Source organism: Olsenella profusa DSM 13989, assembly GCF_030811115.1.
GTDB classification, from domain to species: domain Bacteria; phylum Actinomycetota; class Coriobacteriia; order Coriobacteriales; family Atopobiaceae; genus Olsenella_F; species Olsenella_F profusa.
Map to the genome: position 1 here is coordinate 1 of NZ_JAUSQK010000001.1, position 57,671 is coordinate 57,671.

At 61.5% G+C, this 57,671-nt stretch carries 47 protein-coding genes and 5 pseudogenes (1 of these 52 running past the window's edge); 28 read left to right on the forward strand and 24 right to left on the reverse strand.

Annotated features, from left to right (window positions below; translation table 11 throughout):
- Positions 1–806: 806 nt before the first annotated feature.
- On the forward strand, positions 807–1,205 hold the full coding sequence (locus J2S71_RS12180) for an integrase core domain-containing protein (protein ID WP_370873187.1): 399 nt from the start codon (positions 807–809) through the stop codon (positions 1,203–1,205).
- Between the two features lie 146 nt (positions 1,206–1,351).
- A complete protein-coding gene (locus J2S71_RS00005; RefSeq protein ID WP_307387930.1) occupies positions 1,352–2,914 on the forward strand; it encodes a DNA cytosine methyltransferase in 1,563 nt (520 codons plus the stop codon).
- On the opposite strand, the gene drmB is transcribed toward J2S71_RS00005, so the two are convergent.
- From drmB to J2S71_RS00020, 3 genes are read right to left on the reverse strand one after another with little or no spacing between them, the layout of a single operon-like run.
- Complete coding sequence (gene drmB, locus J2S71_RS00010) at positions 2,911–4,704, reverse strand: DrmB family protein (protein ID WP_307387932.1); 1,794 nt, start codon at positions 4,702–4,704, stop codon at positions 2,911–2,913. The two genes, J2S71_RS00005 and drmB, sit on opposite strands and share 4 nt — an antisense overlap.
- 55 nt (positions 4,705–4,759) lie before the next feature.
- Positions 4,760–8,074, reverse strand: coding sequence for a helicase-related protein (locus J2S71_RS00015; protein ID WP_307387934.1), 3,315 nt, complete (start codon positions 8,072–8,074; stop codon positions 4,760–4,762).
- Positions 8,075–8,087: 13 nt separating this feature from the next.
- Positions 8,088–10,823 carry a DISARM anti-phage system protein DrmE domain-containing protein gene (locus J2S71_RS00020; protein ID WP_307387935.1) on the reverse strand — a complete coding sequence of 912 codons (2,736 nt, stop codon included), beginning with the start codon at positions 10,821–10,823 and terminating at the stop codon, positions 8,088–8,090.
- Between the two features lie 631 nt (positions 10,824–11,454).
- Here J2S71_RS00020 and J2S71_RS00025 point away from each other — a divergent pair.
- Complete coding sequence (locus tag J2S71_RS00025; protein WP_307387937.1) at positions 11,455–12,624, forward strand: ATP-binding protein; 1,170 nt, start codon at positions 11,455–11,457, stop codon at positions 12,622–12,624.
- Positions 12,625–12,842: 218 nt separating this feature from the next.
- Here J2S71_RS00025 and J2S71_RS00030 read toward each other — a convergent pair whose 3' ends face one another.
- The 5 genes and pseudogenes from J2S71_RS00030 to J2S71_RS00045 all read right to left on the reverse strand — a co-directional run bounded on the left by J2S71_RS00030 (position 12,843) and on the right by J2S71_RS00045 (position 14,768).
- Positions 12,843–13,145, reverse strand: coding sequence for an addiction module antidote protein (locus J2S71_RS00030; protein WP_307387939.1), 303 nt, complete (start codon positions 13,143–13,145; stop codon positions 12,843–12,845).
- Positions 13,142–13,438 (reverse strand): type II toxin-antitoxin system RelE/ParE family toxin, encoded by a 297-nt coding sequence (locus tag J2S71_RS00035; RefSeq protein ID WP_307387940.1) that lies wholly within the window; start codon positions 13,436–13,438, stop codon positions 13,142–13,144. Before J2S71_RS00035 ends, J2S71_RS00030 begins: the two co-directional genes overlap by 4 nt.
- A 462-nt stretch (positions 13,439–13,900) precedes the next feature.
- The gene (locus J2S71_RS00040) at positions 13,901–14,071 is read right to left on the reverse strand and encodes a hypothetical protein (RefSeq protein ID WP_307387942.1); all 171 of its coding nucleotides are present in this window, start codon (positions 14,069–14,071) and stop codon (positions 13,901–13,903) included.
- A 262-nt stretch (positions 14,072–14,333) separates the two neighbouring features.
- A pseudogene (locus tag J2S71_RS12185) lies at positions 14,334–14,504 on the reverse strand (PIN domain-containing protein); the annotation flags it as partial.
- Entirely contained in the window at positions 14,505–14,768 is a 264-nt protein-coding gene (locus tag J2S71_RS00045; protein ID WP_307387943.1) for an AbrB/MazE/SpoVT family DNA-binding domain-containing protein, read from the reverse strand. It lies immediately after the preceding pseudogene.
- A gap of 266 nt (positions 14,769–15,034) precedes the next feature.
- Here J2S71_RS00045 and J2S71_RS00050 point away from each other — a divergent pair, with 266 nt between their 5' ends.
- The 5 genes from J2S71_RS00050 to J2S71_RS00070 all read left to right on the forward strand — a co-directional run bounded on the left by J2S71_RS00050 (position 15,035) and on the right by J2S71_RS00070 (position 22,655).
- Positions 15,035–15,211, forward strand: a complete 177-nt coding sequence (locus J2S71_RS00050; protein WP_307387944.1) for a hypothetical protein — start codon at positions 15,035–15,037, stop codon at positions 15,209–15,211.
- 430 nt (positions 15,212–15,641) lie between these two features.
- On the forward strand, positions 15,642–18,164 hold the full coding sequence (locus J2S71_RS00055; RefSeq protein WP_307387945.1) for a dynamin family protein: 2,523 nt from the start codon (positions 15,642–15,644) through the stop codon (positions 18,162–18,164).
- Positions 18,165–18,167: 3 nt separating this feature from the next.
- Positions 18,168–21,629 (forward strand): ATP-binding protein, encoded by a 3,462-nt coding sequence (locus J2S71_RS00060; protein WP_307387947.1) that lies wholly within the window; start codon positions 18,168–18,170, stop codon positions 21,627–21,629.
- A gap of 20 nt (positions 21,630–21,649) precedes the next feature.
- Positions 21,650–22,303 (forward strand): HNH endonuclease, encoded by a 654-nt coding sequence (locus tag J2S71_RS00065; RefSeq protein WP_307387950.1) that lies wholly within the window; start codon positions 21,650–21,652, stop codon positions 22,301–22,303.
- Positions 22,296–22,655: a DUF6985 domain-containing protein gene (locus J2S71_RS00070; RefSeq protein ID WP_307387952.1), complete on the forward strand. Its 360-nt coding sequence runs from the start codon at positions 22,296–22,298 to the stop codon at positions 22,653–22,655. The genes J2S71_RS00065 and J2S71_RS00070 overlap by 8 nt, the downstream gene beginning before the upstream one ends.
- Before the next feature lie 256 nt (positions 22,656–22,911).
- Here J2S71_RS00070 and J2S71_RS12190 read toward each other — a convergent pair whose 3' ends face one another.
- Positions 22,912–23,478, reverse strand: coding sequence for a DDE-type integrase/transposase/recombinase (locus J2S71_RS12190; protein ID WP_370873227.1), 567 nt, complete (start codon positions 23,476–23,478; stop codon positions 22,912–22,914).
- A gap of 382 nt (positions 23,479–23,860) precedes the next feature.
- On the opposite strand from J2S71_RS12190, the gene J2S71_RS00080 reads away from it, so the two are divergent.
- Both J2S71_RS00080 and J2S71_RS00085 read left to right on the forward strand, forming a co-directional pair.
- Complete coding sequence (locus tag J2S71_RS00080; protein WP_307387955.1) at positions 23,861–24,217, forward strand: helix-turn-helix domain-containing protein; 357 nt, start codon at positions 23,861–23,863, stop codon at positions 24,215–24,217.
- Between the two features lie 40 nt (positions 24,218–24,257).
- Positions 24,258–25,109, forward strand: a complete 852-nt coding sequence (locus J2S71_RS00085; RefSeq protein ID WP_307387958.1) for an IS3 family transposase — start codon at positions 24,258–24,260, stop codon at positions 25,107–25,109.
- A 34-nt stretch (positions 25,110–25,143) separates the two neighbouring features.
- Here J2S71_RS00085 and J2S71_RS00090 read toward each other — a convergent pair whose 3' ends face one another.
- On the reverse strand, positions 25,144–25,722 hold the full coding sequence (locus J2S71_RS00090; protein WP_307387960.1) for a hypothetical protein: 579 nt from the start codon (positions 25,720–25,722) through the stop codon (positions 25,144–25,146).
- 304 nt (positions 25,723–26,026) lie between these two features.
- The gene (locus J2S71_RS00095; RefSeq protein ID WP_307387962.1) at positions 26,027–26,452 is read right to left on the reverse strand and encodes an ATP-binding protein; all 426 of its coding nucleotides are present in this window, start codon (positions 26,450–26,452) and stop codon (positions 26,027–26,029) included.
- On the opposite strand from J2S71_RS00095, the gene J2S71_RS00100 reads away from it, so the two are divergent.
- On the forward strand, positions 26,430–26,909 hold the full coding sequence (locus tag J2S71_RS00100; RefSeq protein WP_307387964.1) for an ATP-binding protein: 480 nt from the start codon (positions 26,430–26,432) through the stop codon (positions 26,907–26,909). The genes J2S71_RS00095 and J2S71_RS00100 overlap by 23 nt on opposite strands.
- A gap of 283 nt (positions 26,910–27,192) precedes the next feature.
- Here the strand turns inward: J2S71_RS00100 and J2S71_RS00105 are convergent, their stop codons facing one another.
- Positions 27,193–28,926, reverse strand: a complete 1,734-nt coding sequence (locus J2S71_RS00105) for an IS1634 family transposase (protein ID WP_307387966.1) — start codon at positions 28,924–28,926, stop codon at positions 27,193–27,195.
- Positions 28,927–29,026: 100 nt separating this feature from the next.
- Here J2S71_RS00105 and J2S71_RS00110 point away from each other — a divergent pair, with 100 nt between their 5' ends.
- Positions 29,027–29,302 carry an ATP-binding protein gene (locus J2S71_RS00110; RefSeq protein WP_307392351.1) on the forward strand — a complete coding sequence of 92 codons (276 nt, stop codon included), beginning with the start codon at positions 29,027–29,029 and terminating at the stop codon, positions 29,300–29,302.
- 434 nt (positions 29,303–29,736) lie between these two features.
- Here J2S71_RS00110 and J2S71_RS00115 read toward each other — a convergent pair whose 3' ends face one another.
- Positions 29,737–30,210, reverse strand: a complete 474-nt coding sequence (locus J2S71_RS00115; protein WP_307387968.1) for a transposase — start codon at positions 30,208–30,210, stop codon at positions 29,737–29,739.
- Positions 30,211–30,484: 274 nt separating this feature from the next.
- A pseudogene (locus J2S71_RS12195) lies at positions 30,485–30,910 on the reverse strand (IS110 family transposase); the annotation flags it as partial.
- Between the two features lie 274 nt (positions 30,911–31,184).
- Here J2S71_RS12195 and J2S71_RS00125 point away from each other — a divergent pair.
- From J2S71_RS00125 to J2S71_RS00150, 7 genes and pseudogenes are all read left to right on the forward strand, one after another.
- A complete protein-coding gene (locus J2S71_RS00125; RefSeq protein ID WP_307387971.1) occupies positions 31,185–31,394 on the forward strand; it encodes a hypothetical protein in 210 nt (69 codons plus the stop codon).
- 76 nt (positions 31,395–31,470) lie between these two features.
- Complete coding sequence (locus J2S71_RS00130) at positions 31,471–31,920, forward strand: JAB domain-containing protein (RefSeq protein ID WP_307387973.1); 450 nt, start codon at positions 31,471–31,473, stop codon at positions 31,918–31,920.
- Positions 31,917–33,032, forward strand: a complete 1,116-nt coding sequence (locus J2S71_RS00135) for a HesA/MoeB/ThiF family protein (RefSeq protein WP_307387975.1) — start codon at positions 31,917–31,919, stop codon at positions 33,030–33,032. The genes J2S71_RS00130 and J2S71_RS00135 overlap by 4 nt, the downstream gene beginning before the upstream one ends.
- A complete protein-coding gene (locus tag J2S71_RS00140; protein WP_307387977.1) occupies positions 33,029–34,120 on the forward strand; it encodes a ThiF family adenylyltransferase in 1,092 nt (363 codons plus the stop codon). Before J2S71_RS00135 ends, J2S71_RS00140 begins: the two co-directional genes overlap by 4 nt.
- Positions 34,092–36,419, forward strand: coding sequence for an ATP-binding cassette domain-containing protein (locus J2S71_RS00145; protein ID WP_307387979.1), 2,328 nt, complete (start codon positions 34,092–34,094; stop codon positions 36,417–36,419). The genes J2S71_RS00140 and J2S71_RS00145 overlap by 29 nt, the downstream gene beginning before the upstream one ends.
- Before the next feature lie 279 nt (positions 36,420–36,698).
- Positions 36,699–36,980: pseudogene (locus J2S71_RS12200) on the forward strand (transposase); the annotation flags it as partial.
- 89 nt (positions 36,981–37,069) lie between these two features.
- Positions 37,070–38,107, forward strand: a complete 1,038-nt coding sequence (locus tag J2S71_RS00150) for a hypothetical protein (RefSeq protein ID WP_307387980.1) — start codon at positions 37,070–37,072, stop codon at positions 38,105–38,107.
- 51 nt (positions 38,108–38,158) lie between these two features.
- Here the strand turns inward: J2S71_RS00150 and J2S71_RS00155 are convergent, their stop codons facing one another.
- On the reverse strand, positions 38,159–39,748 hold the full coding sequence (locus tag J2S71_RS00155; protein WP_307387982.1) for an IS3 family transposase: 1,590 nt from the start codon (positions 39,746–39,748) through the stop codon (positions 38,159–38,161).
- Positions 39,749–39,943: 195 nt separating this feature from the next.
- On the opposite strand from J2S71_RS00155, the pseudogene istA reads away from it, so the two are divergent.
- Positions 39,944–40,783: pseudogene (gene istA / locus J2S71_RS12205) on the forward strand (IS21 family transposase); the annotation flags it as partial.
- A gap of 155 nt (positions 40,784–40,938) precedes the next feature.
- Here the strand turns inward: istA and J2S71_RS00170 are convergent.
- Positions 40,939–41,253: a hypothetical protein gene (locus J2S71_RS00170; RefSeq protein WP_307387988.1), complete on the reverse strand. Its 315-nt coding sequence runs from the start codon at positions 41,251–41,253 to the stop codon at positions 40,939–40,941.
- A gap of 158 nt (positions 41,254–41,411) precedes the next feature.
- Here J2S71_RS00170 and J2S71_RS00175 point away from each other — a divergent pair, with 158 nt between their 5' ends.
- Entirely contained in the window at positions 41,412–42,176 is a 765-nt protein-coding gene (locus J2S71_RS00175) for an ATP-binding protein (protein WP_307387990.1), read from the forward strand.
- Positions 42,177–42,811: 635 nt separating this feature from the next.
- Here J2S71_RS00175 and J2S71_RS00180 read toward each other — a convergent pair.
- Positions 42,812–43,087: a helix-turn-helix domain-containing protein gene (locus J2S71_RS00180; RefSeq protein WP_307387992.1), complete on the reverse strand. Its 276-nt coding sequence runs from the start codon at positions 43,085–43,087 to the stop codon at positions 42,812–42,814.
- Positions 43,088–43,153: 66 nt separating this feature from the next.
- The gene (locus J2S71_RS00185) at positions 43,154–43,972 is read right to left on the reverse strand and encodes a MurR/RpiR family transcriptional regulator (protein WP_307387994.1); all 819 of its coding nucleotides are present in this window, start codon (positions 43,970–43,972) and stop codon (positions 43,154–43,156) included.
- Positions 43,973–44,278: 306 nt separating this feature from the next.
- On the opposite strand from J2S71_RS00185, the gene J2S71_RS00190 reads away from it, so the two are divergent.
- Genes J2S71_RS00190 through J2S71_RS00210 form a run of 5 tightly spaced genes read left to right on the forward strand, consistent with a single transcriptional unit; the run spans position 44,279 to position 48,005 of the window.
- On the forward strand, positions 44,279–45,109 hold the full coding sequence (locus J2S71_RS00190) for a glucose-6-phosphate isomerase family protein (RefSeq protein WP_307387996.1): 831 nt from the start codon (positions 44,279–44,281) through the stop codon (positions 45,107–45,109).
- Between the two features lie 36 nt (positions 45,110–45,145).
- Positions 45,146–45,790 (forward strand): orotidine 5'-phosphate decarboxylase / HUMPS family protein, encoded by a 645-nt coding sequence (locus tag J2S71_RS00195; RefSeq protein ID WP_307387998.1) that lies wholly within the window; start codon positions 45,146–45,148, stop codon positions 45,788–45,790.
- A 1-nt stretch (position 45,791) separates the two neighbouring features.
- Complete coding sequence (hxlB, locus tag J2S71_RS00200; RefSeq protein WP_307388000.1) at positions 45,792–46,352, forward strand: 6-phospho-3-hexuloisomerase; 561 nt, start codon at positions 45,792–45,794, stop codon at positions 46,350–46,352.
- A gap of 31 nt (positions 46,353–46,383) precedes the next feature.
- Positions 46,384–47,823: a PTS transporter subunit EIIC gene (locus J2S71_RS00205; RefSeq protein WP_307388001.1), complete on the forward strand. Its 1,440-nt coding sequence runs from the start codon at positions 46,384–46,386 to the stop codon at positions 47,821–47,823.
- 32 nt (positions 47,824–47,855) lie between these two features.
- Complete coding sequence (locus J2S71_RS00210) at positions 47,856–48,005, forward strand: hypothetical protein (protein WP_307388003.1); 150 nt, start codon at positions 47,856–47,858, stop codon at positions 48,003–48,005.
- A gap of 37 nt (positions 48,006–48,042) precedes the next feature.
- Here J2S71_RS00210 and J2S71_RS00215 read toward each other — a convergent pair.
- From J2S71_RS00215 to J2S71_RS00230, 4 genes and pseudogenes are all read right to left on the reverse strand, one after another.
- A pseudogene (locus J2S71_RS00215) lies at positions 48,043–48,736 on the reverse strand (IS30 family transposase); the annotation flags it as partial.
- Between the two features lie 885 nt (positions 48,737–49,621).
- Positions 49,622–50,872 (reverse strand): IS256 family transposase, encoded by a 1,251-nt coding sequence (locus J2S71_RS00220; protein WP_307388006.1) that lies wholly within the window; start codon positions 50,870–50,872, stop codon positions 49,622–49,624.
- A 105-nt stretch (positions 50,873–50,977) separates the two neighbouring features.
- Positions 50,978–51,289 (reverse strand): P-loop NTPase family protein, encoded by a 312-nt coding sequence (locus tag J2S71_RS00225; RefSeq protein WP_307388007.1) that lies wholly within the window; start codon positions 51,287–51,289, stop codon positions 50,978–50,980.
- Between the two features lie 2 nt (positions 51,290–51,291).
- Positions 51,292–51,945, reverse strand: a complete 654-nt coding sequence (locus J2S71_RS00230) for a YveK family protein (RefSeq protein WP_307388008.1) — start codon at positions 51,943–51,945, stop codon at positions 51,292–51,294.
- A 554-nt stretch (positions 51,946–52,499) separates the two neighbouring features.
- On the opposite strand from J2S71_RS00230, the gene J2S71_RS00235 reads away from it, so the two are divergent.
- Both J2S71_RS00235 and J2S71_RS00240 read left to right on the forward strand, forming a co-directional pair.
- Positions 52,500–53,609, forward strand: a complete 1,110-nt coding sequence (locus J2S71_RS00235) for a hypothetical protein (protein WP_307388009.1) — start codon at positions 52,500–52,502, stop codon at positions 53,607–53,609.
- A 288-nt stretch (positions 53,610–53,897) separates the two neighbouring features.
- Complete coding sequence (locus J2S71_RS00240) at positions 53,898–54,707, forward strand: protein-ADP-ribose hydrolase (protein WP_307388011.1); 810 nt, start codon at positions 53,898–53,900, stop codon at positions 54,705–54,707.
- A gap of 192 nt (positions 54,708–54,899) precedes the next feature.
- On the opposite strand, the gene uvrB is transcribed toward J2S71_RS00240, so the two are convergent.
- Both uvrB and J2S71_RS00250 read right to left on the reverse strand, forming a co-directional pair.
- A complete protein-coding gene (uvrB, locus tag J2S71_RS00245; protein ID WP_307388013.1) occupies positions 54,900–57,179 on the reverse strand; it encodes an excinuclease ABC subunit UvrB in 2,280 nt (759 codons plus the stop codon).
- 230 nt (positions 57,180–57,409) lie between these two features.
- Positions 57,410–57,671, reverse strand: partial view of an ATP-binding protein gene (locus J2S71_RS00250; protein ID WP_307388016.1) — the 3' portion only. It continues 1,148 nt past the right edge of the window; 262 of the gene's 1,410 nt are visible here — the last part of the coding sequence; its start codon lies off the right edge, out of view; it ends in the stop codon at positions 57,410–57,412.

Consider the following 57,671-nt stretch of genomic DNA (forward strand, 5'->3'; position numbering starts at 1 on the left):
GCATCTGGGCACCGTCCAAAGGCGATCCATCGCAAAGCTTCCCGGAGGTGGGGCCGCCGTGTCTGCAGTCGCCAGGGGATATGGGGTATCCGTAACGGCTGTTCATAGTATTCGCAACGAATCGCGTCCGAAGAGAGCACGGGCTTTCATGAACACGAGAGAACGGATCGAAGTTCCCGAGGTAGATCCCCCGGGCCTGCCCGATGACGTGGAAGGACCTAAGGAAAGATGTGCCGGGCCGGAACCCGGCGACGCAATCCCCTCTCAAACCATCGAGACACTAAAAAAGGACCCGAGCGTCGACCCGTCGGAGATGAGCAGTCGGGAGAAGACGGCGGTGATCGGCGCTTCAAGGAATAGATTTCCGGTCTCTGCGCCGTGCGGGAGGCTCGGCATCTCACGCAGCCCCCATTGCTATGCTAAGGCAGCCTCCCGCGCACCCGACCGACATGCGCGCGACCGCCGGCGAATCCGGTCGGTCTTCGGGGGAAGCAGGAGGGCTTTCGGCTCGGAGCGCATATGGATGACACTCAGGTGCGGCGACGACGGAGGCGGGCCAAGACGCATTTCCGAGAAGGTTGTGCGTCGCATCATGCGCGGAGGGTCTCGTTGCGATCTATGACAAGAGAAGGCGCAGATGCGGCTCCTGCAAAGGCGAGATCGGCGCGCATCCCGGCGGCAAGGTCGCGCGCAGCTCTCATGCGGATGCCCCGAACCGGCCGTGGCCTACCGACATAGCCCAGTTCGCCCTCCCGAGCTTCGAATGCTACCTGTCCGTTATTGCGGGCTGCTTCGATGGGAAGGCGGTGTCCCACGAACTGTCGAGAAGCCCGAACGCAGAGCCTGCCGATCCCACCCTCGTCGAGGCGGTCCGCAGGCTGAAGGGCGACAATCACCCCGTCCCTCACAGTGATTGCGGGTGTCGTTGCAGGTGGCCTGGGTGGATTGGAATATGCAGCGGGTACGGAATCGCTCGATCTGTGTCGAAGAGGGCATGCTCGCCGGACAATGCGGCGTGCGAGGGCTTCTTCGGACGCCTCAAAAACGAGCTCTTTTACCACAGGCCTTGGGATGGGATGGCATCCGAAGACTTCGGCCGAATGCCCAATGGCTATGTTGGCCACTACAATACCCAACGAAGAAAGAAATCTCTGGGATGGAAAAGCCCAGAAGAGTATCGACTGTTCCTAGGATATGCGGCCTGATGTGTCCAAAAAATCGTCCGGAGGCCCGGATGGCATCTACGTGGAAAGGCCGATAAGCCTACACTTTTGATTTCGGCCCCCTAGACGAACATTTCACGTCCTGGTAGCCTGGGTGTGCAAAACGATGTTACGAGGGAGGAACGTGGGTGATACCGGTAATCGACTTATTCGCGGGTCCAGGAGGGCTTGGCGAGGGTTTTTCATCGCTTACCGATGAGAACGGCAAGCCGATTTTCCAGATCATCATGTCGGTCGAACGAGATCCCTCTGCACATGAGACGCTTCGGCTGCGCTCTTATGTCCGCAAGATTCTTCGCGATGATGGCACGGTACCGAATGTGTACCTACGCTATATGAGAGACCACGACGATAAAGCGTGGAGCGACCTCATGGCATACAGATCCGAGGCATGGGAGGCTGCAAAAAAAGAAGCAGTTTGCGCGACGCTCGTAGAGGGCGATGACAAACTTATAAACGAGGGTAAGAAAAGGCTAGAAGAGTGGCGGGCAGCAAATGGGAACAAGCCTCTGATTCTCATAGGCGGACCACCCTGTCAGGCCTACTCACTGGTGGGTCGGTCTAGGCGCAAACACGATACAGAGTTTGACAAAGATGTGAAGCAAACCCTCTACAAGTGCTACCTATCGTTTATCAATGGCCTAAAGCCCGATATTTTTGTCATGGAGAACGTCAAGGGGCTGCTCTCGGCAAAGCACAAGGGCTCTGGGGTTTTCGATCATATTTATCAAGATATGCATGATGCAGGATACGAGATACACTCACTCGTGAAACAAAAACCGGGGAAGCCAAAAGACTACGTCGTAGAAGCGGAGAGGTTCGGCGTTCCCCAAATGCGCCACAGGGTGATACTTCTCGGAGTGAAGCAAGGGTCAGACCGAGCGACCTCAACGCTCATGCCACAGCATCCCGTAACTCTCGGAATGACTCTTTGCGGTATCCCGAAAGTTAGGAGTAACTTCTCAGAGCGCAACAAGGGCTGGCGTGAAATGAACTGGGCTAGATACCTGGACGAAGCTGCGAAAAGGATTGCGTCTTCTGAGGATTGCAAAGAGCTGGCACCTATCATGCAGAGGGTGATTTCAAGCCACCCAACCAAGGTTTCGAAGAAGACGAAGGTGACGAACGAGAAGGGCCCTTATGACGAGTGGTATAGGCTGCGCTTCAGGCACAGCAAGTTATTAGCCAATCACGAGGCTAGGTCCCACTTGGCAAAGGATCTTGATCGCTACCTGTTCTGTTCGGCCTATGCAGAAGTTCATAGAACCTCGGCTCGATTGGAGGATTTTCCCGACGAGTTACTCCCCAACCACAAGAACGTCACTGACAATATCCCGGAGGTCAAAGAGGGCGGCGAATACGAATTCAACGACAGATTCCGCGTTCAGGCGGAAGACAGCCCCTCGACGACAATAACCTCGCATATCGCCAAAGACGGACACTACTACATCCACCCCGACCCTACCCAATGCCGCAGCCTCACTGTGAGGGAGGCTGCTAGGTTGCAAACGTTCCCCGACGACTATCTGTTCGAGGGCAATCGCACCTCACAGTACACGCAGGTAGGGAATGCCGTACCGCCGCTCCTCGCTCAGCAAATTGCATCGGTGGTTGCCTCAGCGCTTGGTATTGAAGCGAAGGACTATTTAAAACACATCTCTGCTCAGTCTTCAGAAGGCGACGATCACTAGTCGACCTGCAGTTCCTCTCGGAAGAGTCCAGCTAGGGGCTCATCCAATGTCCCTACTACGAGGCTTCTGTCCAAGAACTTGTTACCATTCTCGCATGCTGTCTCCGGGAGAAGAGCGCAGTTATAACAGGCAGCCAAGTTGCATGAGTCAAGACCCTGTCCAGGGGACTCTATGCAAACCGGATCATCAGAGCACCAAGTGGCCTTTTGCAGGGCATTAAAAACGATGACCTCAAAGCGACCAGGCTCTCCTGAACGGACAAGACCACCTAGAGAACCGTCTCCTGAAGATGACGCGGTATAGATAAGAAGGCCGTGCATACCTTCGAAATCCTCGTCGCCGTCATCATCTAGGAAATCCTGACAGTAAATTCTCTCGCGCAGAGAGGCAGCAGTGTAACCGCACACCTCGCTGATACCAAGAAGGAGCAAGTGTGAGAGGGTATGGATAAGCACGTAATTCGGGTTTAGCCCTTTCGGAGCAAGGTTGCGCTTAGTTCTAGACTCGTTGAGATTCCCCTGCATAGTTCTTACTCGGGCAGCAACTTCAGGCCGCTTCGCCCACTCTTTCAGGCATGTCCCATCGAGGTCAATGAAGATCCCCTCACCAATCGTCTGATTGGCAAGTGTCCAATCGAGCATCTTCCGAGAAAGTGCCCTTCTCCTCTCGTCCATGGTCTTGGAGTCGTTGTACTCGGGGTTGAGCCTTGTGAACCCAACTAGCGCGCGCGTCACGGTAAGGGTCTCCACAAGAGTTACCTTCGAGATGAACTTGCGCATAAGCGGAAGGGAGTAATCTGAGACGTTGATCGTCCGGCCTATGAACTCACCCCTCTTGGATATATGCGGGTCCCGCAGCGTCAGAAACTCATCGTGAAGGTACTCTACCTCGGACTGCTCCGTATTCCCAGCACTCTTTCTCTGGTGATAGGCGAGACGAAGCGCATCTGGCCTGATGCCGTTTGCTGTAGCTAGCATGTTGATGGCCTTGTCAAGGAGCCCCATCCTGTCCATCTCAAGCATGTCTGAAAACTGTTCATCGACAACTGATTTGACATGCTCGTCTAACGCATCTGGGATTAGTACGGAGCTAACGACATCCGGGTAGCATACGTTCGTAGCACCCATGATGACAACCCTGAGATCCTTGTTGTCAGCGGGGCATGGCTGACTTGAGACTCGATCAAGCCAAGGTTGTCTCCCGGTACAGCGGTAGCCAATCTTGTTCAACCCCTCAGGGGTATTCGCTCCGCTGAGGGAACGATGGGCGCCGCAGGTGCAACGATATTCGATGTCGCCCATGGTCGTGCTTCCGCCCTTGGTGTGCCTGTAGACGGTATGGCCGGGGTCGTCTTTCGGATCTATATCGGTCCCGCCATGAACCCATTTCATGACCGGGAAGCTGTCTATGTGACCGTGTGGGCATACGATAACGAAACGCTCAGGAACCAACTTGACATCATGGTGATACTTTTTGCTGCAGGATTCGCAGCGAAGCGACGTGCTGCAATTGGTCGAGCCTACATATTTTATCTGCCCACAACGAGGGCAATAAAGCCAATTCGGAAACCTAAGAGTGGGAACGAAGCCGTTGTTGGGGCCATCACCCATGGGAGGGGAATAGAGCTTGTTGACCCCGATATACTGCTTGAGCCTGGAATCACGAACCTCTTCCAGTCTCCCCTTGGCAATCTGCTCGTCATAAGCATCGAGACCGGCAATCATCACAGTCGTGTTGGCGTCGCAGGGGTAAATCGCACCAACGCTGTAGGGTCCGAAGAGCTGTCCCATGCGAAGGGAATAACCCTTGCCCTTGGCTTCTCTTCGCGCGTTGCGAGCGTTTCCCCTAGGCATGTTTATTCCCCTCGTTCTCGCCATAGCCGACATACGTGCCAAGAATCCTTACCCTGCACTGGGCGTCAACACTCCGCATGGATGTCGGTACCTCGAAGGTACCACCACCCCATGCATCGGAGCTCTCTGCACCCGTTGGGTGCATGAGGGGTGTCGGTGGGCCAAAGTTCTCAGGTTTTAACTCAAACCAACGGTCGTAGTCGCTGGCATCCCAGCCCTCGTGTATCTCATCGAGGTCTTCTTTAGTACCTTGCAGCTCGTGCGGATCGACCTTTTCCACGCGATTGAGAATCGTTTCGGCAGCAAAATCGAAAGGCTCCTTTTCGGGGTACCGAAAGGCTTCCGAGTCGTCGCCATCTACAGAACGATAAATCCCCACAAGCGTGCCAAACAGAGCCCGGTCGCGCACTTGCCTACAGAAAGAGGTGACGCTTGATGGCTCCACGTTCTGATAGAAGCTCTGGTGATACATGGCAAAGTTCTCGTAATGCGAACGATCCCTCGGTTTTGTGGTGCTGTATACGACGAATACGATGCCCTTGGCCCTGCTGCCACGTCCAACGCGGCTAGTGGCCTGGATGTACTCAGCGGTTGTCTTCGGCTGTCCCTCGACGACCATCAACCCCAGCCGTCCAACATCTAGGCCCACAGAAATCATGTTCGTGGCAAAGCAGAGGTCGACCGCGTTTCGGGAAGGATAGGAGATTGAGAGGCTGTCAAGTCCCTTCCGGACCTCATCGGCGTCTTTACGGCTAGTAAGCTCCTCTGCAACGTTGATGTAGCGAACGGTGTCGTCACCAGCGCGTTCGGCGCGCTTCCTATGCTCCCAAAGACGTTCCGGAATGTCCCCGCCCATCCAGGTAACGGCTTGACCAAGCTCTCTTGTGGTGCCGTAGTATCCAATGGTCGTCCAATAGGGGTCCTTCCAGTCATCCGGCACGTCTTTCCATGTGGCTGGTTCCCAAAGGAGGGCGGCATAGAGGCGTATGTTGGTCGAAGCGGCGTTAAGTGTCGGTACAAACACTCCTACATAGCGCCGGCCCCTCGACTCTTTGTCCTCAACTGAGAAGAACGAGTCATCGTAGTCAATACCGGAAGGAGGGAACTGAAAGACGTTTTCTTCTCCACATGCGTATAGCTGATTGCACTGCCCTTTGGCCCGACTGACGGTCGCCGTTGATGCGACAATCTTTGGGAGAACCTTCCTCCCGCCCTCATCTCTTTCACAGAGAGACGATATGAGCGTCTCGTAATGACCAGCCATTGAACCGAGGGGGCCAGATATCAAATGCAGCTCGTCTTGGATGATAAGTTTGGGTGGACGCCGCCTTCCTTCCTTGGTGATGCCAAACAGTGGAAGGGCTTCTTGCCTGTAAGGAAGCATGGCGAATTTGTCAATGGTCCCCACGAGAAGTGATGGCGGGTTGGCATATACCTCGTCGTCGACTACGTCTAGGGGCAGCCCATCGCCCTTGGAAAACTCGCAGTTCTCGTTCGGACACACGAAGAACAGCTTCTTTGTGCTTCGATCGCGCCTATATGACACCCTTTTGTTCTCTTCTAGGCTGCTTCCGCACCATGGGCATTTTCGGACGGGGAAGGGGTTTCTGCCCTCGTTCCGATTAACGTACGCGCGCCTCAGCCGCTCAGCTTGGTCTCGGGTATTTGGGCTTGCTTCCCCTCCCACCCAAAGGCCGATACGGAACTCGCGGTGCCCAAGCAAATCGGGCATGCGACGCCGCATGGATTCGAGAGCGCAGATGAGAGACGAGGCACGATCGAACTGCTGCGAGGTCAGCAACCGCAGCGTGTACCTCATGAAAACGGTGACCCCTTCGCTCTCCACGTGGGAAAGGCGCTCCCAAATGAGGACGAATGCGGTGAGTCCTAGATAGGCCTCCGTCTTGCCGCCTCCCGTTGGGAACCAGATGAGGTCGACGACACCTCTGTCATCACTGGTCTCGTCGATAACAGACCTGATGTTCATGAGGATAAACGCAAGCTGAAAGGGTCTCCAACTTCTTGTGTACCCGATAGGTTCGTCTAAGTACTTCCTCTCCCCGGAGACTACGCCGTAGTGCAGAAACTGGTCGTACATGGCTTCGTTAGCCATCACGAATGCCTGCCGGGCAACGATATTGCTGTCCAAAAGGCTGATGCCGTCCTTTATGCGGGCAAGACAAAGGTCACACTCGTCTAGGTTTCGTCGTGCGGCGCTTTCATATTGTCTGGGGAGCTTCAAGGCCCTTTTGCGGGTCTGGGAAATCCAAAGCGAGTACTTATCGCATAGGGTGTTCATGGCATTTAAGGTCTCGCCCCAACAGTCCGCCCTGCCAAAGCTCTCGATTGATAGGACAATCCCATCCATCAGTGGATGTAGCGGCTTCATGGAATGCGTATCAGATACAGGCATGACCTGGGTCTGTGCCCACTTAACCGGCAAGCCCTGATCCCAGCTGGTAGCACACCCATGACCTATGGCATAGTTGCGAACATTGCGGTAGATAAGGCTTTTGCTGGCTTCCTCATCGGAGGTCGATTCATCAAGCTGACTCCATGCAGGCGGGATGAGCCCCAGCTTCGAACTCACCTTGAATCCAGCTTGGTAATAGCAAGCTGAAGAATCTTCGTGTTGGCCAGACGGGGCTGCATTCATATTGCACAGGGCGACGGTGAGGACAAGCCCTTCGGGAATCCGCTGCCTGAACACGACCCAGAGCTCAAGGGCCCCGCCATCCAGCTTGTATCCGCGCCTGATATCATCCCCCTCGCCTGTGGGGAGCTCTAGATCCTCGGCAAGAAGGTCAAACCGGAGAGGGATGCGTTTGTAGCAGCTTTTCTCTTCTACCTTCTGCCGAACATACCTCGCGCATCTGATGCTAACGGAAATCTCATCCTCATTGCGGATGCCCAAGGTCATGCTCATTGCAGACTGGGCGCGGGCATTAGAGAGCGATACCGGCTCTTCGTAATCTTCGTCTGACGCCTCTTCGGAAACGTCGGAACCGTCTGGCACGTCCGAACCGATGGGTAGTGGAGAATCAGGGTTACCTGCACTTGTCCCTGCAGCAAGTTCACCAGGGTTCTCCCCATCAGAAGACACAGCGTCCTTGCCTTGAGCCATATCAATCTGGGTCCCTCTTGGATAGAGGACGCCAGCATGATACCGCAGCGACGGCGAGGAGAACTCATCCAGGGTCTCCCCGGAGTCGGGGTCGATAGGCCCGACAAATTCTTCGTAGACCGACTTGTACAGGCGTCGTCTCAGCTCTTCGTCAAGGCAATTGCCATCAGTGTTGTCATCCAAATTGGACACCTCATCACAGAACGTCGACACGGTCGATCGCCACATTCCTTCGCTCACCAACCACAGCCACCCTCAAAAGCTCGACATCGCCGGCCTCGTGTCTTTCATCGAAACCATCGACGGCATTGTCGAGGCCGTACCGCTCGACATCTTTAAGGAAATCGGCAACCATGCCCTTCTTGGCCATTCGTCCAATGGAACGATGTTTGTTCCGAATCTTGCGCACGGCGCCCGCGATTTTATCCAGCTCGCCATCTGCCAGCGGATAGCCAAGGGACGAGTATATCGCCTCGATATCGGCTTTGGTCTGAGGGGCAATGCGGTTACCCTTTACCCACCCGCGAACGCCGGCCTTAGTGCGAGTCTTGACTACACGGGAGTAGATCCTGTCAACGATCTCGGCATCGGAATACCCGTGTAGCCTCGCGTGGCGAATCGGCTCCTTCCAACTTTGCGCCAAAGCCATGGCGTCATCGTATCCCTCGGTGGTGCTTTCCGAGGCCCTGCGTATAAATCCCTTGTCGGAGTGAGTACGCAGGACGACATCACCTGGTAAAAGGGCGGAAGCAGGTTTTTGGTCGGGCTCGTCGTCTTGGCCTGTAAGGCAATCGGTAATTACGAGGAGACGCCCGCTCCGAGCTTGGTTGGGGTCGGACTTGAGCCACACATGCGTGCCGTCGTGAAACATGACAGGCACAGCAGGCACGAATCTCTCTCCCTCGCGGGCAAGTTCGCTTTGTATCCTGCGCCTCTCTATTGTAGTTACAATCGAGGCGGGGGGCTCATCATCAGCATTATCAGGGGCATCGCTGCATCGTCTTGTCGCAATGGCCCTAGATTTCTTGGGTCTTTTTAGAGGCTCTATTCCCAACTTTATGAGCGTCTTATCGGTCGCGAGCGCGCACTTGTCCGACTCCCTGTGCCACTGTTCGTTTGCCTTGAGCCACCATCCAAGCTCCAAGTCGCCACCATCATGCCCATAGAGCACGAAAATCATGTTCGTGGCTATTCCGGAATGGAGACAGCGGTCCATCGTCCCCTTGTCATACCAGCCGCTGAAGATGACGTTCTCGTTGTCGGTGAGCGAGTTGCTTCCGAGGAAATCGCGTGTCGTCATAACAGCGAATAGCCCAATGCCGTATCCGTTGTAGGCCAGCTCTCCACACCAGTACTTATAGGCAGCCTCAGTTCTGTTCCTGTCGACAACCAAGACCACGGGTGACTTACTATCTATGTAGCCGGTGATGAGATCGTAGATTTTATGTTCTTTAGGAGCAGGCTGATCAGGCTCGAAGAACTTCCAAAGGATGTCGCATGCAGTGCGTACCTCATCAAAATCCTGCAGGCTCAGTATCCTTGATGACCTGATAGTGTCTAGAAAGCTATCAACAATGTCTCTTTGCCGGCTGCTGTATTCCTTGTCAGGGGCCTCGGTCATCCTGATAGCGGAGCCAAGCACGCTAAAGAGGTCTTGAACGGCGAGGAGAACCCCGTCGTCGTCAATCTCAGAAAGCCTGAAATCATCGTAAAGAATCCGCTTTGCGCGTGAGAGGCCGCTATCCCCATCGGAAACCGGGAGCACCTTCTCATGCTGCCTGGTAATCATCCTAGTTTGAATGGAGGACAGGGTGAGTCCCTGCATCTTGGCCAGAAAGCCACAGTCATCCCAGTCGAAGGGCAGAAAACCACTATCTATAAGTGGTTGTAATCGAGCTAATGTCCACCGATCACAAAAAGCGATGACGCCAATCCCCCGGTCCTTCAAATCGAAGATGTCTGACAGAAGGGATGTGTCCATCAGGTCGGGACTCGAGATGTTCAAAGAAACGAAGTCGATGGGAAGACCATCATCTGCCAAATTGACGATTTCAGAAGCGCTGCCGACGCCGTCAATGCGAGGGCCCACAAGGACAGACGGGGGGCATTCAAAAGGCCAATTGAAACCATCCCTCCTAACGCCCTTGGGAGAAAGGTAGGTAATGGGCAAAACCTCGGAAAGGCCATAGGATGCGTCATCAAAAAGGATGCGCCCATTGAGCAGGCGCGTAGGAGCCTCATTTGCATACTGTGAGGGAGAAGTGACATACCCAACAGAAGGCACCTGCTTCCCACAGCAGTCTAAGATACGCCGTACCGGAGCAGGAAGGGCCTTGTACCGTGAGGCCTCGCTCAACAAAGAGGGGCGCTTGAGCTTCTTGGTGCTCTTTGTCTGGGATAGCTCAGCATCAGGAGAAGCAAGATGCACAAGAGGGAATGTCCCATATTTCTTATCAATTCCTGCCGCCTGATCAAGAGAGGAGTACATCACCCTCTCATCACTGACCTCAGTGATTCTGACCACGCAACCACCGACGGCGACCTTCTCGCCAACTTCAGCTTCATGTAAGCCAGGTACGCCAGCATCAAACTCGATATGCAGCATAGCGGCAAGAAAAGCTGTTGCGATGGCCTCTCGCTCGAAATCTGGACAGCTAACTATGAGACCTGGGTATCCTGAGCTTCGAGCTCTACGTAGCAGGGTCAAATTAGCCTTTGTGAGAGTTGTGAATTGAACATCACCCAAATCAGGGAAAGCAAGCGAGGGACTATCTAGAGGGTTTGAGGTCCGATTAACAGAATCAAGAAACGCGTCGAATGACATTTCCCGACCCATGTACACGGCACCTCCATTCGGTGGAACACGACAGCCAACAGCTGACCATTTAGGAGATGAGAGGAGATTCACCTGCCAGCCATATGCAATCTTCATTCGAAGATTCTACCAAAGAAGCAGAAACGAACGTCTGGGATACGGGAAGGTTACAGGGAGTCATCGGATGAGAAAGAAGACCTTTTACCCATCCCCCCGCCAACGCCTCCGTTCTAGGCGTTCCGCCTTGGCGGGCGTGTCACGGGGCTACGCGCGCCCTAGGAGGTCATTGAGACAGGCTAGGATCCTCCGTTCCATCGCTGGCGGGAGTGATGGAGGTCTTTCTTGTTCGTGGCAGTTTAGTGTGTTTGATAGCTTGAGTCTTTAGGAAAGGGAGTGGTGACGAAAAGTGAGCCGCCGGACCCTGTTCGACCGTCTGGTGGCAGAGCGCGGATGCACAGACTCGAGATCTCAACCATGGAGCGCATCGTTCGCGAATGGCGGAAATACAGGGAGTCCTCGCCCACGGGCGGCTTCCTCGAGTTCAGCTAGCCGATGGGTACCGCACACAGGACACCATGGCAACTGACTACATGAAAGCAGGCTATGCGACTATCGATGGGGAGTAGCAATATTTAGAAGTCTGGCTTCTATATTTGAATACATTGTCATCCCGTGGGAGAATAGCCTCCAGAGACGGGAGGCCATGCTCATGTACATCAAACGAGAAGTCGAAGCCACAATCGATAGGATGCTGAAACAAGGCAAGGTAGTCCTTGTGACAGGGGCGCGCCAGGTCGGCAAAACAACCGTCCTCAAGAAGCACCTGGGCAACTCCTTCGACTACGTCTCCATGGAGAACCCTCAGGACTACCTGCTTGCCAGGCAGGACGCAATGCTCTTCTTCGAGACCAGGCGCCTGCCGCTCATCATAGACGAGGTCCAACGCGTACCTGAGCTCTTCTCCCCGGTCAAGTGGGTGGTCGACCAGTCTGACGAGAAGGGGCGCATCATACTCACCGGCTCGCAGACCTACCAGCTCATGAAGGGCGTAAGCGAGTCGCTGGCAGGAAGGATCCGCATCCTCGAGATGCCGGCACTTAATCTGCGGGAGCTCGTAGGTCACGCAGACAAACCACATCCCTATATCCCCTCTCCTGCCAAGCCGCTCGACAAGCCTCTGGATAAGAGCATCTGGGAGATCATCCACAGGGGATCGATGCCGGAGTTGCAGGACAGCTCGGTCGACTGGGACTCGTTCTACTCCGGCTACGTGTCCGCCTACCTCGAACGGGACGTGCGCGACCTCATCAACGTCAAGGACGAGGCGAGGTTCTACAGCTTTATGGTCGCGTGCGCCGCGAGATCGGGACAGCTCCTCAACGCTACGGACATAGGCAACGCAGCGGGCGTCAGCTACAAGACGGCGCAGTTATGGCTCTCCGTCCTCCAAGCCTCGAACATCGTCCGCATAGTGGAGCCGTTCTGGTCGAACATCGGCAAGAGCCTGACGAAGACCCCCAAGCTCTACTTCATGGACACCGGACTTGTCTGCCACCTCACGAGGTGGACGACGCCGGAGCAGCTGCGTGTCGGTGCGATGGCGGGACACGTCTTCGAGGACTTCGTCGTCTCGGAGGTGCTCAAGAGCTACATGAACGCCGGCGGCAACATGCGCGACGTCTGGTTCTACCGCGATTCGAGGAAGCGGGAGATTGACCTTGTTATCCAAGAGGGACATGTGCTGCATCCCGTCGAGGTGAAGACGTCCGCCACGGTAGGGGGCGACGCCGTGAGAAACTTCCGCTGCCTCGAGGGGATGTCTGGCTACGAGGTCGGCTTCGGACACGTGATCTGCCAGACGCCCGAACCATACTACGTGACCAAGGACGTGCAGGCAGTTCCCGTCTGGGTGATTTAGACACCTGTGCCTCATGCGCGGCGAAATGTGCCGAGCCTTTTATCCCACACCACTAGACTTTGGCTTCGACGAGCCTGTAGAGTGACATTCGCGATATGCGCAGGTACTCGGCAGCTTGGCCGACGTCCTGAAGCTCATCCGCTAGTTCGTATGCGTCCGAGGCCAGAGGTATTACCCCAGCCCATGCCAGGTAAGGTTGGCGTCTCGCGAGTTGGGGCCTAGGCGGGCAGTGCCACGCCCAGCTTGTAGCCGAGGGCTTTCACGACCTTCTGAACCGTGCCGAAGGATGGGTTGCCCGTTGGCGAAAGGGCCTTGTAGAGGCCGTCTCGGGTAATGCCCGCATCCTTGGCAAGCTGGGTCATGCCGCGTGCCCGGGCTATATCGCCGAGCGCGGCGGACACGAGCGCGGGATCGCCGTCATCTAGCGCCGCGTTGAGGTAAGCGACGATGTCCTCGTCCGTTTCGAGGAACGCGACCGCATCGTATGTCGTCGCACTTTTCATCTTGCCGCCCTCTCTCATTCGTACTGCTCGCTGAGCTCCTGTGCTTTCCTTATATCCCGTTGCTGGGAGGGCTTGTCACCCCCAATGAGCAACAAGACGATTTCCCTCCCACGCCACGCGAAGTACGGCCTGTACCCTGGCCCGTAATCAATCCGGAACTCGCAGACGCCGTCTCCAACGGGTTTGTAATCGCCGAGATTCCCAGTGAGAGAAATCCTCCTGATGCGCAAGCTGATTCGAGCTCTGGCGTTAGAGTCCCTCAGACGCTTGAGCCACCTTGCAAACTCGCTTGTACGACGTACCTCAATCATGTGCGAAGTGTATATTACAATATACGTCTAGTCAAGAGCAGGTCACCTGCTGCCGTAGCGACCTTGACGAGACGGCTACCATTCACGACGGCGATCCTGCGTTCCCATGGTCGGCTACCCTACTTCTCGATTTCCGGTTCGGAGGTGACGCCGGACTCAAGCGCCTCTTCAAGGTGATTGCGTCAGAAATATCGGTGCGGGCGCAGAAGGCCCAGAGGCTTTGAATTGCCTTGGCGCCATCTAGACGGCACTTCAAGGCTAGGGGCTAAGTCTACTGGCTCTCATCCCACATCCTCTTAACTCTCACAGAGAGGGTAGCTCGAACCCCATTCGCCCCCGGCCCCTCTCGCCAATGGCGCCCTGCTCGAGCAGCAGCGTCTCATATGAAGCGGCATAGTCTAGATACTCTTTGCAAGCTTTGTAACTTTTGTCCTTTTTAGATTTGAGCATGCGGACGGTTTCTTAGACCAGCTGCCTGCGCCTCAGCGGGACGTAGTACCAGGCCTCACAGAACTCGTCGAAGTAGAGGAACGTCGTAAGGGGCACGTCGAGGGCCATGATACCCGAGCAGCAGATGGCCTTCGCGCCGGAGCACGGGATGGTGACGGCGGCGTTCGAGGGATGCGCGGGCACACGGCGTCGTGGTACGAGAGGTGGGGCCAGGCCAGCAGATCGAGGAAGTCGCACGGAGCGATGACCCGTGGGCTGTCGATGCCCGCCTCGAGCAGGTCCTTGTCCCCGGTGAGCAGGACCTCGGCCTTGGCGTGCCTGGCGGCCCGAAGGACGGGCCGGTCTGCGGGGTCGCGCACACCCTCCTCCGCATAGGCCTCCTCCGGCGTGAGGACGATCTCCGCCGCGCCGGCGAGCCTAGCCAGGAAGGCGTCCATCGCCGCTGCCTTCCCCTAGAGAACTTGCGGGCAAAGACACTCCTGAGCTCGTCCACCACGTAGCCGCTCACGACGGCGTCGTTGGGGGCCGAGACCGCCCTGTCATAGGCAGCTGCCGCCACCCCTTCCGGGAACAGAGCGGCCGAGAGCAGGATGTTGGTGTCGAGGAAGACCCGCACCTAGCTCTCCTCGCGCATGGAGCGCACGAGGGCCGCCACATCGTCCTCGGACGCGATTCCGGCTCTCTCGGCCTCCCCGCGCATCTCCTCCTGAAGCAGGCGCATGGCGTATTGGGCCGCGTTGACCACCCGGACGGTGGAACCCTCCACCAGGAACGTCACCTTGTCTCCTGACTGGACCCCCAAGACCTCGCACACCTGCTTGGGAATGGTGATCTGGCCCTTCGACATGACCTTTGCGTTGTCCGCGAAGACGGTCTGCATGGCCTCCTCCTTCCCTTGCCCTATGAGTAGGGTAAGTAGGGTATTTCAAGCCGATTATACCCTAGCCTGTGACCCGGGCATACGCTCATCCCAGCGATTGGAGGGACGATGTACCGGCGCTTGAATTTTAAGTTCAGCGATACGCATCCCGCACCCATCCGAACGCGCCCCCTGCGTCTGAGAACCAGAGTCCTGGTGGACCGGGGAGGTCGGCCCGAGACGGACGGCGCTACCCACCCCGTGTCTTCACGGAGCAGGGAGTCTCCATGCTCTCGGCTGTCCTACATAGCGACACGGCAATCGAGGTTAGCGTCCGCATCATGGATGCCTTCGTGGAGATGCGGCACTTCCTAGCCGACAGTGCCTCCATGTTCGAGCAGATCCACGATATGGAGCGCCACCAGGTCGCCTACCAGCAACATTGCGAGGGTCAAGGACGCTGAGACCGTGCGAGCGATCCTGGAGAGGCTGAGACCAGGAGAGGAGAATGCGGACCTCAGGGAACCACCCGAAGGATCAGAGGAGCCAGAGGTCAACTAATAAAGTTGCCATGAAGTGCAGGTGAACGAAACAACCACGGACAAGAGCAGCGCCGCACCCCAACGGGGACTGCGATGGGGATCTTGGACCAAAACGGACCGGGAGGAGACGACAATAGACTCCTCGCACAGCTAGTTGAAAAGGTAGCCGTAACCGTTGCGCCTCCCTCTTCAGGTTCCGGCCATCCTTTCAGTCGGCCAAGATACCATTTGCGGCTGCCAGAAGAGACATGAATATTGCGTGTCTCTGACATGGCCTATCATTTCAGGTCTGAACAATTAAACTGAAATGCACCAGAGCGGTTCGGCTCTGGCGAGCGAAAGGGCAACAGATATGCCAAAGGTCAAGATTGTCAGCGACCCGTATAGGCGCACCACCAAATTCTTCAACATGGGAACCACGTGGACGGAAGTCAACAAAGAAAGCAGCCCGAACAGCTCGCTGCTTGCCAAGAAGTACTCCGAAGGCTTCTTCCCGTTCAAGGCTCGAGAGATCGTCGACAAGCTGCTAGACGAATATGGTGATGGAACGAATCAGCTCGAAATCGTCTTCGAAGGACCCGATGACGAGTGGGATGAACTGCAGGACGTCTGCTCATCCGAGAGCCTTGTCCCACACGTAAGGCTTGAGCGAAGCGAAAAGGCACTGGCAAACGCGCGAGACATCCTGCCTTACATCAGGGAAGTCTTCGACGAGCTCTACCCCATCATCGCAGGCACCGCAGACGGAAGCCCCGAGACGCTCGACCGCCTGCGCAAGTTCCGCGACGCATCCAGCGACATGATCCCCATCTGCGCGGTGGGCAACTACAGTGCCGGCAAGTCAAGCTTCATCAACGCGCTTATTGGAACGGAGCTCCTCCCCAGCGGCGACCGGCCGGTGACGGCGAGGATCTTCCAAATCGAGAGGTCCGACCAGCAGGACCGCGCCTCAATCGGCTTCAAGTACGCCGACGAGCCCATGAACGTTACCTTCACGGATGACGGAATGAAGGTCAGCCCCGCAGGGACGCGGGGGAAGGTCTTTGATGAGATCGCATCGGCAATGGCCGACAGCGGGATAAGCCTCGCGGAGCGCGTCCGCGCAGCCCTTGGGGCCATCAACTCGTTCAGTGAGGGAAAGGACGAGCCGACACTGTCCGACCTCGTGAAGGTGAGGGTTCCCTTCGGCAGGGACACAAACTGGGGAAACGGCAAGAAGATCGTGATATTCGACACCCCAGGCTCCAACGCGAACTCCAACGTCGACCACGTGCGCGTCCTGCGTGAGGCAATGAGGGGCATGTCCGACGGCCTGCCCATCTACGTGACCGCCTACGACGCCCTAGACAGCAACGACAACGCCGACCTCTACGAACAGATCAGCCAGATGCCCGCCCTCGACGAGCGCTTCGCGATGGTCGTGGTCAACAAGGCGGACGACGCTGACATACCAGAAGGAGGGTTCACCAAGAAGGACGAGGAATGGGTGATGGACACCGTGGTCGCCCGCAACCTCTATGCCCAGGGAATCTACTTCGTCTCGTCAATTGCCGGCCTCGGCGCAAAGACGGGAGGCAGCTTCGCAGACAGGCACTACGACCGCGTGTTTCGAAGGCTGCGGGACGGATACGAGGACACGAGTGACAAATATTACACACGACTGTTCGACTACGATCTGATGCCCGAGCAACTGAGGGCGAAGGCCGTGCGCAATGCCGAGGCGTGCGACAACCGCCTGCTGGCCAACAGCGGGCTTTTCAGCGTGGAGCGGGGCATCGACGAGTTTGCCACCAAGTACTCGGCATACAACAAGTGCTTCCAGTCAGAGGCACTCCTTCACGAGCTCATCGAGCAAACGGACGCGAGGCTTGAGAAGAGCGGCGACATCCTCGAAAACAGCAGAAGAGTCCTTGCCGTCGACCTCGATGAGAGCAAGAACGACCTGCTAAGCAAGTTAATCAAGCTCTCCATCTCCACCTGCGAAGAGGCAATGGAGGGATACCTCCCCAGCATGAACGAGTGGGCGAGGCAGAGCATCGCAGCCTCCGGGCTGACGGCCGAGAGGCTTCGCGAATGGGAGCGTGACATCACTGCCGTGAAGCGCCGCGAGATGGGTGCCGAGGAGAAGCGGCAGGATGCCGAGGGAAAGAAGGCTGCCATTGCCGCAAACCTCAGGGCGAGGGTACAGAACGCATGGGACACGAGGGATGTCCTTGGCATCGCGGGCATCGCGAGAAGCCTCGCAAGTGACTGGAGTGCCGCCCGCGAGGCAGAGCTGGAGAGCGAGGAAATCTTCCGTGGTGCCGACAGGGAGGCTTCGAACGAGCTCCTGATGAGAGTACGCAACCAGTTTGATGACGACATCGCGCGTCTCATGCAGGAGGCGGAAGGCTGCTCCAAGGGCTACTGGGAGGAGCATGCGGAAGCGAGCAGGAAGGCCCTACTCGACCTCGTCTCCGACGGAGCGGCCATCGACGACGAGAGGCGAAAGACCCTGCGGACGATCATCGTCGACTTCCGAGACCTCTCCCTTGACGACGAACTCCCGGAAATATCTGAGATACGGCATCCGTTCGACCCCAACAAGCTCTGGAAGGCACCATTGCGCGTGCAGTACAACATGGAGCTCGCACAGAGGGTCTCCAAATGGCGCTCGGTTGTCGAATCCGCACATGAGGCCAGCTTCAGGGAGTGGCTGCACGAGCTGACCGACGCCCTGAGCCTGGGTGCCGTCGACCTCAACCCCGAACTGCGGAGGAAGTTCGACTCCGTCGTGAGCACGGAACGCGAGATTGAGGCCCAGAGGTCGAAGAGGATCAGGCTGCGCAGCGGCGAGAAGAGGGTGTCCGGCTACATGACGTGGCAGGAGGGTTAGGACATGGGCATCAAGAGCATCGCCCAGAAAGCCGCCGGAAAGGCAGGCAATGCGGTGGCCAAGCTTTCGTCGCTTAGCCCCGAGCAGCTCCGTGAGGTCGACGAGAGGAGGCAGCGCTACCTGAGCGAGATGCCCTCCGCCGATGACGCCACAGCAGTGGAGCTCACCAGTAGGCTCATCGCCGCCGCAGGCGTGGAGATCTACAACGCCTACCTCCCGCAGATTGCCGGCATGTACGTTCCCGTCGAGGCGAATGCTGAATACGGTGGTTCCGCCTTCGACGCACGGTACAACGCGCACTTCCTCAACGTGACCAAGTGGGTGTCCGACCCAGAAGAGAACAGCCTCGAGAAGCTCGTCAACGTCTACGAGGTTCTCTCCTCTGAGACGTGCAACATCGCGCTCGTCTTCCATCGCGGCAGGGAAAAGACCGACGTCTACCTCGCCGTCGTTGACACCACGAACGCGACGAGCAACGTCAACGCAAAGGACTTCGCGCGCCGCCTCGAGGGGGCCCTCAGGGGCAACTTCCCCGGTGCGGAGTGGGGCAAGGTGGAAAGTGGCGAGATACCCCACCTCAAGGACACGCGCGACATCTCGGTCGCAGCGGTCTCTAACGTGCCCACGGAGAAGTCCGAGAAGTTCGTGAGCCAGACGATCGAAAAGTTGCTCGACGGCATCGTCCCGAAGAGCAGGAGCGAGGAGTACACGCTCGTCTTGCTCGCCACGCCAACGCTCGACGCCGAGGAGCGGAAGCTCCGCCTCGGACAGCTCTACACGGGTCTTGCACCGTACTCATCCTGGCAGACGGACTACACCTACACGGAGGCGGGCTCCACCTCGTCGTCTGCGACGGTCGGCCTCAACGCCGGCGTGAGCGTGGGCAGGCAGGTGGGCACCAACCAGTCGCTCGCTGACGGCCAGTCGGTCAGCGACTCGACGAACTCGGGCATCTCCGACACTGAGGGCAGTTCGCAGACCGACACGGTGTCCGACGCGGTGTCCGACAGCTCCGCCCATACGGATGGTACGAACAGCTCGACCAGCGAGTCCAGTACTGGATTCGTGTCAGTCGGGGAAGGTGTAACTGCAGGCGGAAGCCACACGAAGGGCTCGTCTCATGGCACGAGCGCCAGCGACACCACAACCCACGGCACCAGCAGCAGCGTCGCTCAGGCGCTCGGCTCGTCCACGGCGCATGCGGTCTCCAGCACACTGGGGCGTGCCGTCACCAAATCCCTCACCAGCACCATCGGCTCCTTCGCGAGCCAGAGCCTCGGCGGCAACTTCGGAGTGAACTTCGCCAGGACCTCGACGGTCACCGCGACTATCGGCAAGAACGAGGGCATCCACCAGACCCACGCCAACTACTCGATCAAGCACGCGCTCGAGCTCCTCGAGCAGCAGATGAAACGTCTCGAGGAGGGAGCGGCACTCGGTCTCTGGGAGTTCGCGGCATACGTCCTGAGCGAGAACCCGGCAGCCGCGAACAACGTAGCGCACTCCTACCTTGCCCTCACCCAGGGGGAGGAGTCGTTCATCTCGCAGGCCTCCGTCAACCTCTGGCGCGGTGACCTGCCAGGCGAGAGCGCAGCGGATACCATCTGCTCGTACCTCAGGGACCTCAGGCACCCAATCTTCGCCCTGAACCCCAAGCTCGTCGAGCGTCAGCCCAACGTGCTTCCCTATCCGTCGACCGTGACGGCCACGACGACCCTCACGGGTAAGGAGCTTGCGAGGTCGCTCAACTTCCCAAGCAAGTCGGTGGCCGGCCTCCCCGTCTTCGAGTGCGCGAGCTTTGGGCGCAACGTCGCCACATTCGAAGAGCCCGAGACGGCTGGCGCCATCGAGATTGGCCACGTCTTCCACATGCACCACGAGGAGCCAACGCCTGTGCCACTCGACCTCGACTCCCTCGCCGGGCACACGTTCGTGACGGGCAGCACTGGCTCGGGAAAGAGCAATGCCGTGTACCGCATCCTCGAGCTGGCATGCAAGCATGACGTCGGGTTCCTCGTCGTCGAGCCCGCCAAGGGCGAGTACAAGGATGCGTTCGGCAACGACCCGGATGTGTCGGTCTTCGGAACCAACCCTGCCTACGCACCACTGCTGCGCCTCGACCCGTTCAGCTTCCCGGAGGGTGTGCACGTCCTGGAGCACCTCGACCGCCTCGTCGAGATCTTCAACGTCTGCTGGCCGATGTACGCGGCCATGCCGGCGGTCCTAAAGGATGCCGTCGAGCGGTCCTACGAGGACTGTGGGTGGGACCTGACGACGTCGACCAACCCCTACGGGGAGGGCCTCTACCCAAGCTTCTCGGACGTCGCCCGCAACGTCAGGGAGGTCATAGATGCGAGCGAGTACGACGCCGAGAACAAGGGCGCCTACAAGGGTTCACTGCTCACGCGCCTCAACTCGCTCCGCAACGGGATAAACGGAATGATCTTCACCTCCAACGAAATCCCGGCACAGGTGCTGTTCGACGACAGGACAATCGCCGACCTGAGCCGCGTGGGCTCCGGCGAGACCAAGGCCCTGCTCATGGGCGTCCTCGTGCTCAAGCTACAGGAATGGCGCATGAGCCAGGGCATTCCCTCGAACGCGAGGCTGCGTCACCTCACCGTCCTCGAGGAGGCCCACAACCTGCTGCGACGCACCTCGCCAAACCAGGAGCAGGAAGGCGGGAACCTCGCTGGCAAGAGCGTGGAGATGCTCTCCAACGCGATTGCCGAGATGCGGACGTATGGTGAGGGGTTTGTCATCGCCGACCAGGCTCCCGGTCTGCTTGACCCGTCAGCCATCCGCAACACCAACACCAAGGTCGTGCTACGTCTGCCCGAGAGTGGCGACCGCGAGCTTGTGGGAGGAGCGGAAGCCCTGAATGAGACCCAGATCAAGGAGCTGGCGAGGCTTCCTCGCGGTGTCGCGGCCGTGTACCAGAACAACTGGATCGAGGCCGTGCTCTGCAAGGTCGCCAAGGCCAGGCATGGCGGGGGCGCCTATGAACAGCTGCCCGAGGAGGGCGAGGAGCGAGTGCGAGACACAAGACTCGCACTCAACATCGTCTCCCTTCTGAGCGGCAGCGAGGCCGTCACCGACGAGGCAAGGCTTGCCGACGTGAGGGATGGCATGCGATTGCTCGGCGTGGACTCTTCTGTCCAAGTAGCCGCGCTGCGCATCCTCAAGAATCCACCCCCGGAGCCAAGGATGACGAGAATCGCACCCATCGTCACAAGCCTCTTCCCCGAAGCACGGGAGGCGATGACTGCGGCCAAGGAGAAGACGAGCGATCCTCGCGAGTGGAGCTTGGCGATCAGGCAATCCATTGACGGATCCTGCACAGAGGGTACCAAGCCGCAACTCATGCGCATCATCACGCAGGGCATCGTCTACGACTACCTCTGCAACGAACTGCACGACCGTGAATCGTTCGACGGTTGGTATAGGAATGGGGTGGTTGCATGATACGCGAAACACGTTCTGATATGGGGCTGGAGACCAATACACGGACTCCTGACAGCAGACTCGAGAAATCCGGCATCGACCCCGACAAGCTCGCCGAGTCCTCGGAAGCCCGGTGGGATGACGCCAAGACGGTCTCCTTCGGTGACAGTCCCGTCGAAGCAGACAAGGTTGCCGAGCCCTATCTGACAACGTACGAGGAGCGATTGAATCAATGCGCCAAGGAAGAACTATTCGAGAATCCCGACATGAGGGGCGAATCCATGGCGCGCCCAGACCTGACTACGGATACAGGACAAAAGGCAAAGGAGAGGCTTGCCGAATATGGGCAGGAGGGCATCTGGTATCGTGACGCGCTGCCGGACTTTGGTCCGGTCTCAGAGTGTACGGTCCAGATTGAAGATATGACCAGCAAGCGTGCAAAGAACTTCGACCAGGCAGACGACCTTTGCGCAAAAAAGTGGAGTGCTGAGAAGCGAGAGGAAAAAAGCGACTGGACCGATAAAGAGGTGGCGCAGTGGAGGAAGGACAACTCCTTCAGCTGGCATGAGTGTGCCGATATGAAGACAATGAATCTCGTCTCGCGAGACATCCATGAATACTTCAGTCATTCGGGCGGGGTGGCAGAATGCCAGAAGCGAGAAGGAATCGGCGGAAACGAGGAGTTCGATGAGTAGCATAACCAAGGAAATTTGGGGTAAAAAGCTCGAGCTCGAGATTTATCCCGAGGGTGGTAAAGCCCCTACGGACGAACAGTCGTTGGCTCTGGAGCGCATCTTGGCGGCATGGGATGCGATAGAGTGTGCCACCCCAGCACTAAGGGAGTATTGCGCCAAGAATGACGACGGCAAAGACGTGGACAACGTCTTCCGCTACGTCATGCCCCGCTACCTCTTCCTACCAAGGATGCAAGAGGAGCGCACGGTGGCGCTGATGTGCGACTGCCGATTCGAGCCAGAGCACGGCCTCGCGCTCGTCTTCGAAAACGAGAAGCTGAAAGAGATTGGCACGCAGGACATAATCTTGTAAGAAACATACTTGCGCTCAATCTGGACATCCTTATGAACCGACGTGCCAAAACAGCAGGATGAGTCTCGCCGTGAGTCTCACACGTGCATCGTAAAGCTTGCCAAACGTGCGCGCTCGATAGTGTCGGAAACGGCTGTTGATGCTTATTAAGAAGTGACACCAGAACTAATGAAAAGTGTGCTTGGCATGAAAAGACAGTGTCATCCCTTCGTGGCCATTTTACAATCGGTAGAGGCGTGCGGACATTTTTCCGTGCCTAGGCTGCCAGACCTAGGCTCCTTCTGTACTGCATCGGGCTCATCCAGCCCAGCTGCTCCTTCGGTCTTGCCTCGTTATAGTACCTGAGATAGGCATCGAGCATCTCGATGAACTCGCTGAGGCCCACGCCGCTCCAACCCCTGCCATGGAAGGACTCGTTCTCGGGCCTTCCGAAGAACCCCTCCATGGCGGAGTTGTCCGGGGAGCATCCCTTGGCCGACATGCTCCTGATGAGGCCGTTCCTCTCGCAGATCGCAATCCGCCCAGGCCATCCGTGGTGGCAGCCGCGGTCGCTGTGGATGACGGGATGCTCGTCCGGAGCCAGGCCTGCGCATGCCTTCTCGAGCATGGAATCGGAGGGCCCCTCGTCCGGAGCCGGCGGGATCGACCATGCGGGCAGGGCTCCGTCGAAGCAGTCGGGCACTGGGCTGAGATGGGCCTTGCCTGCGGGGATGGCGAACTCTGTGATGTCGGTGAGCCACAGGGAGTTCGGGAGGCCTGCGGCGAAGTCGCGCTTCGCCAGGTTCTCGGGGGCATCCGTGACTCTCCCTTGTAGGAGCCGTATGGCCTTCCTGCCCCCTTGCGCGTGACCTCCATGCCCTCCTCGCGCATGATGCGCCTCACGACCTTCTCGGAGACCACGATGGGCCCCTCGGGCCCCCCGGGCCCGTGGGTCACGTGGCGGTAGCCGCGCGGCCGGCTGGCGCCCTCGAGGGCATCCGCTGTCCTCGAGCGCGGCTCGGCATGCTTGTCAGGCCTGGCAAGAGCCGCACGCTGGTGTGAACTGCCTCCCATTTCTTGGACACAAGAAATGGGGGGTTCGTCTTTATGCCTGATGACTTGCGCTTAAAGCACGATGCCGGCTCCAGGAGGGGGCGGCAAGGCTGTTCGAGATGGGATACGGCTACGGCCCGGTCGCCTCCATGACGTCGCTTCCCCAGGAGGCTGTGAGAGAATGGCTCTACACGTTCCGCGCCGTCGGATTGGAGGGCCTGCTGAACATGGGGAGAACCCAGGCGAGATACAGCTGGGAGCTGAAGTGCGACGCGGCCAGGGCCGTGGCCGGGGGCGAGATGACCGTCGTCGAGGCGATGGAGGCCTACGGGGTCGCATCGCGCTCGCCCCTGAACAAGTGGTGCAAGCTGTACCGCGAGGGCGGCGCCGGCGCGCTCAGGCCCAGGCCCAAGGGGCGGCCGAGGGGCTCCGGGGGCAAGTCCGCGGGGCTGACGCGGGAGCAGGAGCTCGAGCGGCGGATCAAGAGGCTGGAGGCGGAGAACGCCTACCCAAAGAATCGATGGCCCTGAAGGCGGAGAAGCGCTCCCGGACCGCGAGAGGGCGGTCGTCGTGAGCGGGCCTTCAGGGCAGTGCCCGCTCTCCGACCTGCTCGAATGCGCCGGCCTCGCCAGGTCGAGCCACCACTGCGCGCTGGCGCACCCGAAGGGTCCCACGAGGCCCGAGCTCCGGGACGCCGCCGCGGAGATCTTCTCCCGCACCGCGAACGGCTGCGGCCACAGGCAGATAGCCATGTGCCTGCGCGCCGAGCGGGGCGCGGTCATCGCGGACAAGACGGTGCCCGAGACGATGCACGGGACGGGCATCAGATGCGGGATACGGCGCGAGACGGACCACCACAGGCACGACTCGTACAAGGGGGTCGTGGGCAGGACCTTCGAGAACGTGGTGGGGCGCGACTTCGAGGCCGACGGGCCCTGGGAGAAGATGGGGACCGACGTCACTGAGTCCGGGCGGCCGTGGGGAAAGGCCTACTTCGCGCCCGTCTACGACCTCGGCAGCAAGGAGATCGTCGCCTGGTCGACGTCGACGCACCCCAACATGGCGCAGCAGCATGAGCTGCTCGACCAGCTCATGTCCAAGAAGCCCGAGGGCGCCAGACCGATACTGCACTCGGACATGGGATGGCAGTACCAGCACGCGGAGTGGTGCGGCAGGCTGGAGGAGGCCGGCATCGTGCAGAGCATGTCCCGGAAGGGCAACTGCATCGACGACGGCGCGACGGAGCAGGTGTTCGGGCACCCGAGGGACGAGCTCTTCCGGAACCGGGTGTGGCCGAGCTTCGATGCGTTCAAGAGGGATCTCGACGCCTACATCATCCACTGGAACACGAGAAGGCGGCAGGTCAAACTGAGGGGACTGACCCCGGAGGAGTTCCGGAATCAGTCCCTGAATGCGGCTTAGTCTCTATTTGGCCGTCCGAGTTTTGGGACGCAGTTCAGTGCTCATAGGGGCCCTTCGATATCCTCGAGGAAGCGGTGAGGCCTTTCGAGGCGTGGCCGGTCGTCTGCCTCAGATGCTCCATGGCCGGGGTCTTCTCCCTGTTCGTCAGCGCATCGAGGCTTGCGGCTTTTAAAGCCTCCACCACCCCGCGCAGGATGTCGTCCTCGGGCCCGGGCTGCCTTATGCGCTCCTCGGGCGTCCCTTCGAAGCCCGACCAGGCACGCTCGCCCCCTTCGGGCACGGCCGGCTTGGCTGGCATGGAGGGCTCCTCCCCCTCGGCCGGTCCCGCCCGATTGTACACAGTGGCAGCATTGAGCACCCCGAGCGCCCTCGCCACGTCCTTCCCGTCCGTCCCGCCCTGCACGAGCCTGACGGCCTCCGCCCTCGTCTCGGGATCGTAGTGGCCGAAGGGACGGCCGGCGGTCCCCGCATGCGCGGCATCGCTCTCCCGGATCCAGGCATGCATGGTCTGCCTGGAGGGATGTCCGAGCTTGCGGATTGCGAGGGTTACCTTCCCACCGCATTCCTCGAGGACTTCGAGCGCTCTCTTCCTCTGCTCTGGCGTAAAGCTCATTGCGGACTCCTGACCGGACCGCATCGGGCCCAACTTTTTGTCCGCATGCCCTAGTGTCGATAAAAGTGGTGTAAGGGGCGATTCCACGCGGTCGTGGCCACCGCCCCAGAACCTTGGCGCTTCGCGTTATCCTATACCGCCTCCATGCCGTCCGCAAGCTCCAGGCTCGCGTCAATCGCCTGCCGGGCGAGCCTCGTGTGTGTTTCGTCAATACCTCGTTGCACAATAAAGCAAAAGAGCGTTTCACAGGTCAGCGTGAAAGTTTTGCACCGATGAGCATATGCCCAGTCTGCCCCGTCTCTTCCTAGCCCTCCCCGCGCATGAGCGCGTGTTTGACCCTATATGACTCCCTGTTGCAGGTGATGAGCCTCCCGTGGTGGACTATGCGGCCCATCATGGCCTCGGACATGTCGTCGTCGTTGAAGATCTCGCCCCACCCCGAGAACCCGATGCTGGTGGTAAGGATGACGGGTATTCGCTCGTAGCACATCGAGACGACCCGGAAGTGAGGCCTCGCCCCGTCGGGGTCGGTGGGAAGGCACCCCCACTCGTCCAGGATGATGAGGTCCGCCCTCCCGATCTTTGCGGGCATCTCCTGGATGGTTCCGTCTCGGTGGGCGCTCCTCAGCTCGTTTACCAGGGATGCAGTCGAGAAGAACAGGACCCTCTTGTTCTGGTCGCACGCAAGGATTCCCAGGGCTATCGCCGTGTGGGTCTTGCCCTTATGCAAAACTTCACATAGGGGCAAGACCCATCTCGCGGTTGTCCTCGGGGTGGAGGCTGTGAGGCACCGTAGGCTGACGTACTTCGTCGGCTGCCAGTATCTCGTCGAGGACCTCGAGCGCGCGGCAGACAAGGGCCAGCTGGAGCGCAGGATGCGCTTCTACTCCCATCTGTCGCTGCTGATACTGGACGAGCTGGGGTACCTGCAGATAGACAAGAGGGGCGCGGACCTCATCTTCCAGCTCGTCTCGAGGAGATACGAGAGGAGGTCGACGATCGTGACGACGAACGTTGGGATAGGCCTGTGGGGCGACGTCTTCAGCAACGCAGCCACCGCATCGGCCATTGCCGACAGGCTCTGCCATCATTGCCACCTCATACGCATCACCGGAAGGTCCTACAGGATCAAGGACCTGCCTGCAGGGAGCCTCTCGAAGGAAGGCGGAGGCACTGAATCCGGCTGATCCGGATGCCCCGGCTGGTGCAGACATATCGTCCAAATCGGTAAATCTGGGGTTGACTTTAACATGGCCGAGATTGCCCCCTACCTGCACTCCCATGCCGCCTCCATCGGCGTTGGGCATGCGCGCCGACGTCCGCTACGAGTCCGGCCTGACAGCCAACCGGAAGCTAGGCAGCCCACAATAAGTTAACGCCGTCCGTCCCAACAAGTGGGGTATCCCATTTTCCGCAGCTAGATAGCAAAGACAGTACTGGTTAGCTGCGGTTCTGTTGATGGGTGGCTGACTATCCTCTGTGTTGGAGCGTTAGCCTATTTGCCTTAGCTAAGACCTGTTTGGCCTGCTTGGTTGTGAGGAACTTGAGCTTGAGCTCCTCGAGGCCACAGGAGGCGGCCAGGGCGTCAGACTCGTCCGTCCTGTGGTCGAACACCCACCAGTTGGAATCGAAGTTCGTGGCTGACATGGCCTTGATCTCACGTCTTATGTGGGCCGCGGGGACACCCGTCTGGCACTGCAGGATCCGAAGGATCGTGAGGGCCACGAAGCACGTGAGGAAGTGGGCCTCTATATGGGCGTCCGTCCAGACGTAGACGGGCCTGGTCCTGAGCTCTGACTTGGTGAGTTTGAAGGACTCCTCTATCCGCCAGAGCTCCCGGTAGGCATCGAGTATCTTCTCGTCCTGCCAGTCTGTCTCGCTTGTGACGACGAGGTAGTAGCCGTCCAAGTCCTCTGCCTCCCTGATGGCATCCTCATCCAGGGAGAGCTTGCGGGCATCGGCAATAGTGCCCGTGTCCCTGTCGAAGGTGAGGCCCCTCACGTACTTTGCCGCCCCATGGGCCTCATGGGCGCTGAAGGCGGCGGGGCTTTTAATGAGCGTGCGTGCCCTCTCGATCACCTTGGCCCTGTCGTGGCGGGCACGCTCCTGGTACTTCCTTGACCAGAAGCCGACGTACTTCACGGGAATCCTTATGTCCTTGGGCTTTCCGCCCTTCGTATCCCCTGCCTTGATGTGGCAGGCCTTGAAGCCCTGCTTGCTCTTGATCTTGAAGTCGTCTCCCATGTGGCGGTAGCCCTGGTCGTCCGTGAGCCACCTCTTCAGGGCGGCGTCCGACTTGGTGCCGCGTGCCGACTGGGAGAAGACGAAGCCGTCCCCCCTGGCCACGGCCGCCGCTATGTTGTCCGACGAGTTGAGGCCCTTGTCGGCGACGGCTATGAGCCTGTCCATCCCGTAGTCGCGCTTGAGGTCGGAGAGCACGGGGATCATGGTCTGGGCGTCTGGGGTGTTGCCCGAAAACTTCCTGTAGCAGATGGGGATGCCCCTCTCGTCCTGCAGGAGCCCCATCTGCACGATCGGGCTCCTCCTGTTCTCCTTGGAGACCCCGCGCTTCCTCAGCTCGTCCTGGGCGTCGCTTTCGAAGTAGTAGTTGGTGACGTCGTAGTAGACGCAGGACATGTCCCTCATGCCCGCGGCCGCTATCCGCCTGTTCATGGAGGAGACGACCTTGTCCTTGGCCCTCGCGAGCTCGTCTAAGGCCCTGTAGAGATCATCGTCCGTGAAGTCGCTCTTGAAGAAGTACCTCTCCCTGTTCTGCCAGGCTGCGCGCTTGGACCCTGGCCCTAGGATCCGCTCTGTCACGAGCAGCCTCGTTACGCTGTTGAGGTCGTATGCCACGCTCCTGCCGCGCAGGTAGTTGCGCAGCACTTGCTCGATCCCCAGGGCGCTGTAGACGGCAAGCGCGATCGCGCACCCCAGGTTCTTCCTGTTGGTCCCCCTCCTGTCGATCTTCTCCAGGGGGTGGATCTCGAGGGGAAGAGCCTGCTCGCCCTCTTTCTTCTCGCGAGTCATCTCAAGGGCCTGGGCCCGTCCCCACTCGATGGGGTCTTGATGCTCCTCCTCGAGCTCGTCGATATAGCCCAAAGACCTCACTTGGCGCTGCTTGGTCTTCTTGCCGACCCGGTAGCTCTCACATACAGAGAGCTTCACCCGTCCGTTCCTCTGTGGGGTCCTCTTCAGAAACATCTTCCGCCCCTCCGCTCTCGAAGGCCACCCCATATATTAGCACATACAACACAATACAACGCGCATAACATTCTATAAACTTGACAAAAAAGTAAAGCCCATCCGGGCTGCTTGGAGTAGGTGTCCTGCGCTCTATTCAGGATTTGTTGCTGCGGAAGAGTGGAGGAGATACGAGAGGAGGTCGACGATCGTGACGACGAACGTTGGGATAGGCCTGTGGGGCGACGTCTTCAGCAACGCAGCCACCGCATCGGCCATTGCCGACAGGCTCTGCCATCATTGCCACCTCATACGCATCACCGGAAGGTCCTACAGGATCAAGGACCTGCCTGCAGGGAGCCTCTCGAAGGAAGGCGGAGGCACTGAATCCGGCTGATCCGGATGCCCCGGCTGGTGCAGACATATCGTCCAAATCGGTAAATCTGGGGTTGACTTTAACATGGCCGAGATTGCCCCCTACCTGCACTCCCATGCCGCCTCCATCGGCGTTGGGCATGCGCGCCGACGTCCGCTACGAGTCCGGCCTGACAGCCAACCGGAAGCTAGGCAGCCCACAATAAGTTAACGCCGTCCGTCCCAACAAGTGGGGTATTATCTACCGTAGTTCTTTATTTCCTCAGAATGGAATGTACTACCTGCATATTCAGTGTCTTCATTAGGCGAGGAGCCAGCTATGTAAAAGTCAATGGGTCAGATGATTTTTCCAGCACCTTGACAATTGGATATGGGACATGGTTTCCGGGCATGGCGAAGCGGGCGGCGCGAGCCGCCTGGGCCGACGGGGCAGGGCGTCTCGGCTGCGCCCGCCCGCTAGGCAACCGGGCAGACGTAGGGCTTGCCGTCCCTCAGCACGGCGAAGACGATGGCGCACAGCTCGCGCACCACAGCGCTGACGGCGACCTTGTGGCACTTGCCCTCGGACCGCTTCTTTATGTAGTAGTCGCGCAGGACGGGGTCGAACATCCTGGCCCGGTCGGCGGCGAGCCAGAGGTGCCACCTCAGGTAGGGCGAGCCGCGCTTCGAGAGGTGGGCCTTTGGGCCCTCGTACTCGCCGGACTCGAACACCGACGGGTCGCAGCCCGCGAAGGCGACGAGCCTCGAGGCGCTCTCGAAGCGCGACACGTCGCCCATCTCGCCGAGGGTTCCCGCGGCGCACACGGCGCCGATGCCGGGGATCGTGGTGATGGGCGAGCCATCGACCATGCGCGCCAGCTCCGCGTCGAGCTCGGCCATCTGGCCCCTCGTGAACTCGATCTGCACGAGCAGCTGGCGCAGCTGGAGCACGAGGGGGGGCGCTGTGCTGGCCGACCGACGATCTGGCCAGGGCCTTCAGGCGCTCGTCGCCGGCCCGGCCGAACCTGCCGCCGTACGCCCCGCGGATCGCCCTCTCGACGGAGTCGGCGCGCGCGGAGGCCACGTTGGCGGCCGAGCCCCACCTGCCCAGCACGGCCGACCCCGCCCTCCCGAAGTCATCGGCGAAAAACCCGTGGAACTCGGAGAAGACCACGTCGACGATCGCGTGGGCCCTGCGCTTCGAGTCGCCCACGATGTGCGACAGGGAGCCGCGGGACCTCGCCAGCGACCTCATGTCGTCGGTCTCGGGCTTCGCCCGGCGCCGCGCCGCGGGGTTCCCGGCCAGGAGCCACAGCGCGAGCGTCTCGGCGTCGACCGCGTCGCTCCTCGCCTTCCTCACGCCCGTCGCCTTGCGCCAGTTGGCGGTGAGCAGGGGGTTCACCTCGAAGACCTCGTAGCCGCGGGCCTCGAGGAACGCGATCAGGCCCCTCCCGTAGTGGCCGGTCGCCTCTAGGCAGACGGCCGATTCCGCGCACGTGGCGCCGGCCTCGGAGAGCGCGACGAGCAGGGACGCGAACCCCTCGCCGTCGTTGCGGAGCTCGTAGCCGAGCAGCCGCCGCTCGCCCCCCTCCGCGATGACCGCGGCCGAGTGCCTATTCTTGGCCAGGTCGATCCCTATGCAGCAACGCATCTTTGCCTCCTTCCGTCTCGGGGACACGTCGCCATGGCGGGGCTCCCCCCGTCCCGGCGGCGCGCAGCCTCTTGCGAAATGAAGCAACAAGGTGCTATCCAGCTGATTTGCGCAGCTCCGTCGGGCGGGGGCGCGATCCTCCTCGGAGAGGACTGGGCCTCAAGGCATGCATTACGCGATCCCCGCCGTCGGGAAATTATGTCCCATATCCAATTGCCGGCAATACGGGACGAAAGTCGCCGGGAGGCGACGATGATTAGGATAAGTGGTTACGATGGACATGATGCAGAACACCGACAACTCCCTTAAGGATCTCGTCTTCGAGGAGGTCGCCGAGGAGGACTTCTTCGCCGACTACACCGGCGGATGCTCCGGTAATCGCTCCGACTGCTGCACCAGGGTGTGCACGCGCGATGGCTACGTCGCCTCCGAGGAGGAGTGGGGCAAGTTCCTCGCCGTCGAGGGCGGCGTCATCCAGTACTAGCCTCCGAACGCCGTCGGTTTTGGCCGCAAGCCGCACCCGATTCTTGACGTGCGGCTTGCTTTCGATTGGCTCCCAGATGCAGATACCAGTAATGCAGATAGAGCTTGTGCAGCATGGCATCATAGACGTGAACGTCGACTCGCCCTACGTGTACGGGGTCGAGACGGCGAATCGAGTATTCACGTCGACGCTCGGGCGGATGAACACGGAGGTCGTTGGGCTCCTGTACCTAGACAGCACGCACAAGGTGATTGGCTACTCGACCATTGCCATGGGTGCTGTCGACAGGGTCACGTCCTCGGTCGCACAGATCATAAGAACCGCCCTGTTATCGAACGCCTCATACATCATCGTGGCCCACAACCACCCGAGCGGCGTCTGCGAGATTACCGAGCCCGACATCGCATTGACAAAGCGGATTGGCGCGGCGGCGCAGCTCATGGACATCAGCCTGATCGACTCCCTTGTCGTGTGCCCGAGCGGTGAGTTCGCGTCGATCCGTGAGAGCATGGGGAGGAAGCAATGACCATCGAGACCTCTGTCGTCTTCAAGGTCAGGGACTCGGTTGACCTGTTCCTGACCGACGGGACGTACCTAACCGCCTACTACATGAATTCGCGCAAGCGTCGCACCTTCCGCGTGAGCGAGGAGACGGTAGGATTGCTCGAGCGCATCGATGGTCGCCGACAGGCCGGAGAGTTGAAGCAACTCATGCGCGAGGAGCTCGGCGCAGACCCCGAGTCGACCGACAGTGCCCTCGAATCCCTGCACAGGAGCAGGATCCTCACCGAAGTCGGCCTCGCCTCACCCCTCGAGGGCGACGATGAGGAGCGATACGCGAGGCAGACCAACTACTTCGCTGAGTTCCTGGGAGACGAGGCAGATGGTCCGCTCGCCCAGCGAAGGCTGGCAGAGTCCCGCGTGTCGGTGTTCGGCTGCGGGGCAGTCGGTGGCGGCATCGCCATCGAGCTCGCCATGGCGGGCGTCAGGCACTTCACGCTGGTCGACTACGACGTCGTGGAACCGTCCGACGCAAGCCGGCACCTGTACTTCGACCTCACGGACGTCGGCAAGCCCAAGGTCGAGTCGCTGGCTAGGCGGCTCAGGGAAATAGACCCGAGAGTCTCCGTCGAGGAGGTCTTCTCCAGCGTGAGGCCCGAGGATGACATCGAGCCGATTATCTCCGGGTGCGACTTCGTCGTGAACACCATGGACGAGCCCTACATCGGCTACACCTCCGCGAAGGTCTCCCGGGTCTGCGTCAAGCACAACAAGGCCCACTACATCGCCGGGGGTTTCGACGCACACCTCGCGAGCACGGGCGAGCTCGTCATCCCCCACGTTACGCCATGCGTGGAGTGCTACGCGCGGTACTTCAAGGAGAGTCTGAAGGACTGGAAGCCCTCGCGGCACCCCGTCGAGGAGCGTGCCCTGGAGATCGGAGGGCTCTCCCCCATGTCCCTCTTCTCCGCGTCCTTCGCCTCCATCGAAATCGTGAAATACCTCACGGGAATCGTGGACATGAACAGCTCGTACAAGCCGCGAGGAGAGTGGCTCTTCAACAACATGAGCCTCAGCTACCTAGACGTGCCGAGGGACCCGGAGTGCCCCATCTGCGGGGAGGGGGTGCTGCTATGAACCCAAGACTGAGCCCAAGCGTCTCCGTAGTCCCACTCGGCAACGGCATCGTCGAGTTCTTCAAGACGAACACGAGGCAGCAGGTACGCTTGCAGACGCCCGACGACACGATCCTCCGCATCGTGAACGGCCTCGACGGCACCAAGGGCACCGACGAGATCGCAGCGAAGCATGGGACGACCACCCAGTCGGTGGCGAGGCTCCTCTCCCACCTGGAGCGCAACGGAATCCTCGACAACGTCGAACCAAGCAGCGACATCGACGCATACGAGGTCTTCAGGAGGCCCGTCTCCTTCTTGCAGGACTTCTCCACCTCACACGAGCACCTCGTACGAATGTGGGACGCCCTCAGGTCGGCAAGAGTCGTGGTGGTGGGTCTCGGCGCCGTAGGCTCGTGGGTCGCGTGCTGCCTCGTGCAGACTGGCGTCAGGAGACTCGTGCTCGCAGATCCGGACGTCGTGGAGCTCTCGAACCTTCACAGGCAGCTCGGATACCGGACGGGCGACGTGGGCCGCCCGAAGGTCGAGGCGCTCTCTGACGCGCTCGAGAGATACAGGCCCGACCTCGAGATAGAGAGGCTCCCCGTCGAACTCGGCGAAGGGTCGCTCGAGCAGATCGAGGGCGTCGTGGACCTTGTCATCAACTGCGCGGACAAGCCCACGGTCGATCAGACATCGAGGTGGGTTGGCGAATACTGCATGCCAAGGGCAATCCCCCACATCGTGGGAGGCGGCTACAACCTTCACCTCTCCCTCATCGGGCAGACCGTCATCCCCGGCAGAACCGCCTGCGTGAGGTGCTTCGAAAAGCAGCTCGAGAGGGACAACGAGATTGACCCCGCGAGGGTTAAGAAGCTCCAGGTCCCCAACCGGAAGGTCGGGAGCCTCGGGCCGCTCTGCGCCCTGAACGCCAGCATGGTGGCAATGGAGGCCGTGAAGGTGCTGACTGGGTGCGCGGAGCCCGCAAACGCGAACCGGCGGGGAGAGTTCGACATCACGACGATGGACGTGTCCTACACGGCCTACGAGAGGCTCGACGACTGCGATTGGTGTGGTGAGCATGGGAAGTATTCAGGTCAGGGGCGCTAGGGAGCACAACCTTAAGGGGATTGACGTAGACATCCCACTCGGGAAGCTCACCTGCGTCACCGGCGTCTCAGGCTGCGGGAAGTCCTCCCTCGTCCACGACACCCTGTACGCGGAGAGCCAGAGGATGTTCCTGGAGGGGCTCTCCGGCAACGACATGGGCCAGCAACTCATGAAGGCGCCGAACGTTGACTCGATCGACAACCTCAGGCCGTCCCTTAACGTCTCCCAGAGCTACTACAACTTCAACCCGAGGTCGACCGTCGGCACCGTCACCGAGGTCTCCCAGGGCTTGCGCTCGCTCTTCGCCCTGGTCGTGAGCCGGGAGACGGGGCTCCGGCTGGACGACGCCTTCTTCTCGAGGAACAACCCATCGAGCTGGTGTCCGGAATGCCAGGGCACCGGCGAGGGGTACGCCATCTCGCTCGCGAGGCTCGTTCCAGACCCGACGAAGAGGCTCTCCAGCGGAGCAATCCTGTACTACAAAGACGGCAAGTCGTCCCCCGAGCGCAAGACCCTCCTCGCCGTCTGCGAGAGGCTCGGCATAGACCCGGACGCTCGGTACTGCGACCTGAGCGAAGACCAGGTCGACGCACTCCTCAACCGGACCTCGCCGCTGGAACTCACCATCCGCTACAAGAATCCCAGAGGGGTTTACCGCCAGGGGAAGGTGACCTCAAGAGGCGTCCTCGTGGAGCTTGAGGAGAAGCTCAAGGACGTCGACACCCCATCCACGCTTGCCAGCATCTCGAAGTACCTCGACCGCGTGCCGTGCAGGACATGCGGGGGCTCCGGCCTCAAAGCCGAGGCGGCGACCCACAAAGTCTGCGGGATGACCATGGGCGACGCCGAGCAGGCAAGCGTCGACGAGCTGCTGGAGTGGGCCGGGGCCGTGCATGACGCCTACGCCGGCAGCCCCATCTCGAAGCCCGTCTGCACGCTCTGCGAGCGAATCTCGCGACGGCTGATGCGGCTCGCGGAACTCAAGGTCGGATACCTCAGCCTCTCCAGGAAGGTCCCCACGCTCTCAGGGGGCGAGTCCCAGAGGGTGAGAATCGCGAACCAGCTGTCGTGCTCACTCAACGGTCTCGTCTACATCCTCGACGAGCCTTGCCGGGGGCTGCACCCACGCGACGCAGAGTCCATCATCACGGCGGCTGGGGAGCTCGTGAAGAGGGACAACACCGTAGTGGCCATCGAGCACAACCCCAAGTTCATATCCAAGGCTGACTGGGAGATAAGGCTCGGTCCGCAGGGAGGGCCTAACGGCGGAAGCATCGTGAGCATGGGGGAGCCTCGGAAGCGACCGGGCATCAGTCCGTCCCACAGAAAGCCCGCGAGCGCACGAGACACCCTGGTGCTCGACCACCTCTCGCAGAACAATGTCCTGGACGCGAGCGTGCGCCTTCCCCTGGGGGTCGTGACAGCGATAACAGGAGTATCGGGCTCTGGCAAGAGCTCGCTCCTGGCGGCGATGCAGCAAGCGGTGGACTCGATGGTCTCCAACAAGTCTGTCCCCAAGTCAAAGGTCGACGGCGTTCACCTCGTCAACCAGAAGCCCATCGGCAAGACCCCAAGGTCGACCGTCGCATCGTACCTCGGGACGATGGACGAGATAAGGAAGTCCTTCGCCGAGACGGAAGACGCGAAGAGCCTTGGGCTCGGACCTTCTGCATTCAGCCTCAACGTCTCCGGGGGACGATGCGAGACCTGCCAAGGAACTGGACTCGAAAAGGTGTCGTACAGGTATCTCCCGGACACCTACATCGAGTGCCCTGAGTGCCATGGCCGGCGGTTCTCCGACGAGGTCCTCTCGGTAAGGGTCTGGGACATGACCGTCACAGATGTGCTGGACACGCCCATCGAGGAGCTCGTCGAGAGGATACCCAACGACAGCGCGGCTCACGAGATGCTCGACTGCGTAAAGAGAATCGGACTCGGGTACCTTACCCTCGGCCAGACCTCGCTGAGCCTGTCCGGCGGCGAGGCTCAGCGCATCAAGCTTGCCAAAGCGCTGGGCAAGGCAGGGGCCGGAAAGGGCATCTACTTCTTGGACGAGCCGACCTCGGGGCTCGAGCGAGACGACGCTCGCCTCCTCACGGAGGCTTTCCTCTCCCTCACTTCAAGCGGAGCAACGGTCGTGTTCACGGAACATGACCCTGCGTTCATCGAAGAGACAGCAGACCACGTCATCGACCTCGGGACCATTGCAGGACGTGACGGTGGAAGCATCGCATGCTCCGGATTGCCAACCGAGGTGTTCGCCGATCCCCAGTCATCTTGGGCTGGCGTGCCTGGCTGAATTCGAGTGATATCAAGGCGCGTCTACATAGGACAATCGACCGCGATAGGTATAAAGCCCTATTCTTCTCCATCGTTCGGCGGGATGACCCACATCCCCTCGCCGTCGTCCCAGACGTAGACCAGTGGGCAGAATCTCCCCCTTCATGTGCCATCCCGTCGGTAACGTACAATTTCTTGCGCACTTTGACAGCGACATAGCGTTCAGACAGGAAGGAGGACACGACCCGCCCCGGTATGATTTCTGATTGTCGGGAAAGGAAACATGCTGGAGGCAGACATGCCCGGGCCAGTCGTAGCATTGAACGAGGGCTTCCTGAAAGGTGACCTCAGGGAGCTGGTGAGAAGGACCGTCGAGGACACCCTTGACGGGCTGCTCGAGGAGGAGGCTGGCGACCTCGTCGGCGCGGGGCGCTATGAGCGTACCGCCGGCCGCGAGGCGTACCGAGCCGGCCACCACGACCGGAGGCTCGCCATGACCTCAGGTGAGGTCGCCCTGCACATGCCCAAGCTCAGGGGCATGCGGTTCGCCGCGGCGACCATCGAGCGCTACCGGCGCCGCGAGGCCTCGGTGTGTTTGATAGCCTCGAAGTTGTGGGGTTGGGGGTGGTACCGGAAGTCCGTACCAAACGGTGGCGCTCGGGGGGCAGGGTGTGCAGCGAGGAGGGGAAGGCCAGGGCGGCCAAGCCCTACGTCAAGTGCGGCCTCGAGGCCGCGGCGGCCATACGGGGGCTCGGGCGCCCCGGCCGTGTCCGGCTGGCCGGCTGGCACAGGGGGTGGCAAGGCGGCGGGGGCGGGTCTCGCGAGCATGGCCTCGGGCGCCACACGGCAGGGCAGGGGAAGGCCGCGGCCGGGCACTGCCTCGCCCACGGGAGGTGCGACGCCCTCACCAGGCGCGGGCTCGGGTGCCCCAAGCGCGCGCCGGAGCCCGCCGGGTGGATCGGCGGGCATGCGCCCGGCGAGAGAGGGGCTGCGGGGGCCGGGGCGTCCGACACGCAGGGGAAGGCCGCCGCGGCCGAGGCCCTGGCCCCTCGGGAAGCGTCGACCCAGGAAGTTGCTGATGGGGCAGGCCGTGCGAGGCCGGCGCCCTACAGGTGGGGGCGCGAGCCGCCTCGGGGGGAGGGGCCCGCGACGCCTGGGGGCGATGCCAGAAGGCCCGCGCGGCCGAGGGAGGGGCCGGCTGCGGCCCCGGCGGGCATCGGCGCCCCCGGGGCGGAAGAGGCCGGGCTCGAGAGGGGGATCGGCGAGCCCGGGCCCAGGCGCGGCATCATGGGGGGCGCCATAGGGATCCTGGGGGAAGGCCGGGGCGCCGACCCTCAAGACGAGCCCACGGACGGGGAGAGGGCGGCCCTCGTCGATGAGCCGCGCCCCGGACGGAGACCCTCGGGGCCTCTGCCGGCGCCCGGCATGGCCCGCCCGGGCCACCGGTGCCGGCAGGGGGCGCTCCATGCCCCCGACGGGGGCGAGGGGGCGCGCGGGCGGATCCGCGAGGCCCTCGACGCCAGCGGCGGCACCTATGGCAGGGGGCGCGTCCACGACGGGCCCGAGGGCGGGGGCACGGCCATGGCAGGGCACGGGATCGCCCGCACCATGGGCGAAGGGGACCTCGTGGCCAGAGGCACGGCCAAGCCGAGGAGGGGCCACGGCTCCCATAGAGGCGAGCTCTCGGGGCACCCCGGGTGTGTTTGATAGCCTCGGAGTTGCGGGTTGGGGCCGGTACCGCTTTTCCGTACCTTGCTGCTAGGCTGCGAGGCCCAAGCTCTGCCTGTATTGTAGGGGGCTCATCGAGCCCAGCGAGCGCTTGATCCTCGTCTTGTTGTAACGCTCTATATAGGCGTCTATCCTCTCCTTGAGCTCATCCAACGTGACGCCCGCCCAGTCCCTGCCATAGAGCATCTCGACCTTCATGGTGCCGAAAAAGCCCTCCATGCGGGAGTTGTCAGGGCTGCACCCCTTGCGCGACATGGAGCGCATGATGCCGGCCTTCTCGCAGATGGAGATCCACTCGGGCCAGCGGTAGTGGCAGCCGCAGTCCGAATGGATCACGAGATGGCGGCGCTCCTCGTCTGTCGTAGTGGCCAAAGCCGCCTTGAGCATGGAGTTGGCCATCTCGGCGTTGGGCGAGGTCGAGGTCGTCCAGCTTACGATGGCGCCGTCGAAGCAGTCCAAAACCGGGCTCAGATAGAGCTTGCCGGCCGGTATCGAGAGCTGCGTGACGTCGGTGAGCCATAGGAAGTTGGGAAGTCCGGCTTCGAAGTCCTGGCAGACCTTGTTGCCGGGGTGTTCCGAGACCTCGCCCTTGTAGGAGCTGTAGGCCTTCCCGGGCTTTGCCTTGCCGTGCGCCTCGAGCTTCTCCTCAGCCATTATTCGCCCTATCCTGCGCTCGCCGATGACATGTCCTCGTGCCTCGAGCTCGTCGTGGATGCGGCGCCTTCCGTAGGCGCCGTCGTTGGCGTTGAAGACGGCGCAGACCAGCTCCCGCGCCCCGGCGTCCCTGTCCCCGGCGGCGATGGCCGAGAGTTGGTACTGGTGGCTCGATCGGGCCATGTCGAGCGCCGAGAGAAGCTCGCACAGCCTCCATTTGGGGCGCAGCGACTCAATCAGCAGAGTCTTCTCCCTGTTCGTGAGCTCGTTTGCCGGGTCGGCGCCCGTCCCTTTTCCCAGGATCTCGAGGGCGCCCTCCAGGATGTCGCGCTTGAGCTCGAGTTGGCGCAGCTCTTTCTCGAGTTCGGCCTTCCTGGCCTCGAGGGCATCTATTTCTGTCTGCGTGACGGGAGCCGCTCTGGCGGCTCCGGCGTCGGACGCGCCATTTGAGACGGCGTTGCTTGTGTCGGGCATCGGGGGCTCCTTCTCAGGCAATAGCTCTCGCTTCCACTTGTAGAGGGTACAACGCGTGGAGCCGACCTCGTCGGCGATCTGTTGCGCGCTTCCGGCTCGTCTGACAAGCGCTGTCACGGCTTTCTGCTTCTCTTCGAGAGTGAACGTCCTGGGCTCGGCTGTCCGCCTCTCGCCAGGTGCCAGCTCGTCTATCCACTCTCTGAGCTTTTGCGTACTTCCGGGGTATCCCAGCTCGCGTCTCGTATAGGCGTTGCAGCGGCCGTGCTCCAGATAGTGGTTGACGGCGGCCCGCCTTTGCCCTTCTGAGTAGCGTTCTAGGTTGCGCCCCCTGAGCGCGCCTCCGTTGTCCTGCCATTCCCGATACCATCCTACAAGCTGTGCCCGGCTTGGATATCCCAACTCGCGTATCGTAGCCGTGGCTTTAAAACCATACTTGATATAGAGCTCGACCGCTCTTGTCCTCTGCTCAAGGGAGTACACGCCATCCTCCAAACATCATCGTTTGGTACGGATTTCCGGTACCGGCCCCGTTTGAGCATCGAAAGGTTTCGGGTCCGGGCACGAAAGACCTTCGGGTATGAGCATGGGCACGTCGACCACCCGCGGCCGGCCCGACAATGTCGTTGCTTCGGTCTGCGACGTTAGGAGGGCCAGAGGGGAATGATCGGCGTGGACAAGATAGAGGACATGCGCAGAAGGGCGAGAGTCGGGGAATCGATAGCCTCGATTGCGAGGGCAGTCGGCGTCTCGGAGCCGACGGCCAGGAAGTACGCCAGGGCGGAGGACCTGTCGCCCGAGCCGCCGAAGAGGAAGGAGCCGGAGAGCGAGCTGCTCGCGCCGCACAGGGAGGCGATCGACTCCTGGCTCGACGACGACCGCGGGAACTGGCGCAAGCAGCGCCATACGGCCGTGAGGGTGCATGTGAGGCTCAGGGACGAGCGGGGCTACGAGGGCTCGTACTCCACCGTGCAGCGCCACGCGAGGCGGCGCCGGGAGGAGATGGCCCGCGAGCGCGACCGCAGGGACGCCGAGGGCTTCCTGCGGCCGGGCTGGCTGCCCGGAGAGATCCAGGTCGACTTCGGCGAGGCCGATCTCGGGGTCCGCGGGGTGACCACGAGGGGCAAGTACCTGACCATCACCTTCCCGCATTCGAACGTGGGACTGACCCAGGTCTTCTGGGGCGAGACGGCCGAGTGCGTCTGCCAGGGGCTGCGCAGCGTCCTCGAGTCCATGGGCGGCGTGCCCCGCAGGGCCGTCTTCGACAACGCCACCGAGGTCGGCCGGCGCGTCGGGGAGACGGCCAGGGTCTCGGGGCCCTTCCGCCGCTTCGCGGCGCACTACGGGCTCGACCACGCCCTCGCCAACCCCTATTCGGGCAACGAGAGGGGCAACGTGGAGAACAAGGTCGGCTGCCACAGGAGGGACCCCTCCGTGCCCGTCCCGTCCTTCCACGACGTCGCCTCGTCCGATGAGAGGCTGCTCCAGGACTGCCTCGACCTGAGCGGGGGCAAGCGCCACCACGGGCCCGGCACGCCCGAGCCCGGGCTGTTCGGGGAGGACAGGGAGGCGCTCTCGCCGCTGCCGCCGGCCGCGTTCTCGTGCGTCAGGTGGGAGACGAGGAAGTGCAGCAAGCAGGGCACCCTCGCGCTCGGGGGCGTGCACCGCCACTCCGCCGGACCCGCCTACGCACGCTGCGAGGTCGCCGTCGCCCTGGGAGCCTTCGACGTCACGGTCTGCGACGTCTCCACCGGCGAGGCGATCGCCACCCACGGGCGCCAGTGGGGCGGGGCGCCGACCGACAGCTCCGACCCGACGCCGCGGCCGGGGCTGCCGTGCATGAGGCCTGCCGGATGGAGGGACTCGAGCGTCAGGGCGTCGCTCCCCGAAGAGCTCGTCGCCTTCCTCGACGGCGAGCCGGCAGACAGCCTGAAGGCCGACCCCGGGGTGCTGCGCGACGAGAGCGCCGAGAGGGGCTGGGGCGCGGCCGTCGAGGGCATGGCGCGCTCGCTGGCGGCGACAGGCGGCCTCGACCGCGCGACCGTCTCCCCCTCCGCCGCCAGGGCGGCAGCCGGAGACGAGCGCGCCGGGTACGGCGAGGAGGTCGACCTGGGCGCCTGCGACGGGGCGCCGAGGCTGCTCGAGGGGGGTGGCAGGCATGCCGCAGACGAGCCCGGGGCGCGGGGCCTCGCAGGCCGCCTTCCGTGGGGCGGCCAGGGCGCCCTCCGTATCGGGCGACACGATGGATGCCCTCCTCGCCTCCGCGACGCCGGGGCGGGCGGCGGCATGCACGGCGATGCCCGAGTCGGAGATCGCCCGCCGCGACAGGACGAAGGGGGCGAGGCTGCTCCGGCAGGCGAGGTTCCCCGTGCCCAAGGCGCCCGACGTCTTCGACCGGCCGAGCGTGGCCCTCCCCGACGGCTGGGGGCGCGACGGGACGTGCTCGCTGGCATTCGTGCGCGACGCCGAGGACCTCGTCTCCTGCGGCCAGACGGGGCGCGGCAAGACCCACATGGCCACGGCCCTCGGCATCGCGGCGACCTCGGCGGGCTACCCGGCGGGGTTCTGGCAGACCGCGCGGCCGGTGCCCCGGCTGGGGAAGGCCAAGAGGGAGGGCACGCCCGACGGGCCGCTCGCGGACATCGCCAGGGCAAGGCTCCTCGTCCTGGACGAGTTCGGCTACGTCCCCTTCGACGTGGACGGGGCAAGGCTGCCCTGCCAGGTCATATCCGAGAGCCACGAGGGGAGGGGCGTCACATCCGCCGCCGACGCCGGGTCCGGCCGGTGGGGCACGGTCCTCGCCGACGACAAGCCCGCGGCCGCGATCGTGGACCGCGTCGCGCGCCACGGCAGGCTCGTCGAGTTCGGCGGACCCAGCCACAGGCCCGGGGAGAGCCTCATGCTGGGGAAGTCTGGGAGGTAGGGACAGCGGCGCGCCCGTGACGAAACCCGAAAAAGTTTCATGCACGGATCCGAAAGAAATCCGCGCTCAAAACCAAAAGTCAGGCTTGACTAAACACACCCGGGGACAGGGCGTGCCGCGACTTCGCGTCGGGACCCCCCGACCTCCCGTGGCCCGCCGGCGTGACGCGGCCCCCGATGCCGGCCGGCAAGCCCTGCCTGGGCCCCGTCCCGGGCTGCCTCGACGGATCCACCGTGAGCTGGACGACCCCCGCCTCTCCAGGCGCCGGGATGGCGAGCCCCATGCTCGGGGCGGCCGTCAGGCTGGCCCGCCCAAGCGAGAGGGCCCACCTCACCACCCACAGCGACCGTGGGTGCCACCATCGGTGGCCCGAGTGGATGTCGATCTGCGACGAGGCGGGCGTCGGCCGCCCGATGCCCAGGAGGGGCCCTTCCCCCCGGCAGCTCCCGCATGGGGGGCCTCTTCGGCACCATGAAGGTCGAGACGTCCCATGGGAGGGGCTGGGAGGGGGTCGGCCTGGACGGGCCCAGACGGAGGATCGATGGCCACATCGAGTGGCACGACACGAAAGGGGTCAAAGGCCCATTGGATTCAGTGGGCCCCTTGACATGCAGGCAGGGCTTGGGCCTTGCGGCCTAGGAAGTCAGGTACGGAAGAACGGTGCCAGGCCCAAACCGAAAGTCAGGCTTGACTAAACACAGCGCGACGGCCCCGCGTCTCATCTCCTCGGGATGCCTCGGTTCGCGCTCGCGTTCGGGCAGGGGCACCTCGCCGGCCTCCCCATACCCATGCCACCAGTCCCTCAGCGTCTGCCTGCCGGGGTATCCCAGCTCGGATATCGTGTCTGCGTAGCCATGGCCGAACCCGATGAGCGTCCCTATCGCGATTCCTCCCTGTCCTGCGCCGTACACACGGCTTTCCTCCCGGCCCGTTTCGGTCCAGGATTCCCACCGCAGTCCCCCTGCTGTCCTACGCGTCTAGCGTTTGAACTGCGTTAGATATGCTTCGCTCTTCGTTCCCGCTTGATACTCGCTCATGTTGTCGCCGAGGAAATGAAGGATAGTATCAATGACAACTAGCTCGGAGACATGCGACTGCCGGCCCAGATCCCTTGCACTATCTGCCGCGCCAGTGGCAATCGTCAGATCGGCGAGCTCCGTCGCCTCAGAATGCAGCGACCCGGTGATGAGGATGCTCCTGAGTCCGTTCTCTTTGGCGAGTCTCATACAGTCGTTCGTGTATATGGAGTTCCCCGAGTGGCTGACCGCGACGAACGCGTCCCCGGGGTCAGCAAGGATGATGCTTCGCATCATGAACTCGAGGTTATCACTGTTGAAGCTGTGCTTCCCAAACCTCAAGAGCCTGTGCGCGAAGTCCGCCGCGATGACGTTCGTGTTCCCCCAGCCAAACGTGTACACCCTGCGAGCTTTTTTTATGATCGCGACGCACTCATCGATATCATCCTGCGTAATGTAGCGGGACATTCCAGAGATTGCATCTCCGATTTCATTGACAAAGGTCACAACGTCCCCAACGTCATCCCTAGCGGCCTCGCTATTGGACGAATCAATTGCGTTTAAGTCCATGGCTATGGAAATCTTTAGCTGATAAAACCCGGATTGACCTATGGACTTGCACATCCGCATAACGGTGGCGTCACTGGTTCCGGTCTTAGACGATAGGTCCGCCATACTCATCAACGTCACTTCCGAGGGGTGCGCCAGAACGTAATCAGCGACCCTCTTCTCGGCGCCATGCAAATGAGAGTACTTCCGCTTAATTTCGTCTGTAATCATTCATTGTCCTTATGTGTCAAGCCGCTGCGATTGTCACAATCAGAACGCGCATCGGGTTCACAGTGAGATTTTATTCAATCGGCGCTCTGCCAGTAACCATTTCTATAGAACCCATTGAGTCGTATTTCTTTATAATGTGGCCTTAATGATAGTATATGACGATTTTGTAGTATTTACAGTAACAAATTAATATGTTATAAATGCCGTTAATCGGCATATTTATACCGCTCACAACGCAATGTAGTATTACTACATATTAATTGATACTATATATATGTAGTAAAACTTTATCTGAAAGGAGCGACGGTGTCTAACGACGAAGTATTGCGACTCAACAGAAGTGGACTGCCTCTCTACCTAGACATGTCCTCGGGAATCATGGCATTGTCGGGGGAGCTCACGTTCCGCGGAATGGGGCACAAGCGAGCAGCTGACATGGAGGGGCTTTTTGTCGCGGGACAGTCTGTCGAACATGACAAGCCCATCTATGAGATCTACCGAGGGATAGCATTCCCCAAGGATGACGGGATCTTCGAGCGCTACGAGATGTCGTATGACATCACCATCATCCGAGGAGGAACCGTTGGGGGAGAATTTCACAAGACCTCAGGGCATTACCACGGCTGGAACCCCAGCAGGACGAACACATATGGCGAAGTCTACGAGGTGATATTCGGAGAGGCGCTCTTCGTCCTTCAGAAGTCTCCGGACTTCGACGAGAATCCCGCAGGCACACACGTAGAGGACGTCATCCTCGCAAGGGTGCACGCCGGGCAGACCCTCCTCGTGCCCCCGAACTACGGTCATTGCTCGGTGAACGTGGGAGAGGGGCCGCTCGTCTTCTCCAACGTTGCGTATAAGCCATGCCCAGTGATTTATGACTCCGTGAAGATGCACCACGGGATGGCCTACTACGCCTTCAAGGGTGAGGACGGCGAGATAGAGATTCGCAAGAACGACAACTACTCAAATCTTCCGGAGCCCAGGCTCGTAGGCGTCCGGGAGGACCCAGAACTTGGAATCGATTTCTTGAGGGGCGCATACGAAAACTTTGTCGAGGCTCCCGGGCTCTTCAACTTCCTGCCGCATCCGGACGGATACATCGTCCGAATCATGAGCCTACTCGTTGACGAGTAGGGCGACCAACTAATCGGTTTCATGAAGGGAAAAGACATGAAGAAACTGCAGATTGCACTGGATGTCTTCACTACGAAGGAGGCCCTCGAGATTCTCGAGGAGGTCGCCGACTACGTCGACTACGTTGAAGTGGGCACACCACTGTGCATTGCGGAGGGCGCCTCGGCGACGAGGGAAGTAAAGAAGCACTTCCCCGACAAGATCGTCTTCTCGGACATCAAGGTCATGGACGGCGGGTCGGATTGCCCGCGTTCGGTGATCGACGCCGGCTGCGACATGTTCTCCGTCCTCGCGACTACTGATGACAACACGATGAGGGAGGCCATCAAGCTCGGACACGACAACGGAGTCATGGTCCTCGCGGACTTCTGCAACGTAAGCAACATGTCCAAAAGGGCGCTCGAGCTTGACTCGTTCAGGGCCGACTACCTCTGCTGCCACGTCGGCTACGGTCGCCAGGAGTTCGGCGCCAACCCCGTCGAAGAGCTCTGCCAGCTGGAGGTCGCCAATACCCCTAAGGCGATTGCGGGAGGTATCAAGCTCTCGACCTTCCAGCAGGCGCTCGAAAGCTCCGCCGAGGACATCATCGTCGGGGGCGGAATCGTTCGCGCTGACAATCGTATTGCCGTGGCGAAAGAAATGCGCAAGATGATGGACGCCGCAAATGGAAAGGAGGCTTGAGTTGAATACGGTAGAAAGAGCAGCGAGGGGCGCCGAGCAGCTGTCGAAGTGCCTCTCCAGAGTTGACGAGGCGAGCGTCGAAGCACTCGAGGACGCCATAGTTGGCGCGGATCGCGTATTCGTCATGGGAGCGGGGAGATCGATGCTTGAGCTCCGCTGCCTTACCATGAGGCTCATGCATCTCGGATTCACCGCGTTCGTTGTCGGGGACACCACCACTCCCGCCTTCCGGAAAGGCGATCTCCTCCTCGCGGGATCTGGCTCTGGGACAACGTCGGGCGTCGTGAGAGTCGCGGAGAAGGCGAAGTCCCTTGGGGGTACCGTAGCCGCAATCACGATCAAAGCGGACAGCCCCCTCGGGAGGATAGCGGACGTCGTCGTCACCGTGCCCGCCTACACCGACAAAGAGAAGTACGACGGCATGGACAGGCCCGTGCTTCCTGGTGGTTCGGAGTTCGAGTCATCAATCCTATTCCTCGGCGATGCCATGGTGGTCCCGCTGGGAGAGAAAAGGAGCATTTCCACGGACAAGCCATTTGACCTGCACGCAAACCTCGAGTAGCAAGTTAAGTCCTGGAGAGAAGGGCGGAAAGATGAAGTACCAGCAGCTTGTCGACGGCATCGTCGACGGACTTGGCGGGATGCCGAACATCTCGTTCGCGACCCACTGCGCGACAAGGCTCCGCATGAAGGTCCGTGACACGAGCAGGGTGAGCCAAGACGTACTGAAGAAGGTCAGGGGCGTGCTGGGTATCCGCGACATCGGCGATGGCGAGATCCAGATAATCGTTGGGACGGACATCGAAAACATCTACGATGAATTCGTCAAGATCACCGGGTATGACGGACCTTCCAACGATGACATATCCGAAGAGGAGGCGCTAGCGAGGGGCGACCGCGCAGAGAAGACCGGGGGCAAAGGAAAAAGCAAGGCCTCCAAAGTTGGACGAACGATAATGGACTACCTCGGTGGCACCGTCGCGCCAATCATCCCAATATACATGTGCTGCGGAATGATTATGGCGTTCCTCACGGTCTGCACTACCTTCCTGGGTCTCGACTCCAAATCCGGCGTTGTCACCATCTTCAACTTCGTGGCGAACGCGGGCTTCTACTTCATCCCGATTGCGCTCGGATGGTCGGCGGCAGAGAAGCTTGGCGTCCGCCCCGCCCTCGGAGCGCTCCTGGGTATGTTTCTCGTGTATGTCACGATTAACTGGCCCAAGGGAGGACTCGACTTCTTCGGCATCCCCGTCTACCAGGTCGCGTACAACGGATCGTTCCTCCCAATGATTCTCGGCATGGCCTTCATGGCACCGGTGTTCAAGTTCTTCAAGAAGCACATTCCCTCGAACGTACAGTACTTCCTTCTCCCCCTCTGCACCATGCTCGTTACCGTCCCGGTGACGCTCCTCGTGCTCGGACCCATCGGCTACGTTGCCGGAACCGGCTTCTCGGTGTTCATGCAGTGGATGGCCACCCATGCCAAGTTCCTTGCCTCCGCCATCTGGGGCGCCTTCTGCCCGTTCGGCATCATCTCCGGCATGGACAAGGCAGTCTACTCTATCAACATGGGCGTTTTCGACCCGAGCTCCGCAATCTACGTAGGGTATGACAACCTGTTCTGCCCTGGCGGCCTTGCCGGGAACTCCGCTATAGGCGGCGCCGCCCTCGCGGTCTTCTTCCTCTCCAAGAAGAGCGATACCAGGCAGGTGGCAATGTCGTCCGGGATCACTGCAATCCTCGGAATCACCGAGCCCGCGCTCTACGGAATCTGCCTCGAGTACGGCCGTCCGTTTGTCGGTGCCATGGCTGGCGCCGCTGTAGGAGCCATGTTCGGCGCACTCTTCGACCTCAAACAGTACAGCTGGGCCGGACCTGGACTGATGACCTCACCCACGTACATCTCCCCCAATGGCGACCTGACAAACTTCTGGTTCTGCCTCGCGACCATTGTGGTGTCAGCAATCGCTGGCTTCATCTTCACGTACGCCTTCAGCAAGTCCAAGGCCAAAGAGATCTACGCCAAGTAGCCAAGTCGTTTATGTGGGCCACCTCCCGTGAGGTGGCCCATCCCATTGAGGTGATCATCGTGCTCTACAACGACCCAAAGAGCTTTCGCGAGGACATGCTGAAGGACTACGTGGCCGCATACCCGGAGTACGTGGCCCAGGTGCCGGGGGTGTGGCCCGCGCGACGAGGAGGCGGATTCTAGGGAACGTCGCAACACTCCCTGTCGATAGCACCGGGTTCTAGGTTATCAGCGAATCGTCTGTCAATTCCAGGAACACCTCGCTGGGCCTCCTCCACCCGAGCGTCTCGCGGGGCCTGTCGTTGAGCCCCTCGGCGACCGCGTCCAGGTGCTCCTCGGGGTAGACGCTCAGATCGGCGCCTTCGGGAAATACTGCCGCAGCAGGCCGTTCGCGTTCTCGCTGGCGCCGCGCCGCCATGGCGGGTGCGGGTCGCAGAAGCAGACGCCCATGTCCGACGCCACCGACATCTCGTCGTGCAGCGCCATCCCCGAGCCCTGGCCCCACGCCAGCGAGTCGCGCATGAGCTTGGGCAGCCCCGCCATCTTCCTGACGATGGCCTCCTGCGCCTCGCCGGAGCCGTGGCCGTCAGGCAGGTGCGGCAAGATGGCGTTCCGGCTCGACCTCTCCGCCAGCGTGCCCATGGCGCCTTTGTTCGCGGCGCCCGCTATGAGGTCGCCTTCCCAGTGGCCCGGCACGGCGCGGCCCTCCGCCTCGGGCGGCCGCTCGGGGACTGTCGCCACCGGCTCGCGGAGGCGCGGCTTGCGCGCGTTGGCGGCCGTCCCCGGCCTGTGCGGGCCGTGCGCCCGCTGCGCAGCTGCTGGGGGACGTCGCGCTCGGGCTGCCCCTTCGCCTGGATGTAGACGGCCTGGCATATGGTCTCGGTCGATGCGTTCATGCCCTCATTATCGGGGTATCCGGCCGCGTCTGCCTTCTCCGGGAAGAGCCTCGGATAGAGCTCGCCCTCGTCCATGCCTTCGGCATCCCTCCAGGAGATCCCCTCCCTTTCTGCTGCCTCGGCGACAGCCTGGATGCCGTGCCTCGACACCCCGAGCGCCTTCGCGGTCGCGTTGCGGGATGTCCCTGCGGCCAGCTGCTGCAGTATCAGCCTGGCCTTGATCCTCCTTGCCATGCATTCCTCCTTCGTCTCGCCGGGACATGGCAGGAGGAAGCCATCAGCTGCAGAGGAGGCAATCCGCCTGCTTCCAGCAGGCGGTGCCGAGACGCAATATGGTCGGTGCCGAGGCGCAATAACTGGCTATGTGGCAGCTGGTGCTGTAGCGCGACAGGCGCAGTGCCGCTGAGGACTAATACTCACTAAAATCGACGTAGTGCCTGACGAAAGGCCATACGAGCAAAGCATTAGCCAAGAAAGGCACTGCCACCGCAATCACACAGGCCCACGTATCCTCCGCGCTATGAACAAAAATTGCGACCATGCCCGCAAGCCGAGTACAAAAGTTTCTCATTACGGGAATTCTGAATCCCTGGCAACCATTAAGAAGCCATGTGACGTCGACTACCGACTCCACCACCTAGCAAAGCCAAATGAGCGAGATGAGCAAATTCGTTGATCCAAGAGTGAATGCATGGGCCAGGTAAGCCAGTACGACCAGCGTGCCCCAGACGAGGCCCATCGCAAAGATGTCCCAGAACGTCTTAGACTTCAATGCGCGATTATCTCCACAACGAGCAATTTCACGCACGCCATAATTAGTAATTGGTAGTGTCGGAAATGTTGGTGTTCGCGCCCGTCCGATAGGGCCGGCCCCGCGCCTAGAATCCGTTGCCCATCATACCATCATGCCGCCCTCCTCCCCGCGTCGGCGAGCTCCATGGCCGTCCGCACGACCTTGAGGCCCCGCATCCTCGACTCTTCGGTCGTCTCCGGCTCGGCGGGCGCCGGCTCCTCCAGCCTCGCGAGCGACTCCGGCACGATCCACCTGCGCGACGACCAGTCCTCGTCCTGCTCGGCCATGACGGCCCCGACGAGGCGGATCATGGACTCTGCGCTCGGGAACACCTGCACCACGCGCGAGCGGCGCCTTGTCTCGCGGTTCGTGCGCTCCTGCACGTTGTTCGTGCGGATGCGCCTGCGGTGCTCGGCCGGGAAGCCGAGGTACGCGAGCGCGTCGGCCTCGGCCCCCTCGAGCAGGCTCGCGGCCTCCCCCGACATCTCGCCGATGGCGTCGATCGCCGCGTGGTAGGCGCAGCGCACCACGGCGGGGTCCTCCTCGCGGAACACCGCCTGCAGGGCCTTGCCGGCCATGGCGCGCTGGCGCTTGGTCTTGAGCAGCGAGCAGACGTCGCACCCCAGGCGCACGGCGCGGCGCTGCCAGGCGGCGCCCGGGAAGCACTCCGCTATCGCGCGCTTCAGCCCCTCGTGGGCGTCGCTCGTGACGCACCTCACGCCGGAGACGCCGCGTTTTCTGAGGTCGCGGCAGAACCCGAGCCATCCCGCGTAGGTCTCCGTGTCTATGGCCGAGAACCCCACCACGCGGCGCACGCCGTCCGCGCCGCAGGCGATCGCCGTGACGGCCGCGGTGGACTGCACGCGGCCGTCACGCCTGCACTTGACGTACGTGGCGTCGAGGAACAGGTAGGGGAACTCCAGCCCCTCGAAGGCCCTTTCCGCGAGCGCGGAGACCTCCTCGTCGAGGGACCTGCAGATCGCGCTCACCTGGTCGGCCGAGAGGCGCTCTATGCCGAGCTTCCCGGCCACTTTCTGGACCTTGCGAGTCGAGACGCCGTTCTGGTACATCTCGGCCACCGCCGCGGCGACGGCGCGGTCCACGCGGCTGTAGCGCTCTATGATCCCCTCCGGGAAGTAGGTCCCCGCGCGCAGCTTCGGTATCCGCATCGTGATCGGGCCCACGGCGGTGACGAGCCCGCGCTCCCTGTAGCCGTTGCGCGCGTTGGCGCCGTCCTCGCAGAGCGCGTCCGCCTGAGCGTCCATGACTGCGTTGACCATCGTCTCCAGAAGCACGCGCGCCAGCTCGCGCAGGTCGGCTTTGCCGTTCCCGTCGGCGGGGACCTGCTGTAAAGTATCCATTGCGGTCGTTGCCTTTCCTCGAATCTCTTATCTAGCCGTAAAAGATTCTAAGGCGGCGGCCGTTTTCCTATCTAGGGGCGCTTACACCAACTTTCTCGACACGATCTAGTAATTCCGAGCTGTGCAAAAAACACGAAGTAGTTGGCAATGGATTGCGTATAGGGAGCGCTGGCGCATGTCGCACTCCACGAGCAGCACGCCCTTGCCCGAGGTGGCGATGGCGCTCGCGAGGTTGGAGGCGATGAAGGTCTTGCCTTCGTTGGGTACGGACGAGGTGATGACGATGGTCTTGATGGGATGGTCCACGCTCATGAAGCGGATGTTGGCGAGCAGTGTCTTGGAAGCGTTGAGCACCGACTGCATCATGCGGTCCATCGACTTGGCGGTGCGATCGCTGGAAGCTGGGGCAAAGGGCATGGCTACGACCTCCCGAGGTTGGGGAAGTGGCCGATAATGGGCACACCCAGAAGCTGCTCGGCCTCTTCGGAGCTCTTGACGCGCGTGTCGACGAGGTCCAGGACGACCACGATGACCATGGAGGCGAACAGGCCGACCAGCGCGCCCACGAGCGTGTAGAGCGCACGACGAGGGCCCGAGGGCTCGGTGGGCACGCTGGCGTTGTCGATGACGTTGACGGACTCCACGCCCATGACCTGTTGCGCCACCCCGGACACATGGCTCACGAAGGCGTTGGCGATGTCCGAGGCCGTCTGGGGGTCCGCGCCCGTCACGGAGAGCGAGATGACGCGCGTGGTGGTGGAGCTGATGACGTCCACCTTGTAGCCGCTCAACGAGGAGAGGCCCAGGGACTGCGCCACGTCCTGCTCCACGCGGTCCGACTTGATGAGGGTCGAGACGTCGTTGGTGAGCATCTGGCCGGCGGAGAGGTCGTTGTAAGCCGTGGCGCTCTTCTCGTCATCGCCCTGCGAGAGCACGTACATGCTGGTGGTCGCCGTGCACTGGTCGGGCATGATGCGCACGGCCACGCCCGTGACAAGCGTGGCCGCCACAGTGAGCGCAACCACGAACGTCCAGTGCTTGCGGAGGAGGCCGAAGAATTCGAACAGGGTCATATGTGTTCGCTTTCCGTATGTTCGCTTGGTGTCGGTGGGGCACGGCATGGCGTGCCACAGACCTTGACCAGTACCCCACACCTGGGTGAATACAGATATAATTCATGTATATAAAATCTTGTTGGACGCACCTATGGCCGATGTCCCAGGTTTTCCCACTTCGCATGCCGTCGCCCTCCAGCCGTGCGAGGTATCGCATAGGTAGTGCGAGGTTTTTTCGCCCAGGGCGCCTCGCATGCGGACTGGAGTCAGCACGCGAGACGGAACCGGCCGGAAAACCTAGCACAACCGGGATGGAACCTCGCACAGCCGGAGAGAGCCAGACGCAAGAGACGTCAGCGACATGAGCAGCTCTCCATAAGGCCCCCACACGCATCACCAGTGCGAGTCCGTTCCTGAAACTACATCCCGTAGACTTCGCTGATGGACGCCCCTGTGACCATGCCAGCAAACAACGGGTATTTTAAGAAACTAGCAGGTAGACATACCCCAAACGACATGCCTTGCGCCGGAGCGTATGATGGGCCTCCATCTCTCGACAGACGGAGGCACGCATGGAGCTCTTCCTCACGGGGCCAACGGCACTTGCGGTCATTCGCGCCGCACGTCATTCAGCTGGGCCCAACCTTGAATCCTGCGACCGGCGTCTGCCCAGTACCTTTGCCCGGCTGCCATTTCCCGCAGAGAGGATCGCTTGGCTTCTGGTGGGCAGTGCGGCGCACGTTGACGAGCGCCATCCCCTGCACCTGCTGGTGCCGCGGGCGGGGGCTCGACGCATACCGCACGCCATCCTCTGCCACGTCTGCGCACGCCCGCTTCCGAGCGGCTCGTTCCTGCGCATGCGCATGAGTCCGCAGAGCCTCGCTGCCTGTGGCCTCCCTTCCGACCTGCAGATCTTTGTCGATGCGCCCGCCTTGTGCATGGTACACATGTCCCAGCTGCTGCACGGATCCCCTCGAATCGTGACCCGCGACGAGTACCTCGCGTTCATACGGCTGACCGGGCTTGCGGGAGAGCTCTGTGGAACGTATGCGCGCAGTCCCGAGAGTCCCACCGACCCCCTGCTATGGAACGTCCGGCCTGTTCTCTCGACCGAGAGCCTGAAGGGATATCTGGCAGGCATCTCGCACCTGCGGGGCCTTCCACTCATGCGTGCCGTCGCCACGGTGACGGGAGACGGACAGGCCTCCCCCATGGAGACGCTCTGGCATCTTGTGCTCACGTGCCCCGCCAACTTGGGTGGCATCGAGCTTGGTGGAGTGCTTGAGAACGAACCGCTGGACATACCCGAGCATCTTGTCCATCGCCTTGCTCACGGCAGCATGAGGCCGGACTTCTTCTGGTCCCGCCTAGGGGTGGCCGTCGAGTACCAGGGGCAGGCATTCCACGGCCTCACGTCTGGGTACGACACGCTCGTGGAGGATAGCAATCGCATTCAGGATTACGCTGCGCTGGGCATAACATGCCTCACCATCACCTATGAGGACACGAGGACCGCGTCCGCGATGGAGCTCTGCATCAAGCGCATCCTCATTGCGGCAGAGCGCAGGGCAGGGCGGGCAATGGTGGCACGCTCTCGTGCCGCGCTTAAAGATGAACTGGGACGGCAGCGGCGCTCGCTGCTGATTGCCGCTCTCTGCCCATCATCCCGGTACACCTCCTAACTTCCCGGGCGACATATCATGCTTCGCTCTCCAGCCGTGCGAGGTCTCGCATAGGTAGTGCGAGGTCTTCTCGCCCAGGGCGCCTCGCATGCGGACTGGAGTCAGCACGCGAGACGGAATCGGCCGGAAAACCCAGCACAACAGAGGTGGAACCTCGCACGGCTGACATGGAACCTAGCACAGCTGGGATAGGACCTCGCACGACCGGGGGACTGAGAGAGAAAGCCTGGAAGGGCGAGCCCGAGAGGGGTAGGCTAGAAGCGCTGGACACGGCGGAGGGAGCGGCGCATGGACGAACGGGAGACCATAGTGACGCTGCGGCGCCTGGTGGACATCCTCGCCGAGGAGCGCGGCCGGGAGCGCGCGAGCGGCGGCGACCGGGACGAGCTCTGGGACGAGTTTCGCGCCTACGTGAACACGCGACAGCCCGTGCCCGCCACGGAGGAGTTCCTCTCACTGCAGGACGCGCTGCTCAAGAGCGAGATAGCGCGCAAGGGCATCGTGCGGGTGGAGGACACCGAGCCCTCCCCCACCGACGGCCGACTGCGCCTGTGGCAGGGCGACATCACCTGCCTGGCCGCCGACGCCATCGTCAACGCCGCCAACACGCAGATGCTGGGCTGCTGGGTGCCCGGCCACCACTGCATCGACAACGCCATCCACACCTATGCCGGCGTTCAGCTGCGCCTGGCATGCGCGGAGCTCATGCAACGGCAGGGTCACGACGAGCCGACCGGTCACGCCAAGGTGACGCCCGCCTTCAACCTGCCCGCGCGCTACGTGCTGCACACGGTGGGTCCCATCTATGCCGGACGCCCCTCTCCCCGGCAGGACCAGCAGCTGGCGGACTGTTACCGGAGCTGCCTCGACGCGGCAGAGGAGCTGGGACTTACGTCCGTGGCGTTCTGCTGCATCAGCACGGGCGTGTTCGGCTTTCCCCAGGAGCGCGCCGCACGCATTGCTGTGGACACCGTGCGCTCGTGGCTCAATGCGCAGGACAGCGACATGACCGTGGTGTTCAACACGTTCCTGGACACGGACACGGCCATCTACCAGCGCATACTGGGGCTGGGATCCTCCGACGACGTCGCCAGCTAATCCTCGCTTCGGTCGTGCGAGGTCTTACGCAGGCTGTGCGAGGTTTTCGCGCCCAGGGCGTCTCGCGTGCTGACTTCAGTCCGCACGCGAGGCGGAATCGATCGGAAAACCTCGCACAGCCGGCATGGAACCTAGCACAACCGGAGGCCGGGGTGGAACCCAGCGTAACCAACCATGCCCGGCAGACACTACCTAGTGCTTGTGCCTGCGGTAGCGGCGGCGCGTGGCATGGGCACTCCCCTTGCGGTCGGTGGCCTTGAGGCGCGCGATCACGTCGTCGGCACTCTTCCCCTCGAGCCGCGAGCGCAGCGCCACGACCTGGTCACGCAGCTGGGCTGCCCGCTCGAAGTCCATGTCGGCCGAAGCCTGGATCATCTCGTCCTCGAGTGACCCCAGCACGCGGGACACCTCGCTGGCCGAGAGGCCCGAGAGCTCCTCGGCCACGGCGTCGGCCGCCGCGCGCTTCTCCTCGCCGTCGCCGGCCTCAGCGCCTGCCGCCGTGAAGAACTCGCCGTCCACGCGCGACTTGTCGCCCAGCGTGGCCGCGGCCTCCTCGATGAAGCTCGCCACGTCGGTGATGGACTTGTGGATGGTCTGCGGCACGATGCCGTGCTCCTCGTTGAAGGCCTCCTGGATCGAGCGGCGGCGCGCCGTCTCGTCCATAGCCTCGCGCATGGAGTCGGTCACGCTGTCCGCATACATGATCACCTGGCCGTGGGCGTTGCGGGCCGCACGTCCCATGGTCTGGATGAGGCCGCGCCGATTGCGGAGGAATCCCTCCTTGTCCGCGTCGAGGATGGCCACGAGCGAGACCTCGGGGATGTCCAGGCCCTCGCGCAGCAGGTTGATGCCCACGAGCACGTCGATCTTGCCCAAGCGCAGCTCGCGGATGATGGCCACGCGGTCGAGCGTCGCCGTGTCGGAGTGCATGTAGTTCACGCGGATGCCCTCGTCGAGCAGGTGGTCGGTGAGGTCCTCGGCCATGCGCTTGGTGAGCGTGGTCACGAGCACGCGCTCCTTCTTGGCCGTGCGGGTCCTGATCTCGTCGATGAGATCGTCGATCTGTCCGCGCACCGGACGCAGCTCCACCTTGGGGTCCAACAGGCCGGTGGGACGGATGACCTGCTCCACCTCCTGCTGACTCACCTGTTCCTCGTAGTCGCCGGGCGTGGCCGAGACGTAGATGAACTGCGGGATGCGCCGCTCGAACTCGTCGAAGCGCAGCGGGCGGTTGTCGAGCGCCGAGGGCAGGCGGAAGCCGTGGTCCACGAGGGTCACCTTGCGCGAGCGGTCGCCCTCGTACATGCCGCGGATCTGCGGAACCGTCACGTGGCTCTCGTCGATGATGCAGAGCATGTCCTGGGGGAAGTAGTCGATGAGCGTGTAGGGTGGCTCGCCCGCCACACGGCCGTCCAGATGGCGCGAGTAGTTCTCGATGCCGGAGCAGTAGCCCATGGTCTCGAGCATCTCGAGGTCGTAGCTCGTGCGCTGCGAGAGGCGCTGGGCCTCGAGGATCATGTCGTTGTCCCTGAGCTCCTTGACGCGCCCCTCCAGCTCCTCCTCGATGGTCCTGATGGCATGGTTCACCTTGGGCCGCTCGGTCACGTAGTGCGAGGCGGGCCAGATGGGGATGGCATCGAACTCGCGCACGACGTCGCCGTTCAAGGCGTCCACCTCGGCGATGAGCTCCACCTCGTCGCCAAAGAAGCCGATGCGCAGGGGGTTCTCGGCGTAGGGCGGAAACACGTCCACGGTGTCGCCGCGCACGCGGAAGGTGCCGCGGGAAAGGTCGTAGTCGTTGCGGTCGTACTGGATGTCGATGAGCTCGCGGATGAGGTCGTCACGCTCGAGCGGCTGGGACTTGTCCACGTTGGGGGCGAGGCCCGCGTAGTCCTGCGGGCTGCCGATGCCATAGATGCAGCTCACGGATGCCACCACGATGACGTCGCGCCGGGAGAGCAGGCTCGAGGTGGCCTGGTGGCGCAGCTTCTCGACCTCCTCGTTGATGGAGGCGTCCTTCTCGATGTAGGTGTCCGTCTGCGGGACGTAAGCCTCGGGCTGGTAGTAGTCGTAGTAGGAGACGAAGTACACGACGGCGTTGTGGGGAAAGAGCTCCTTCATCTCGGACGCCACCTGGGCGGCCAGCGTCTTGTTGGGCTCCATGATGAGCGTAGGCCTCTGCACGGCCTCGATGGTCTTGGCCATGGAGAAGGTCTTGCCCGAGCCCGTGACGCCGAGGAGCGTCTGGTAGCGCAGGCCGCGCTCGACGCCATCCGTGAGCCTGGCGATGGCCTGGGGCTGGTCGCCCGCCGGATCGAAGTCCGAGACCACCTCCAGGCGCTCGGTGCCGTGCGTGAGGCCGAAGCGCTTGAGCTCGGCGCCAAAGCGCTCCTTGGCCTCGGGCGTGCCCGCCAGCGGCTCATAGGTGATGGTCGTTCCCTCGTCCGACACAAAGCTGCGTGCCTCTGCCATGCGACTCCCCTGCCATCCACGGTCATACAGGACAAGTGTACCCACCGTCCTCGCCCGCACGGCTTGGACACATTTGGCTCGTAAAGGAACCCCGGTCTCCGCAGGGTACCGCATCGAGCGGACACGTGCAGGGGATCTCGCAGGTCTGTGCCGGCGCCCACCGCCGTCCTTCCCTCGCCGACGCGCACCACCAACATCGCAGGGCACAGCAGGAACTTGCCAACGAGCCGCTATCCGTCGTACATGTCCTCAGCGCATACCAGGCGTATGTCATCAGACGTTCGCCGCTGGACAACGTCCTCGCCAACGCGGGCTTTCGTGAAGAGATAGAGCCACTGCCTGCGGTACCTCCCCATCAAGCTGCTCCTGGCCTGCAGCACGGACACTGCTTCGCTCACATTGACCGAGTTGCGCCACTTGCACTCGCCAAGCAGGACATCATGCTCAATCTCATCGGACGCGACCACGTCGATATCAGCCTGCTCATGTGCC

Excerpts from the sequence above, each read along its gene's own strand:
- drmB (WP_307387932.1), bottom strand. The coding sequence starts at position 4,704 with ATGGGACAGCTCTTCGGACCCTACAGCGTTGGTGCGATTTACCCCTGC.
- J2S71_RS00020 (WP_307387935.1), bottom strand. The coding sequence starts at position 10,823 with ATGAAGATTGCATATGGCTGGCAGGTGAATCTCCTCTCATCTCCTAAA.
- J2S71_RS00025 (WP_307387937.1), top strand. The coding sequence starts at position 11,455 with ATGCTGAAACAAGGCAAGGTAGTCCTTGTGACAGGGGCGCGCCAGGTC.
- J2S71_RS00030 (WP_307387939.1), bottom strand. The coding sequence starts at position 13,145 with ATGAGAGAGGGCGGCAAGATGAAAAGTGCGACGACATACGATGCGGTC.
- J2S71_RS00035 (WP_307387940.1), bottom strand. The coding sequence starts at position 13,438 with ATGATTGAGGTACGTCGTACAAGCGAGTTTGCAAGGTGGCTCAAGCGT.
- J2S71_RS00045 (WP_307387943.1), bottom strand. The coding sequence starts at position 14,768 with ATGCAGACCGTCTTCGCGGACAACGCAAAGGTCATGTCGAAGGGCCAG.
- J2S71_RS00050 (WP_307387944.1), top strand. The coding sequence starts at position 15,035 with ATGCTCTCGGCTGTCCTACATAGCGACACGGCAATCGAGGTTAGCGTC.
- J2S71_RS00055 (WP_307387945.1), top strand. The coding sequence starts at position 15,642 with ATGCCAAAGGTCAAGATTGTCAGCGACCCGTATAGGCGCACCACCAAA.
- J2S71_RS00060 (WP_307387947.1), top strand. The coding sequence starts at position 18,168 with ATGGGCATCAAGAGCATCGCCCAGAAAGCCGCCGGAAAGGCAGGCAAT.
- J2S71_RS00065 (WP_307387950.1), top strand. The coding sequence starts at position 21,650 with ATGGGGCTGGAGACCAATACACGGACTCCTGACAGCAGACTCGAGAAA.
- J2S71_RS00070 (WP_307387952.1), top strand. The coding sequence starts at position 22,296 with ATGAGTAGCATAACCAAGGAAATTTGGGGTAAAAAGCTCGAGCTCGAG.
- J2S71_RS00090 (WP_307387960.1), bottom strand. The coding sequence starts at position 25,722 with ATGAGCTTTACGCCAGAGCAGAGGAAGAGAGCGCTCGAAGTCCTCGAG.
- J2S71_RS00105 (WP_307387966.1), bottom strand. The coding sequence starts at position 28,926 with ATGTTTCTGAAGAGGACCCCACAGAGGAACGGACGGGTGAAGCTCTCT.
- J2S71_RS00125 (WP_307387971.1), top strand. The coding sequence starts at position 31,185 with ATGGACATGATGCAGAACACCGACAACTCCCTTAAGGATCTCGTCTTC.
- J2S71_RS00130 (WP_307387973.1), top strand. The coding sequence starts at position 31,471 with ATGCAGATACCAGTAATGCAGATAGAGCTTGTGCAGCATGGCATCATA.
- J2S71_RS00135 (WP_307387975.1), top strand. The coding sequence starts at position 31,917 with ATGACCATCGAGACCTCTGTCGTCTTCAAGGTCAGGGACTCGGTTGAC.
- J2S71_RS00140 (WP_307387977.1), top strand. The coding sequence starts at position 33,029 with ATGAACCCAAGACTGAGCCCAAGCGTCTCCGTAGTCCCACTCGGCAAC.
- J2S71_RS00145 (WP_307387979.1), top strand. The coding sequence starts at position 34,092 with ATGGGAAGTATTCAGGTCAGGGGCGCTAGGGAGCACAACCTTAAGGGG.
- J2S71_RS00170 (WP_307387988.1), bottom strand. The coding sequence starts at position 41,253 with ATGCCCTCGACGGCCGCGCCCCAGCCCCTCTCGGCGCTCTCGTCGCGC.
- J2S71_RS00175 (WP_307387990.1), top strand. The coding sequence starts at position 41,412 with ATGCCGCAGACGAGCCCGGGGCGCGGGGCCTCGCAGGCCGCCTTCCGT.
- J2S71_RS00185 (WP_307387994.1), bottom strand. The coding sequence starts at position 43,972 with ATGATTACAGACGAAATTAAGCGGAAGTACTCTCATTTGCATGGCGCC.
- J2S71_RS00195 (WP_307387998.1), top strand. The coding sequence starts at position 45,146 with ATGAAGAAACTGCAGATTGCACTGGATGTCTTCACTACGAAGGAGGCC.
- J2S71_RS00205 (WP_307388001.1), top strand. The coding sequence starts at position 46,384 with ATGAAGTACCAGCAGCTTGTCGACGGCATCGTCGACGGACTTGGCGGG.
- J2S71_RS00220 (WP_307388006.1), bottom strand. The coding sequence starts at position 50,872 with ATGGATACTTTACAGCAGGTCCCCGCCGACGGGAACGGCAAAGCCGAC.
- J2S71_RS00225 (WP_307388007.1), bottom strand. The coding sequence starts at position 51,289 with ATGCCCTTTGCCCCAGCTTCCAGCGATCGCACCGCCAAGTCGATGGAC.
- J2S71_RS00230 (WP_307388008.1), bottom strand. The coding sequence starts at position 51,945 with ATGACCCTGTTCGAATTCTTCGGCCTCCTCCGCAAGCACTGGACGTTC.
- J2S71_RS00235 (WP_307388009.1), top strand. The coding sequence starts at position 52,500 with ATGGAGCTCTTCCTCACGGGGCCAACGGCACTTGCGGTCATTCGCGCC.
- J2S71_RS00240 (WP_307388011.1), top strand. The coding sequence starts at position 53,898 with ATGGACGAACGGGAGACCATAGTGACGCTGCGGCGCCTGGTGGACATC.
- uvrB (WP_307388013.1), bottom strand. The coding sequence starts at position 57,179 with ATGGCAGAGGCACGCAGCTTTGTGTCGGACGAGGGAACGACCATCACC.